The organism is Streptosporangium jomthongense (assembly GCF_042650425.1).
Lineage (GTDB): Bacteria > Actinomycetota > Actinomycetes > Streptosporangiales > Streptosporangiaceae > Streptosporangium.
Genome location: NZ_JBHSBC010000018.1, coordinates 88,821 through 145,683, shown reverse-complemented (window position 1 = coordinate 145,683; position 56,863 = coordinate 88,821). Strand labels below are relative to the sequence as shown.

The 56,863-nt window shown below is 70.8% G+C and carries 53 protein-coding genes, 1 pseudogene and 1 riboswitch (1 of these 55 running past the window's edge); of the genes and pseudogenes, 40 read left to right on the top strand and 14 right to left on the bottom strand.

The window, feature by feature from the left end:
- The 8 genes from ACFOYY_RS18330 to ACFOYY_RS18295 all read left to right on the top strand — a co-directional run.
- Positions 1-777, top strand: the 3' portion of a protein-coding gene (locus tag ACFOYY_RS18330; RefSeq protein ID WP_386190382.1) for an acyltransferase family protein. It extends 390 nt beyond the left edge of the window; 777 of the gene's 1,167 nt are visible here — the last part of the coding sequence; its start codon lies beyond the left edge, outside the window; its stop codon occupies positions 775-777.
- 85 nt (positions 778-862) lie between these two features.
- The gene (dop, locus tag ACFOYY_RS18325) at positions 863-2,380 is read left to right on the top strand and encodes a depupylase/deamidase Dop (RefSeq protein WP_352013092.1); all 1,518 of its coding nucleotides are present in this window, start codon (positions 863-865) and stop codon (positions 2,378-2,380) included.
- Between the two features lie 91 nt (positions 2,381-2,471).
- A riboswitch (cobalamin riboswitch) is annotated at positions 2,472-2,590 on the top strand.
- A gap of 32 nt (positions 2,591-2,622) precedes the next feature.
- On the top strand, positions 2,623-2,817 hold the full coding sequence (locus ACFOYY_RS18320; protein ID WP_352013091.1) for a CbtB domain-containing protein: 195 nt from the start codon (positions 2,623-2,625) through the stop codon (positions 2,815-2,817).
- A gap of 16 nt (positions 2,818-2,833) precedes the next feature.
- A complete protein-coding gene (locus ACFOYY_RS18315) occupies positions 2,834-3,574 on the top strand; it encodes a CbtA family protein (RefSeq protein ID WP_352013090.1) in 741 nt (246 codons plus the stop codon).
- Complete coding sequence (locus tag ACFOYY_RS18310; protein ID WP_352013089.1) at positions 3,571-4,134, top strand: histidine phosphatase family protein; 564 nt, start codon at positions 3,571-3,573, stop codon at positions 4,132-4,134. The genes ACFOYY_RS18315 and ACFOYY_RS18310 overlap by 4 nt, the downstream gene beginning before the upstream one ends.
- Complete coding sequence (locus tag ACFOYY_RS18305) at positions 4,131-6,191, top strand: putative cobaltochelatase (RefSeq protein WP_386190381.1); 2,061 nt, start codon at positions 4,131-4,133, stop codon at positions 6,189-6,191. Before ACFOYY_RS18310 ends, ACFOYY_RS18305 begins: the two co-directional genes overlap by 4 nt.
- Positions 6,192-6,234: 43 nt before the next feature.
- Positions 6,235-6,837, top strand: a complete 603-nt coding sequence (cobO, locus tag ACFOYY_RS18300; RefSeq protein ID WP_352013234.1) for a cob(I)yrinic acid a,c-diamide adenosyltransferase — start codon at positions 6,235-6,237, stop codon at positions 6,835-6,837.
- The gene (locus ACFOYY_RS18295; protein ID WP_386190380.1) at positions 6,831-8,150 is read left to right on the top strand and encodes a cobyrinate a,c-diamide synthase; all 1,320 of its coding nucleotides are present in this window, start codon (positions 6,831-6,833) and stop codon (positions 8,148-8,150) included. The genes cobO and ACFOYY_RS18295 overlap by 7 nt, the downstream gene beginning before the upstream one ends.
- Positions 8,151-8,225: 75 nt before the next feature.
- Here the strand turns inward: ACFOYY_RS18295 and ACFOYY_RS18290 are convergent, their stop codons facing one another.
- Together ACFOYY_RS18290 and ACFOYY_RS18285 are read right to left on the bottom strand one after the other, a co-directional pair.
- Entirely contained in the window at positions 8,226-9,020 is a 795-nt protein-coding gene (locus tag ACFOYY_RS18290; RefSeq protein ID WP_352013086.1) for a serine/threonine-protein kinase, read from the bottom strand.
- A gap of 67 nt (positions 9,021-9,087) precedes the next feature.
- Complete coding sequence (locus ACFOYY_RS18285; protein WP_352013085.1) at positions 9,088-9,492, bottom strand: hypothetical protein; 405 nt, start codon at positions 9,490-9,492, stop codon at positions 9,088-9,090.
- Between the two features lie 214 nt (positions 9,493-9,706).
- Between ACFOYY_RS18285 and ACFOYY_RS18280 the strand changes: the two genes are divergently transcribed.
- From ACFOYY_RS18280 to ACFOYY_RS18245, 8 genes are all read left to right on the top strand, one after another.
- The gene (locus ACFOYY_RS18280) at positions 9,707-9,916 is read left to right on the top strand and encodes a ubiquitin-like protein Pup (protein ID WP_352013084.1); all 210 of its coding nucleotides are present in this window, start codon (positions 9,707-9,709) and stop codon (positions 9,914-9,916) included.
- Between the two features lie 557 nt (positions 9,917-10,473).
- Positions 10,474-11,322, top strand: coding sequence for a proteasome subunit beta (gene prcB / locus ACFOYY_RS18275; protein ID WP_386190379.1), 849 nt, complete (start codon positions 10,474-10,476; stop codon positions 11,320-11,322).
- 19 nt (positions 11,323-11,341) lie between these two features.
- Positions 11,342-12,133, top strand: coding sequence for a proteasome subunit alpha (gene prcA, locus ACFOYY_RS18270; protein ID WP_352013083.1), 792 nt, complete (start codon positions 11,342-11,344; stop codon positions 12,131-12,133).
- Between the two features lie 118 nt (positions 12,134-12,251).
- Positions 12,252-12,758: a hypothetical protein gene (locus tag ACFOYY_RS18265; protein ID WP_362915835.1), complete on the top strand. Its 507-nt coding sequence runs from the start codon at positions 12,252-12,254 to the stop codon at positions 12,756-12,758.
- Between the two features lie 179 nt (positions 12,759-12,937).
- A complete protein-coding gene (gene pafA / locus ACFOYY_RS18260; RefSeq protein WP_352013081.1) occupies positions 12,938-14,296 on the top strand; it encodes a Pup--protein ligase in 1,359 nt (452 codons plus the stop codon).
- Between the two features lie 96 nt (positions 14,297-14,392).
- On the top strand, positions 14,393-15,340 hold the full coding sequence (locus ACFOYY_RS18255) for an FKBP-type peptidyl-prolyl cis-trans isomerase (protein WP_352013080.1): 948 nt from the start codon (positions 14,393-14,395) through the stop codon (positions 15,338-15,340).
- Between the two features lie 151 nt (positions 15,341-15,491).
- Complete coding sequence (locus tag ACFOYY_RS18250; protein ID WP_362777462.1) at positions 15,492-16,133, top strand: helix-turn-helix transcriptional regulator; 642 nt, start codon at positions 15,492-15,494, stop codon at positions 16,131-16,133.
- 33 nt (positions 16,134-16,166) lie between these two features.
- Complete coding sequence (locus tag ACFOYY_RS18245) at positions 16,167-16,643, top strand: DUF3291 domain-containing protein (RefSeq protein ID WP_386190440.1); 477 nt, start codon at positions 16,167-16,169, stop codon at positions 16,641-16,643.
- Here the strand turns inward: ACFOYY_RS18245 and ACFOYY_RS18240 are convergent.
- Positions 16,589-17,659, bottom strand: coding sequence for a DUF3866 family protein (locus tag ACFOYY_RS18240; protein ID WP_352013078.1), 1,071 nt, complete (start codon positions 17,657-17,659; stop codon positions 16,589-16,591). The genes ACFOYY_RS18245 and ACFOYY_RS18240 overlap by 55 nt on opposite strands.
- 56 nt (positions 17,660-17,715) lie before the next feature.
- Here ACFOYY_RS18240 and ACFOYY_RS18235 point away from each other — a divergent pair, with 56 nt between their 5' ends.
- The 9 genes from ACFOYY_RS18235 to ACFOYY_RS18195 all read left to right on the top strand — a co-directional run bounded on the left by ACFOYY_RS18235 (position 17,716) and on the right by ACFOYY_RS18195 (position 26,757).
- Positions 17,716-18,675, top strand: coding sequence for a helix-turn-helix transcriptional regulator (locus tag ACFOYY_RS18235; protein WP_352013077.1), 960 nt, complete (start codon positions 17,716-17,718; stop codon positions 18,673-18,675).
- 37 nt (positions 18,676-18,712) lie between these two features.
- Positions 18,713-19,669: a helix-turn-helix transcriptional regulator gene (locus ACFOYY_RS18230; protein WP_352013076.1), complete on the top strand. Its 957-nt coding sequence runs from the start codon at positions 18,713-18,715 to the stop codon at positions 19,667-19,669.
- 24 nt (positions 19,670-19,693) lie between these two features.
- Positions 19,694-19,882: a hypothetical protein gene (locus ACFOYY_RS18225; protein WP_352013075.1), complete on the top strand. Its 189-nt coding sequence runs from the start codon at positions 19,694-19,696 to the stop codon at positions 19,880-19,882.
- 65 nt (positions 19,883-19,947) lie between these two features.
- The gene (gene tatA, locus ACFOYY_RS18220; protein ID WP_352013074.1) at positions 19,948-20,277 is read left to right on the top strand and encodes a Sec-independent protein translocase subunit TatA; all 330 of its coding nucleotides are present in this window, start codon (positions 19,948-19,950) and stop codon (positions 20,275-20,277) included.
- A gap of 157 nt (positions 20,278-20,434) precedes the next feature.
- Positions 20,435-21,229 (top strand): twin-arginine translocase subunit TatC, encoded by a 795-nt coding sequence (tatC, locus tag ACFOYY_RS18215; protein WP_386190378.1) that lies wholly within the window; start codon positions 20,435-20,437, stop codon positions 21,227-21,229.
- An 18-nt stretch (positions 21,230-21,247) separates the two neighbouring features.
- On the top strand, positions 21,248-22,165 hold the full coding sequence (locus ACFOYY_RS18210) for a diacylglycerol/lipid kinase family protein (RefSeq protein WP_386190377.1): 918 nt from the start codon (positions 21,248-21,250) through the stop codon (positions 22,163-22,165).
- Between the two features lie 335 nt (positions 22,166-22,500).
- Positions 22,501-25,230 (top strand): DEAD/DEAH box helicase, encoded by a 2,730-nt coding sequence (locus ACFOYY_RS18205; RefSeq protein ID WP_386190376.1) that lies wholly within the window; start codon positions 22,501-22,503, stop codon positions 25,228-25,230.
- Positions 25,231-25,385: 155 nt separating this feature from the next.
- Positions 25,386-25,553, top strand: a complete 168-nt coding sequence (locus tag ACFOYY_RS18200) for a hypothetical protein (protein WP_352013070.1) — start codon at positions 25,386-25,388, stop codon at positions 25,551-25,553.
- A 331-nt stretch (positions 25,554-25,884) separates the two neighbouring features.
- On the top strand, positions 25,885-26,757 hold the full coding sequence (locus tag ACFOYY_RS18195) for a bacteriocin fulvocin C-related protein (RefSeq protein ID WP_386190375.1): 873 nt from the start codon (positions 25,885-25,887) through the stop codon (positions 26,755-26,757).
- Positions 26,758-27,494: 737 nt separating this feature from the next.
- Here ACFOYY_RS18195 and ACFOYY_RS18190 read toward each other — a convergent pair.
- Together ACFOYY_RS18190 and ACFOYY_RS18185 are read right to left on the bottom strand one after the other, a co-directional pair.
- Entirely contained in the window at positions 27,495-27,629 is a 135-nt protein-coding gene (locus tag ACFOYY_RS18190) for a hypothetical protein (protein ID WP_386190374.1), read from the bottom strand.
- Between the two features lie 635 nt (positions 27,630-28,264).
- Positions 28,265-28,767 (bottom strand): annotated as a pseudogene (locus ACFOYY_RS18185) (IS5 family transposase); the annotation flags it as partial.
- A gap of 298 nt (positions 28,768-29,065) precedes the next feature.
- Here ACFOYY_RS18185 and ACFOYY_RS18180 point away from each other — a divergent pair.
- A complete protein-coding gene (locus ACFOYY_RS18180; protein WP_386190373.1) occupies positions 29,066-29,902 on the top strand; it encodes an IS5 family transposase in 837 nt (278 codons plus the stop codon).
- Positions 29,903-30,046: 144 nt separating this feature from the next.
- Here ACFOYY_RS18180 and ACFOYY_RS18175 read toward each other — a convergent pair whose 3' ends face one another.
- The 3 genes from ACFOYY_RS18175 to ACFOYY_RS18165 are packed head-to-tail and all read right to left on the bottom strand — an operon-like array spanning position 30,047 to position 33,692.
- Positions 30,047-31,474, bottom strand: a complete 1,428-nt coding sequence (locus ACFOYY_RS18175; protein WP_386190372.1) for an RNB domain-containing ribonuclease — start codon at positions 31,472-31,474, stop codon at positions 30,047-30,049.
- Positions 31,475-31,525: 51 nt separating this feature from the next.
- Positions 31,526-32,449 carry a 5'-3' exonuclease gene (locus tag ACFOYY_RS18170; protein ID WP_386190371.1) on the bottom strand — a complete coding sequence of 308 codons (924 nt, stop codon included), beginning with the start codon at positions 32,447-32,449 and terminating at the stop codon, positions 31,526-31,528.
- Positions 32,450-32,471: 22 nt separating this feature from the next.
- Entirely contained in the window at positions 32,472-33,692 is a 1,221-nt protein-coding gene (locus tag ACFOYY_RS18165; protein ID WP_386190370.1) for a PP2C family protein-serine/threonine phosphatase, read from the bottom strand.
- Between the two features lie 237 nt (positions 33,693-33,929).
- Between ACFOYY_RS18165 and ACFOYY_RS18160 the strand changes: the two genes are divergently transcribed.
- Positions 33,930-35,054: a M24 family metallopeptidase gene (locus ACFOYY_RS18160; RefSeq protein ID WP_352013066.1), complete on the top strand. Its 1,125-nt coding sequence runs from the start codon at positions 33,930-33,932 to the stop codon at positions 35,052-35,054.
- A gap of 73 nt (positions 35,055-35,127) precedes the next feature.
- Positions 35,128-36,276, top strand: a complete 1,149-nt coding sequence (locus ACFOYY_RS18155; RefSeq protein ID WP_352013065.1) for an acyl-CoA dehydrogenase family protein — start codon at positions 35,128-35,130, stop codon at positions 36,274-36,276.
- An 18-nt stretch (positions 36,277-36,294) separates the two neighbouring features.
- Here the strand turns inward: ACFOYY_RS18155 and ACFOYY_RS18150 are convergent, their stop codons facing one another.
- The 3 genes from ACFOYY_RS18150 to ACFOYY_RS18140 form a co-directional block, all read right to left on the bottom strand.
- Entirely contained in the window at positions 36,295-36,969 is a 675-nt protein-coding gene (locus ACFOYY_RS18150) for a hypothetical protein (RefSeq protein ID WP_352013064.1), read from the bottom strand.
- A gap of 260 nt (positions 36,970-37,229) precedes the next feature.
- A complete protein-coding gene (locus ACFOYY_RS18145) occupies positions 37,230-38,642 on the bottom strand; it encodes a dihydrolipoyl dehydrogenase family protein (RefSeq protein ID WP_362777481.1) in 1,413 nt (470 codons plus the stop codon).
- Between the two features lie 64 nt (positions 38,643-38,706).
- Positions 38,707-39,669 (bottom strand): pirin family protein, encoded by a 963-nt coding sequence (locus ACFOYY_RS18140; protein WP_386190369.1) that lies wholly within the window; start codon positions 39,667-39,669, stop codon positions 38,707-38,709.
- Positions 39,670-39,779: 110 nt separating this feature from the next.
- On the opposite strand from ACFOYY_RS18140, the gene ACFOYY_RS18135 reads away from it, so the two are divergent.
- Positions 39,780-40,280 carry an Lrp/AsnC family transcriptional regulator gene (locus ACFOYY_RS18135; protein ID WP_352013061.1) on the top strand — a complete coding sequence of 167 codons (501 nt, stop codon included), beginning with the start codon at positions 39,780-39,782 and terminating at the stop codon, positions 40,278-40,280.
- Between the two features lie 38 nt (positions 40,281-40,318).
- Here the strand turns inward: ACFOYY_RS18135 and ACFOYY_RS18130 are convergent, their stop codons facing one another.
- The 3 genes from ACFOYY_RS18130 to ACFOYY_RS18120 all read right to left on the bottom strand — a co-directional run bounded on the left by ACFOYY_RS18130 (position 40,319) and on the right by ACFOYY_RS18120 (position 43,959).
- Positions 40,319-41,290: an N-acetylglucosamine kinase gene (locus ACFOYY_RS18130; RefSeq protein ID WP_352013060.1), complete on the bottom strand. Its 972-nt coding sequence runs from the start codon at positions 41,288-41,290 to the stop codon at positions 40,319-40,321.
- Complete coding sequence (locus ACFOYY_RS18125; protein ID WP_352013059.1) at positions 41,287-42,549, bottom strand: 6-phospho-beta-glucosidase; 1,263 nt, start codon at positions 42,547-42,549, stop codon at positions 41,287-41,289. The genes ACFOYY_RS18130 and ACFOYY_RS18125 overlap by 4 nt, the downstream gene beginning before the upstream one ends.
- A 216-nt stretch (positions 42,550-42,765) precedes the next feature.
- Positions 42,766-43,959: an ROK family transcriptional regulator gene (locus ACFOYY_RS18120; RefSeq protein ID WP_386190368.1), complete on the bottom strand. Its 1,194-nt coding sequence runs from the start codon at positions 43,957-43,959 to the stop codon at positions 42,766-42,768.
- 226 nt (positions 43,960-44,185) lie between these two features.
- Here ACFOYY_RS18120 and ACFOYY_RS18115 point away from each other — a divergent pair, with 226 nt between their 5' ends.
- The 11 genes from ACFOYY_RS18115 (at position 44,186) to ACFOYY_RS18065 (ending at position 56,803) form a co-directional block, all read left to right on the top strand.
- Complete coding sequence (locus ACFOYY_RS18115; protein ID WP_386190439.1) at positions 44,186-46,486, top strand: HelD family protein; 2,301 nt, start codon at positions 44,186-44,188, stop codon at positions 46,484-46,486.
- Between the two features lie 570 nt (positions 46,487-47,056).
- Positions 47,057-48,685 carry an apolipoprotein N-acyltransferase gene (gene lnt, locus ACFOYY_RS18110; RefSeq protein WP_386190367.1) on the top strand — a complete coding sequence of 543 codons (1,629 nt, stop codon included), beginning with the start codon at positions 47,057-47,059 and terminating at the stop codon, positions 48,683-48,685.
- A complete protein-coding gene (locus tag ACFOYY_RS18105) occupies positions 48,682-49,428 on the top strand; it encodes a polyprenol monophosphomannose synthase (RefSeq protein WP_449343618.1) in 747 nt (248 codons plus the stop codon). The genes lnt and ACFOYY_RS18105 overlap by 4 nt, the downstream gene beginning before the upstream one ends.
- A gap of 87 nt (positions 49,429-49,515) precedes the next feature.
- Positions 49,516-50,055 (top strand): FxsA family protein, encoded by a 540-nt coding sequence (locus ACFOYY_RS18100; RefSeq protein ID WP_352013055.1) that lies wholly within the window; start codon positions 49,516-49,518, stop codon positions 50,053-50,055.
- Positions 50,056-50,314: 259 nt separating this feature from the next.
- Positions 50,315-50,452: a putative ATP-grasp target RiPP gene (locus ACFOYY_RS18095; RefSeq protein WP_352013054.1), complete on the top strand. Its 138-nt coding sequence runs from the start codon at positions 50,315-50,317 to the stop codon at positions 50,450-50,452.
- 127 nt (positions 50,453-50,579) lie between these two features.
- Positions 50,580-51,623: an ATP-dependent carboxylate-amine ligase gene (locus tag ACFOYY_RS18090; RefSeq protein WP_352013053.1), complete on the top strand. Its 1,044-nt coding sequence runs from the start codon at positions 50,580-50,582 to the stop codon at positions 51,621-51,623.
- Complete coding sequence (locus tag ACFOYY_RS18085; RefSeq protein ID WP_362915809.1) at positions 51,620-52,621, top strand: TIGR04500 family putative peptide maturation system protein; 1,002 nt, start codon at positions 51,620-51,622, stop codon at positions 52,619-52,621. Before ACFOYY_RS18090 ends, ACFOYY_RS18085 begins: the two co-directional genes overlap by 4 nt.
- The gene (locus ACFOYY_RS18080; protein WP_352013051.1) at positions 52,606-52,803 is read left to right on the top strand and encodes a hypothetical protein; all 198 of its coding nucleotides are present in this window, start codon (positions 52,606-52,608) and stop codon (positions 52,801-52,803) included. The genes ACFOYY_RS18085 and ACFOYY_RS18080 overlap by 16 nt, the downstream gene beginning before the upstream one ends.
- Complete coding sequence (locus ACFOYY_RS18075; protein WP_352013050.1) at positions 52,800-54,947, top strand: peptidase domain-containing ABC transporter; 2,148 nt, start codon at positions 52,800-52,802, stop codon at positions 54,945-54,947. Before ACFOYY_RS18080 ends, ACFOYY_RS18075 begins: the two co-directional genes overlap by 4 nt.
- A gap of 114 nt (positions 54,948-55,061) precedes the next feature.
- Positions 55,062-56,201, top strand: a complete 1,140-nt coding sequence (locus ACFOYY_RS18070; RefSeq protein ID WP_386190366.1) for an NAD(P)/FAD-dependent oxidoreductase — start codon at positions 55,062-55,064, stop codon at positions 56,199-56,201.
- Between the two features lie 104 nt (positions 56,202-56,305).
- Entirely contained in the window at positions 56,306-56,803 is a 498-nt protein-coding gene (locus tag ACFOYY_RS18065) for a GNAT family N-acetyltransferase (RefSeq protein WP_352013048.1), read from the top strand.
- Positions 56,804-56,863: the final 60 nt, after the last annotated feature.

Below are 56,863 nucleotides of genomic sequence, written 5' to 3'. Positions count from 1 at the left end.
TTCCAGCGCGCCTTCGGCCTGACCGACGCCAACGGCGTCTACTGGTCGCTCTGGGCCGAGCTTCGCTTCTACCTGCTGATCTCGATCCTGGTGATCGTCGGGGTGACGTTCACCCGCTGCCTGGTCTTCATGGGCGTGTGGCTGCTGGCGGCCGGGATCTTCACCGGCAACGAGAACGAGTGGGTACAGCTGATCGTGATGCCGAAGTACGCGGCGTACTTCGTCGGCGGCATGGCCTTCTTCCTCATGACCAAGCACGGCCCCAGGCCGGTGCTGTGGTGCGTGGCCGGGCTCAGCGGCGGGCTGGCGGTCTACGCGGCCCTGGCCAGGGTCGAGGGCCGCATCGACGCGGTGGGCTACGCCGCGATGCCGGTGCCCGGCTGGACGGTCGTCGTGACCGTCGTGATCTTCTACGTGCTCATGGCGCTGGTGGCGCTGGGCGCCCTCGGCTGGCTGCGCTGGCGCGGGCTGGTCGTGCTCGGCGCGCTGACCTACCCCCTCTACCTGTTCCACTCGACGGTCGCCGCCGTGCTCGTGCCCGTCCTGCGCGACACGCTCGCGCCCTGGCTGACCGTCGCGGTCACCGTGCTGGTCACGCTGGTGCTGTCCTACCTGGTCCACCGGCTCGTCGAGCGGCCCATCCAGGAGTTCGTCAAGGCCAGGCGGCGGCGGGCGGCCGTACCACAGGGGAGGCACGGACGCGGTCCCGGCGGGGGAGCGGTTCCCGCTCCGGGGGCCTCGGGAGAAAACGCCTCAGAAAAGGCCTCTGTGCCATAACTGTCTGGTCACCGGGGATAGTGAAGGGTCTAGGGTCGGGGATATATACGGCGGAGTAGTCGTCCTGGATGAACAGAGGGTGCGCATGACGGTACGGCGGGTGATGGGCATCGAGACCGAATACGGCATCTCCGTGCCCGGACAGCCGGGGGCCAACGCGATGGTGACCTCCTCCCAGGTGGTGAACGCCTATCTGGCGGCCTCGGCGGCCAGGGCCAGGCGGGCACGCTGGGACTTCGAGGAGGAGAACCCTCTGCGCGACGCCCGGGGCTTCGACCTGTCCAGGGAGGTGGCCGACCAGAGCCAGCTCACGGACGAGGATCTGGGCCTGGCCAACGTGATCCTCACCAACGGGGCCCGGCTGTACGTGGATCACGCCCATCCCGAATACTCGACTCCCGAATGCACCAATCCACGAGCCGCGGTGATCTGGGACAAGGCAGGGGAGCGCGTCATGCACGACGCCGCGACGCGCGCCTCGGCCGTCCCCGCCAACGCTCCGATCCAGCTCTACAAGAACAACACCGACAACAAGGGCGCCTCCTACGGCTGCCACGAGAACTACCTGATGCGGCGCGCCACGCCGTTCGCCGACATCGTCAGGTATCTGACCCCGTTCTTCGTCTCCCGGCAGGTCGTCGTCGGTGCCGGCAGGGTCGGCATCGGCCAGGACTCCCGGGGCGAGGGCTTCCAGATCAGTCAGCGTGCCGACTTCTTCGAGGTCGAGGTCGGCCTGGAGACCACGCTCAAGCGGCCGATCATCAACACCAGGGACGAGCCGCACGCCGACCCGGAGAAGTACCGCAGGCTGCACGTCATCATCGGCGACGCCAACATGTCGGAGATCTCGACCTACCTGAAGCTGGGCTCGACCGCGCTGGTCCTCGCCATGATCGAGGACGGCTACTTCACCCGTGACCTCGCGGTCGACAACCCGGTCCAGGCGCTGCGCGCGGTCTCCCACGACCCCACGCTGAAGTACGAGATCGCGATGCGCGACGGCCGCAGGCTCACCGCGGTGCAGCTGCAGATGGAGTATCTGGAGCTGGCCCGCAAGTACGCCGAGGAGCGCAGCGGGAACGGCGTCGACGAGATCACCAAGGACGTCCTCGACCGCTGGGAGTCCGTCCTGACCCGTCTGGCCGAGGACCCGATGCAGCTGTCGCGGGAGCTCGACTGGGTGGCCAAGCTCGAACTGCTGGAGGGCTACCGTACCCGTGACGGCCTGGCCTGGTCCCACCCGCGGCTGCAGCTGGTGGACCTGCAGTACTCCGACATCCGCCCCGAGCGCGGCCTGTACAACCGGCTGGTCGCCCGGGGCAGGATGCAGCGCCTGGTGACCGAGGACGAGGTGCGGCGGGCCATCGAGGCGCCGCCGAGCGACACGCGGGCCTACTTCAGGGGTCGTTGCCTGAGCCAGTTCAGCGAGTCGGTCGCCGCCGCGTCCTGGGACTCGGTCATCTTCGACATCCCGGGCAGGGAGTCCCTGCAGCGCGTTCCGACCATGGAGCCGCTGCGCGGTACGAAGGCCCATGTCGGAGAGCTGTTCGACCGCTGTCGCACCGCCGCCGACCTGGTCACCGCTCTCACCGGCGATCAGTGACCTCCCGTGCGGGCGGGTGCTCCCGCCCGCACGGTTTATGGCTTTGTGTCCGCTATTGCATGGATTGACGGACGCTGTGAACCGGTATACATTCCGGGTGTTTTGTGGCGGTGCGAGGGAAATCCGGTGAGATTCCGGTGCGGTCGCGCCACTGTAACCGGCCCGAGAGGGCGGGGAGCCAGGTCACTCGGCCGCCACCGACCTACGAAAAGGGGCGCGTCAATCCCCTGAAGGAGGTGGCCGTGAGCCAGATCTCTGCTCCGCCGGTCAAGCCCATCCCGCTCGGTTCGCTCACCCGCTGGCTTCTCGCCGTACCGGTGCTGCTGCTCCTCGCCTACCTGGTCGCCTTCGACCAGGGCGCGATCTCGCAGGCCGGTAACTACCTGCACGAACTCATGCACGACGGGCGTCACCTGCTCGGTGTTCCCTGCCACTGAGCGCACCGAGCCACACGTGATCACCAAACTCATCGTCAGAGGCATGCTCGTCGGCCTTCTCGCAGGACTGCTCGCCGGGGTGTTCGCCTACACGGTGGGCGAACCCCGCGTCGAGCGGGCCATCGCGCTGGAGGAGGCCGCGGCGGCCTCCTCCGGTACCGGTGCCCACAGTCACGAGGCGGCCGAGCCCGCCCACTCCCACGGGGAGGAGGCGCCGGTCAGCAGGAACGGCCAGCGCTTCGGCCTCTTCCTCGCCCTGGCCCTGTACGGCCTGGCTCTCGGGGGCCTGTTCGCCCTCGTGTACGCGGGGGTGCGCGGCCGGGTCGGCCCGAGATCGGAACCGCTGCTGGCGGTCTCCCTCGCGGCGGCGGCGTTCGTCGCGATCGTCCTTATCCCTTTCGTGAAATATCCCGCCAACCCACCGGCCGTCGGTGACCCGGAGACGATCAACCAGCGCACGGTGCTCTACCTGGTCGCCGTCGCCATCGGCATCCTCTCCGTCGGCGCCGCGGCGGCCGCGCACCGCTACGTCTCCTCCGAGGAGGCGTGGCCGCGCTGGCTCGCGGGCGGCGCGGCGCTGCTGGTGCCGGTCGCGGCGGCCTGGATCCTGCTGCCCGGGATCGACGAGGTGCCCGAGGGGTTCCCCGCCGGTCTCCTGTGGGACTTCCGCCTGGCCTCCCTCGGGACACAGGCGGTGTTCTGGCTGGGCGTAGGAGCCCTGTTCGCCTTCGCCGCGCGCAGGCGCAGCCCGGCGTGACGGCCCCCTCGGGGGTCGCGCGCCTGCTGCTGGTCTGTCACGCCTCGACACGGGCGACGGCACGGGCGGCCTTTCCCGGAGACGAGCCGCTCGACGGGAACGGCCTGCGCCGCGCCCGGGCGCTGGCCCCGCGGATCGGTCCGGGCCGGGCCGTCCGCGGAGCCGAGCTGCGTTGCGCGCAGACGGCCGAGGCGCTCGGCCTGCGTGCCGGGCCGGAGCCGTCGCTCGCCGACTGCGACTACGGGCGCTGGCGCGGCATGACGCTGGCCGAGGTCGAGGCGGCCGATCCCGAAGGACTCGCGGCCTGGCTCACCGACCCGGCGGCGGCCCCCCACGGCGGGGAGCCGATCACCGGACTCGTCGGCCGGGTCGCGGCCTGGCTCGCGGTCCTCGGCCCGGGGCGGACGGTCGCCGTCACCCACGCCCCGGTGGTCAGGGCCGCGGTCGTGCACGCCCTCGGCGCCCCGGCCCATGCCTTCTGGCGCGTCGACGTCGCGCCCCTCGCCCTGGTGACGCTCACCGGGCGGGGCGGACGCTGGCGGCTGAGTTACCCCGTATGACGAGAGCCGAGGAGGCAGTCAAGGTGCGCGACCCGCGCTATCCCTTCACCGCGATCGTGGGGTCGGAGGACCTCAAGCTCGCCCTGATCCTGAACGCCGTCTCCCCCGGTGTCGGCGGAGTCCTGGTCAGAGGGGAGAAGGGCACGGCCAAGTCCACGATCGTGCGGGCGCTCGCGGCGCTGCTCCCGCCCGTCGAGGTGGTGCGTGGCTGCCGCTTCTCCTGTGACCCCGCCGCCCCGGACCCCGGCTGCCCGGACGGCCCGCACGAGGCCGCCCCCGGCACCGTACGGCCCGCCAGGCTCGTCGAGCTGCCGGTCGGCGCCTCAGAGGATCGCCTCGCGGGCTCACTCGACCTGGAACGGGCGCTCACCGAGGGGGTGAAGGCCTTCGAGCCCGGCCTGCTCGCCGACGCGCACCGGGGCGTCCTCTACGTCGACGAGGTCAACCTCCTGCACGACCACCTGGTGGACCTGCTGCTCGACGCCGCCGCGCTCGGCACCTGTTACGTCGAACGCGAGGGCGTCTCGGTACGGCACGCCGCCAGGTTCCTGCTGGTGGGGACCATGAACCCGGAGGAGGGGGAGCTACGTCCCCAGCTCCTCGACAGGTTCGGGCTGACCGTGGAGGTCAGGGCGTCGCGGGAGGTGTCCCAGCGGGCCGAGGTGGTCCGGCGGCGCCTGGCCTTCGAGGCCGACCCGGTCGCCTTCGCCGCCTCGTGGCAGGCGCGGGAACGGGAACTGGCCACGCGTGTCGCCGAAGCCAGGGCCAGGGTCGCCGAGGTCACCCTGCCGGACTCCGCGCTGCGGAGCATCGCCACGGTCTGCGCCGCCTTCGAGGTCGACGGCCTGCGGGCCGACCTGGTCACCGCGCGGGCGGCCATCGCGCACGCCGCGTGGCGGGGCGGGACGACCGTGACGGCCGAGGACGTCCGCGAGGCCGCCAGGCTCGCCCTCCCGCACCGCCGCCGCCGCGACCCCTTCGACGCGCCGGGCCTGGACGAGGCCAGGCTGGACGAACTCCTCGACCAGACGCCCGAGGACCCGGAGGAGCCGGACGACCCCGGTGACGGTCCGGAGGGCGGTCCCGGCGACGGTCCCGAGGGCGGTCCCGGAGGAGGCCCGGACAGCCCGGGGAGCGGCCCCGGTGGTTCCGGCGAGGACGTCCCGGGGACGGAGCCGGCCGAACCGGCGAACCGGGAGGGCGTCCCCGCGCCCGCCGGGGGAGACGCCGCGACCGGGCGGACGGGAGACGACCGGGTCGCCGAGGCCGACCCCGCGAGGCGCGCCAGGCTGTTCACCGTGCCCGGTCTCGGCGCCGGGGCCCCGGGCCGCAGGTCCAGGGCCGCGACCCCGCTGGGCAGGGTGACCGGGGCCAGGGTCCCGGGGGGACGGCCCGCCTCCCTGCACCTGCGGGCGACCGTCGAGGCCGCCGCGCCGTACCAGGTGGGACGGGGCAGGAACGGGCCCGGCCTGCTGCTGCGGCGCGAGGACCTCAGGGAGGCCGCGCGCGAGGGCAGGGAGGGCAACCTGGTGCTGTTCGTCGTGGACGCCAGCGGATCCATGGCGGCCAGGCGGCGCATGCGCGCGGTCAAGGGCGCCGTGCTCGGCCTGCTTCTCGACGCCTACCAGCGCCGTGACAAGGTAGGCCTGGTCACCTTCCGGGGCACCCGCGCCGACCTGGTGCTGCCGCCGACCTCCTCGGTCGAGGCGGGGGCCGCCCGGCTGCGCGAGCTGCCGACCGGTGGGCGAACCCCGCTGGCGGCGGGGCTGCTGCGCGCGGCCGAGGTCCTGCGGGTCGAGCGCCTGCGTGACCCGTCCCGGCGCCCGCTGCTGGTCCTGGTGACCGACGGGCGGGCGACCTCCGGCACCGTCGAGGAGGCCCACAGGGCGGCGGCGCTGCTGGCCGGGGTCGCCACGGTCGTGGTCGACTGCGAGACGGGGCACATCCGCCTCGGGCTGGCCGCGTCCCTGGCCCGGCGGATGGGCGCGCGGGCCGTGCGCCTCGACGACCTCACCGACCTCGCCGGAGTGGTCCGTGACAGGCGGGCCGCCGCGTGAGAACCGCTCCCGCGAGCCGTACGAGAACGAAAGGCTGATGACGATGCCCCAGGGGAAACCGGTCAGCGTGCCCGACGACGGGCTGACCACCAGGCAGCGCCGCACCCGGCCGTTGCTGATCGTCCACACCGGGCCGGGCAAGGGCAAGTCGACTGCGGCCTTCGGCCTGGCGTTGCGGGCCTGGAACCAGGGCTGGCCGATCGGCGTGTTCCAGTTCGTCAAGTCCGCCAAGTGGCGCATCGGCGAGGAGCGGGCGCTACGGGTGCTGGGTGAGTCCGGTGAGGGCGGCACGGTGTCCTGGCACAAGATGGGGGAGGGGTGGTCCTGGATCCAGCGGCCGGGCGCCGAGGAGGACCACGCCGCGGACGCCAGGGAGGGCTGGGAGCAGATCAAGCGTGACCTGGCCGCGCGGACCTTCCGGCTGTACGTCCTCGACGAGTTCACCTATCCGATGAAGTGGGGCTGGATCGACGTCGACGAGGTCGTCGCCACGCTCACCTCCCGCCCCGACGGCCAGCACGTCGTCGTCACCGGGCGGGACGCCGACCCCCGCCTGGTCGCCGCCGCCGATCTGGTGACGGAGATGGGCAAGGTCAAGCACCCCATGGACGCCGGGCAGAAGGGGCAGAAGGGCATCGAATGGTAGCCCGGCTGGTGATCGCGGCCCCCGCGTCCGGTGCGGGGAAGACCACGGTCGCGACCGGGCTGATGGCCGCGCTCACCCGGAGAGGCACCCGGGTCTCCCCGCACAAGGTGGGGCCCGACTACATCGACCCGGGCTACCACGCCCTGGCCACCGGCCGTCCCGGACGCAACCTCGACCCGTGGCTCGTCGGTGAGGAGCTGATCGCCCCGCTGTTCCTGCACGGCGCCGCCGGGGCCGACCTGGCGGTGGTCGAGGGGGTGATGGGCCTGTACGACGGGGCGGGCACGAGCGAGTTCGCCTCGACCGCGCACGTCGCCAGGCTGCTGCAGGCCCCGGTCGTCCTGGTGGTCGACGCGGCCAGGCAGAGCCGGTCGGTCGCGGCGCTCGTGCACGGTTTCGCCTCCTACGACACCCGGATTCGCCTCGGCGGGGTGATCCTCAACCGGGTCGGCTCCGCCAGGCACGAGGAGCTGTGCCGCGCGGTCCTGGCCGAGAGCGGCGTCCCGGTGTTCGGCGCGATCCACCGCAGCGACCTCGTGACCACCCCCTCCCGCCATCTCGGCCTGGTCCCCGCGGCCGAACGCGCCACGCAGGCGGCCGGTGCCATGGACGCCGTCGCCGACCTGGTCGCCGCCTCGTGCGACCTGGAGGAACTGTTGCGGCTCGCCCGCACCGCCCCCGCCCTGTCCGCGCGGCCGTGGAGCCCGGGGCCCGCCGTACCGGCGACCAAGAGAGTCGCGGTCGCCGCAGGGCAGGCGTTCACCTTCGGGTACACCGAGCAGGCGGAGCTGCTGGCGGCGGCGGGGGCCGAGGTCGTCCCCTTCGACCCGCTGGCGGACGAGGCCCTGCCCCAGGGGACGGGCGGCGTCGTCATCGGAGGGGGCTTCCCCGAGGTCTACGCCGCCGAGCTGTCGGCGAACGAGCCGCTGCGCAGGGAGGTCGCCGCGTTCGGCGGGCCGATCTCCGCCGAGTGCGCCGGTCTGCTGTATCTCGCCAGGCGGCTGGACGGCAGGCCCATGTGCGGGGTCTTCGACCTGGAGGCCAGGATGACGGGGACCCTCACCCTGGGCTACCGCGACGCGGTCGCGGTCGAGGACTCGGTGCTGACCCGGGCGGGGGAGCGCTACCGGGGGCACGAGTTCCACCGCACCGCCGTCGACCCCGCGCCGGGAAGGCCGCTGTTCCGCTGGAGGGGAGGGGCGGACGGGTTCGCCTCCGGCCCGGTCGTGGCCTCCTACCTCCACCTGCACTGGGCGGGCACCCCCCGGCTGGCCACCCGGTTCGTCGAGGCCTGTATCCGATCTACATCGTAAAGGCGTCGGCTCTGGAAAGCACGACGCCATGGGACCCGCGCAGGGCGGGTCTCATGGCGGACGACGGAAAACGGTTCAGGCGGCGCTGAAGCAGCGGACCTTGGCCAGCATGGCCGAGGTCTGCTCGGCGCTCAGGCGCGCCCTGGGGTCCTTGCGCAGCAGCCCGCGCAGGACGGGTTCGAGCGCGCCCGCCCGCTGCGGGGCTCGCGCGGGCTCGCGCAGCGCCTCGACCAGCGCGGGCATCGAGTTGACCGTCCTGAACGGGGTCCTGCCCTCGACGGCCATGTAGAGGGTCGCCCCGAAGGACCACATGTCCGCCTCGCGGGTGCCGCCCCGGCCGTGCAGGGTCTCCGGGGCGATGAAGGCCGGGGTGCCGCGCATCGAGTTGCCCGCGGTGCCCTCGGGGGCGGCGAAGCCGAAGTCCGCGAGCACCACCCGGTCGCCCGTCAGCATGATGTTGGCGGGCTTGATGTCACGGTGGATCACGCCGCCGTCGTGCGCGTGCCGCAGCGCGTCGAGCAGCCTGCGGCCCATCCCCGCCACCAGGTCGACCGGGAGCGGCCCCGCCTGGACGAGCGTGTCGTGCAGGGTGAGGGCTTCGAGGAACTCCATGACGATCCAGAGTCGTTCGGCCTCCTCGGCCAGGTTGTGGACCGTCACGATGCCCCGATGGCTGAGCCTGGCGGCCATCCGGGCCTCGCGCACCACCCGCCGCCGCTGCTCGGCCGCGGCCGGACCCGGTGGCAGGGCGATCTCCTTGAGCGCCACCTTCCGTTCGAGTAACAGGTCGTAGGCGCGCCATACCACGCCCGTCGCACCCCGGCCTACGGGGGAGTGAAGCTTGTAACGGCTGGCGACGATGGTGCTCACGGTCCAATGATCGCAGTTTTACACCGGGTTGGCCTACTCGGAACGGTCCTGACTCGCCGGAGCGGCCTCAGATCAGGCCGATGCCGAGCAGCAACGTGCCCGCGGCGAGGAACACGCCGCCGAGGACCGTGAGCCAGATCAGCTTGTTCGGCTTGGTGTCCGACGGGCGTACGACCGACAGGAAGAAGCCGAGCGGCATCAGGATCGGTGACGAGACGATCAGGAGCCTGGTCAGCCTCTGGAGGCCCTCTCCCCAGTGGGTCTGGTCGATGTAGAACAGCGCGACGAGCGAGAACAGGACCAGGACGCCGGCGTGGGCGTGCCCGGCTCGCCACAGGTTCTGCCGTACGGGGTTGTCGAGGTAGCCGGGGACGTTGCGCATGATGTGCGTCAGCAGCATGAGCCCGCCGAAGGCGATGGTGGGCACGGTGATCAGGAGCACTCCGGCGGTGCTCAGCGTCTCGGGGGGCATTGGGCTCCTTCTGGAAGGCCGATGTCGGCCCATCATTGGATAGAGTAGCTATCTAGTCAAGTGGGATTTGCCGCCGGAGGCTTCGGGAGGGTTGTCTTGGGGCGAGTCCGGGGAGTTCGCGGTCCTCGTAAAGATCGAGGACGATCCACGCGAAATGTCCGCCGGTTCGGGGAAGATATGGGACAACGACGTCCCCCATGTGGAGGTGCCACAGATGGCTAGCAAGGACACCGGAGGCCAGAAGCAGACCGGGCGGACCGACAAGGAGGTCGAGGAGACCGCGCAGGCCGACTCCACCGACGTCCAGGACCGCCACGAGAAGCTCTCCGACGACGTCGACGCCATTCTCGACGAGATCGACGAGGTGCTTGAGGAGAACGCGGAGGAGTTCGTCAGGTCCTACGTCCAGAAGGGCGGCCAGTAGCCGGTCGTCCGCGTCCGCGGTCCGGAGGCGGAAGTCCGGAGGCGGCGGCTTCGCGGGTGAGAGCCCGGGATCGGCGCCTCCGGGGTGAGCGTCCGGAGACGAGAGGGGAAGTCAGACGGGCCCGGGGCAGAGCGGGGTGAGGCCGCGCGCGGCGGCACCGGCCCCCCGGGTGGTTCGACGGCGTTGGTGAACGTGGGAAGACGAGAGGCGGACCGGCTCAGGGTACGGCCGGGCCGTGCGACGACAGGCCGATCGGCCGTCGCCGGTCCCGCCGCGCCCTGACGGCGCGGACCGGCGCGGGCGGACGGGTGAGACGAAACAGCCACCCGTCCCCTTTTTTCTGGGTTCTCCGGCCGCCCGAAGGGCCCTCCCGTCCGTGCGGAGAGCCGGGCAGGAGACCCCCGCGCGTGGGCGCGGAACGCGGCGCCCGCGCGGATGTAAAGATTCGAAGACGCTCCCGGAGAGGGTTCGCGCTGAGCTGATCCAGGGAAGTGCATGCAGCACGACAAGATGAGTAAGGTCGGGCCTTATAGGACCGCACCTTTGGAGGGAGTCGCGTGGGATCGCACAGGGACCTGCCCGCCGGCATGGTGAATCACATCTTCACGAACAGCGGCATTTCCTCGTTCACCGAGTTCGTCGGCTCCTACGCGCCGGACTTGTTGCCCGGCAGAAACGAGACCCTGGCGGCCCCGGTAGGAGACCACGTCCCGCATGCGACCACGATCGTCGCCGCGACCTGCGCGGGCGGTGTGGTGATGGCCGGTGACCGCAGGGCGACCTCGGGGAACATCATCTCCCAGCGGGACATGGAGAAGGTGTTCCGCACCGACGACTTCTCGTGCATGGGCATCGCCGGGGCGGCCAGCACCGGTCTTGAGATGGCCCGCCTCTACCGGGTCGAGCTGGAGCACTACGAGAAGATGGAGGGCAGGACGCTCTCCGTCGCCGGGAAGGCCAACCGCCTGGCCACGATGATCCGCGGCAACCTCGGCATGGCGATGCAGGGCCTGGCCGTCGTGCCGTTGTTCGCCGCCTACGACCCGGAGATCGACGGCGGGCGGATCTTCGGATACGACGTCGGCGGCGGGCCGTACGAGCAGCACCAGCACCACGCGATCGGCTCGGGATCGATCTTCGCGCGTGGTTCGCTGAAGAAGCTCTACCGGGAGAACTCCTCGCCGGAGGAGGTCGTGCGGGCGCTCGTCAACGCGCTGTACGACGCGGCCGACGACGACTCGGCGACCGGCGGCCCCGACGTCACCCGCAAGATCTGGCCCGTCGTAGCGCAGATCACCGCCGACGGCTTCCGCCGTCTGTCCGACGAGGAGGTCGGCGCCCACGTCCAGACAGTCCTCGAAGGGCGCATGAGCTCCCCCGACGGCCCCGTCGCCCCGCTGCGCTAACACGAGAGGATCACCCCAGGTGTCCATACCCTTTGGATATGTCTCGCCCGAGCAGCAGATGCGGGACAAGGCGGACTACGCGCGTAAGGGGATCGCGCGAGGCCGCAGCGTCGTCGTCCTGCAGTACGAGCACGGCATCCTGTTCGTCGCCCCCAACCCCTCCCGGGCCCTGCACAAGATCAGCGAGATCTACGACAAGATCGGGTTCGCCGCGGTCGGCCGCTACAACGAGTTCGAGGCTCTGCGCCTCGGCGGCATCCGTTACGCCGACATCAACGGCTACAACTACGCCAGGGACGACGTCACCGCGCGCGGACTGGCCAACCTCTACGCGCAGAACCTCGGTCAGATCTTCACCGAGTCGCCCAAGCCCTTCGAGGTCGAGATCGTGGTCGCCGAGGTCGGTGACAGCGCGGAGGAGGACCACATCTACCGCCTCACCTTCGACGGCTCGGTCTTCGACGAGACCGGCCTGGTGGCGATGGGCGGTCAGGCGGAGGCGGTCGCGGGCAGGCTCAAGGAGCGCTACCGCGAGGGCATGCCGCTGGCCGAGGCCCTTGAGGCGGCGCTGTTCGCGCTCACCGAGCCGGGCGGCGAGCGTCCTCCGGCCGGTCAGCTCGAGGTCGCGGTGCTCGACCGCAACCGGCCGCACCGCAAGTTCCTGCGCCTGAACGGTCCGCGTCTGGAGCAGGCGCTCGCCGAGGGACGGCCCCAGGACGCCGCGTCCGAGGCGGAGTCCGGTACGGCGCAGGCCTCCGATCTGCCGCCGACCGCGCCCGAGGGCGACATCGACACCGGCTCCAACGGCTGACGGGCCGTCCCGGCTGTGGTGAGAGCGCCGTGTCCCGTGTGGGGCACGGCGCTCCGCTGTGATGTGGATCACTGTCCTCCCGGCGAACCCGGCCCACACGGTGGTCGTCGTAACGGGCATGAAACGCTCCATGCTGGCCGTGGCCGCCGCCCTCTCCGTCGCCCTGGGCGGCGCGATCCCCGCCGAGGCCGCGGCGATTCCGAACTTCCCCAAGCCGAAGATCTTCGGGACCACCTTCCAGAGCGATCCGGGCCACGACTTCACCAAGCACATCAGCTCCCGTAAGGACGGCATCCTGCGCGGCTGGATCACCCACGTCGGACGTACCCAGGTGGAGTACAAGCCGATCAAGTGGAAGAGGGACAAGTACACCGAGGGGTACTTCGTCGGTCCGCCCGAGGGGGATGTGACCGCCTACGCCTCACCCGTCGCCAAGAACGTCGTCTTCCTGAGCGCCTTCGGCTGCTCGGCGAAGATGACCGGGACCACCGTCGACAAGGGGGGCCTGGGCGCCAAGCGGTGCTCCAGGAAGGCCCTGCTGACCAGGGCGAAGAGCACCCGCCCCTCGCTGATCACCGTGTACCGGGGACAGATCGTCAAGGTCCAGGAGATCTACACCCCCTGAGCCGGGCGCGGGGCGGCCCTCCGCACCGGCGCCCCCATCATCTCCGTACGGCTCGCGCTCGCCTCACCGGGCGTGAGCCCCGCTCACGCTTAGCCGATCCCCGCCGGGGGCATAAGCCATACGACCGAAAACCCCACTGATCCCTCCCGCAGGAGGGGTTCGGCGAATAGTGTGAGGCAATGGACCGTCGCATCTTCGGGCTTGAGAACGAGTACGGCGTCACCTGCACGTTCAGGGGACAGCGGCGGCTGTCGCCCGACGAGGTCGCGCGTTACCTATTCCGCAGAGTCGTCTCCTGGGGCCGGTCGAGCAACGTCTTCCTGCGCAACGGCGCGCGCCTCTACCTCGATGTCGGCAGCCACCCGGAGTACGCAACCCCCGAGTGCGACAACGTCGTGGAGCTCGTCACCCATGACAAGGCGGGTGAGCGCATCCTGGAGGGCCTGCTCGTCGACGCGGAGAAGCGGCTGCGCGAGGAGGGCATCGCCGGGGACATCTACCTGTTCAAGAACAACACCGACTCGGCCGGCAACTCCTACGGCTGCCACGAGAACTACCTGGTCGGCAGGCACGGGGAGTTCGGACGCCTGGCGGACGTGCTCATTCCCTTCCTGGTCACCCGGCAGATCATCTGCGGCGCGGGCAAGGTGCTGCAGACCCCGCGTGGCGCGGTCTACTGCGTCTCCCAGCGGGCCGAGCACATCTGGGAGGGCGTCTCCAGCGCGACGACCCGTTCCCGGCCGATCATCAACACCCGTGACGAGCCGCACGCGGACGCCGAGCGCTTCCGCCGCCTGCACGTCATCGTCGGTGACTCCAACATGAGCGAGACGACGATGCTGCTCAAGGTCGGCGCGACCGACCTGGTGCTGCGCATGATCGAGGCGGGCACCGTGATGCGCGACCTTTCGCTGGAGAACCCGATCCGGGCCATCAGGGAGGTCTCCCACGACATGACCGGGCGGCGGCGGGTGCGCCTGGCCAACGGCAGGGAGGCGTCCTCGCTGGAGATCCAGCAGGAGTACCTCGCCAAGGCGCGTGACTTCGTCGACCGCAGGGGCGGTGACAAGATCAGCGAGCGGGTGCTGGAGCTGTGGGAGCGGACGCTCACCGCGGTCGAGACGGGAAACCTGGACCTGGTCTCCAGGGAGATCGACTGGGTCACCAAGTACCAGCTGATCGAGCGCTACCGCAGGAAGTACGACCTGCCGCTGTCCAGCCCCAGGGTCGCCCAGCTCGACCTCGCCTACCACGACGTGCACCGGCGCCGGGGCCTGTTCTACCTGCTGCAGAAGCGCGGCGCGGTCGAGCGGGTCGCCTCCGACCTGAAGATCTTCGAGGCCAAGTCGGTGCCGCCGCAGACCACCAGGGCGAAGCTGCGCGGGGAGTTCATCCGCAGGGCGCAGGAGAAGCGGCGCGACTTCACCGTCGACTGGGTCCACCTGAAGCTCAACGACCAGGCACAGCGCACGGTGCTGTGCAAGGACCCCTTCCGTAGCGTGGACGAAAGGGTGGACAAGTTGATCGCGGGCATGTGACGGTCATGCTTCGGTAAGGTCATCGGCGGTCTTAGCACGCCCGTATGTGTTGACGGGTAGTGTGACGCAAACCTGACGTCTTTCAGAAGGATATTCATGCGCCGCCGCAGCCTGGCCGTACTGGCCGCAGTGCCACTGTTGTTCGCCGCCGCCTGTGGCTCCGAAGGGGGGTCGGGGGCACAGGCCACCACCTCCGCCGGGACGGCGCCCGAGCTGAAGGTCACCGGGGCGGTGAACACCAAACCGACCGTCGAGTTCCCGGCGAAGGTCACGGAGGCCTCCTCCTACCGGGTGCTCACGCCCGGAACCGTCGGCACCCCCGCGAAGGACGGTGCCAGCGTGGTGGCCAACCTCACCGTCTTCACCTGGGACGGCAAGCAGAACAAGCTGGTCGGCTCGACCTACGACGAGGGTGGTCCGCAGCTGATCACTCTCAACGAGCAGATCCCCGAGATCCTGCGCAAGGGCTTCGCCGAGACCAAGGGCGGAGGCAGGTTCCTGTCGGTCGTCGGCAAGGACGCGCTGCCCAAGGAACAGCAGGCCCAGGCGCCCGCGGGCCAGTCGCAGGTCTTCGTGGTCGACGTGATCGACGTCCCCGCGGGCAAGGCCGCCCAGGGCGAGGCGACCGACCCCACCCTCAAGGGGATCAAGGTCGAGAACCCCGGTGGGGAGGCCGCGCCCAAGCTGACCACCAAGACCGACGAGAAGGCCCCCAAGGAACTGGTCGCCAAGACCGTGATCAAGGGCACCGGTCCCGAGGTCAAGTCGGGCCAGTCGATCCTGGTCCAGTACGTCGGCAAGATCTGGGGTTCCGATCTGGAGTTCGACAGCAGCTGGTCGCGCGGTGGCGCGCCGATCATGTTCCAGATCGGCACCGGCCGGGTCATCAAGGGCTGGGACCAGGGCCTGGTCGGCGTCCCGGTCGGCAGCCGGGTGCTGCTGAGCATCCCGCCGGACCTGGGTTACGGCAAGGAGGGCTCCGGCGACAAGATCAAGGGGACCGACACGCTGGTCTTCCTGGTGGACGTCCTCAAGGCCTACTGACCCGCTTGAGCGCTCAAGGGACCCGGTCACGCACCCGCGTGGCCGGGTCCTTCGTGTCACCGGTACCGGTGCCGTACGTGAGGAGTGCCGGCACCCAAGCCCCGCGACGCCGTCAGGCGGCGCAAAAGGAACACCGCCTAGAATCCCGGCTGTGAGCAGCGATGACCTCGGCACGGTCGCGGCCCTGCACGATCCCGTGAGGCGGGCCGTCTACGAGTATGTGGCCTCCCTGGGGCGTGAGGCGGGGCGCAACGAGACCGCGGAGGCGGTCGGGGTGCAACGGACCCTGGCGGCCTTCCACCTCGACAAGCTGGTCGAGGCCGGCCTGCTGGAGGCGGGTTTCAAGCGCCTGACCGACAGGACGGGGCCGGGAAGCGGCCGTCCGGCGAAGGTCTACCGCAGGGCGCGAGGGGAGTGGCAGGTCAGCGTCCCGGCCAGGGACTACCGCTCCATGGCGTCGATGCTGGCCGAGGCGGTCGACCGCCTCGGCGGGGACGAGGTGGCCGACGAGGTCGCGCGGCGGGCGGGCGCGAAGCTGGCGGAACGGGGCGAGGACCTGACCGGGGCGCTGCGCGGACGAGGATACGAACCCTACGAGGAGGACGGCGCGCTGCGGTTGCGCAACTGTCCCTTCCACGTGTTGTCGCAGGAGCAGCCGCTGCTGGTGTGCTCGATGAACCTGGCGCTGTGCCGGGGGCTGCTCGACGCCCTGGGAGAGGAGGACCGTACGGCCAGGCTGGACCCCCGTCCTGGGGAGTGCTGCGTCGCCTTTTCTAAAAACAATGAAGATTGACATAGAAGGGCGGTGGATGGTTTGCTGACGAGCATGCATCTCGCCCAGCTCAACGTCGGTCATCTGCGCGCGCCCCTCGAATCCCCCGAGATCGCCGACTTCGTCGCGGCCCTCGACCCCGTCAACCGTCTCGCAGAGGAGGCCCCCGGCTATGTGTGGCGGCTCAAGGGAGGAGACGGGCCTCAGGACGTCGTCCATCACGACTACGGTGACTACCTGCTGATCAACTTCTCCGTGTGGGAGGACAGGGACAGCCTGTGGGACTTCGTCTACCGCAGCGCCCACCTGGGCTTCCTGCAGCGACGCAGAGAGTGGTTCCAGCGCGTCGCGGAGCCGTACTCGGTGATGTGGTGGATTCCGCGCGGGCACGTGCCCACGCTGGAGGAGGGCATGGAACGCCTCGGCCTGCTCAAGGCGCAGGGCCCCACGCCGGAGGCCTTCACCTTCAAGCAGTTCTACGAGAGCAGCGAGGCCGCGTGGCGTCCCGCCGCCGCCGAGGTCAGGAAGTAGGCCAGGTCCTCGTCAAGCCCGCGGCCCATCGTCGACAGCCTGACCGGGCAGTCCGCGAGGGCCTCGTAAAGCCCCTCGACCGAGACCCCGACCAGCTCGTGCCGTACGGCCAGCGGCGCGCACTGCTCGGCGACCCGGCTGCCGAAGTCGCCGGGCAACTCGGGCACCACCACCTGGGCGGGGGCGAGGGCGACCCTGCCGTAGGCGGTCAGTGAGTGGTGGGATACCCCGATGTGGCGCTTACGCAGGTCGCCCTCGCTGACCCGCAGCGCCGCGACCGGCCTGCCGTCCAGCACGGAGGCCGCGTTGACCGCCTCGCCCGCCGAGACGCCGGAGAAGCCCCAGCGGGTGCCGGTGCCCAGGTTGCCGGGGCCCTGGGTGACGACCGCCACGTCGGCGCCCATGACGTGGCGGGCCGCGAGCAGGCCCGTGTGCAGCGTCACGGCCTCCACGTCGCCGCCGAACGCCTGGCCGACCGTGACCACCCCGTCGAGCCAGCCGATCTCTCTGAGCCTGGCGCAGGACATGGAGAACCAGGCGGGCAGCGCGCCGCCGTCGAGCATCACGTAGGCGACCCGGGCCCCGCCGGGGCGGGAACCGTAGAGGCCGCAGAGGATCGCGGGCAGCGCCGAGTGCAGGTCGGCGACCACGACCGGCATGCCGTCCAGCGAGTCGGCCTCGCGGAGCGCCTCGTGGAAGGGCGAGTCCTGCTCGTCCGCGCCGAGCACGGTGGCCTGCAAGGGGGTGTAGCGTGCCTTCACCAGGTGGCCGGGACCCTGTGGATCTTTCGGCAATCTGTTCGGGAGAGCCACCACCATGGCGTAACCTCCCGTACCGAGACCCATCGCGAGCGCGGTCGTGTTGAGGAGGACCGTGTCGCCCGGCTCAGGACGCCCGACCAGGGCGGGATAGGCCAGCGCGCGGACGACCCCCTCCTCGGTGGAGACCTCGATCTCCATCGCCCCCGACCACTCTCGCCGGACACGCGCGACCTCGCCCCTGCGCCATCTGATCACCGGGGAAGAGTAGCGCCACCTGGACGTAGAGTCATGTGAACAGGGAAGGAGGCCGGATGTCGCGCCGGAAGACCGAGCGGTTGCTGAACCTTGTGATCTGCCTGCTGGCCACGAGGCGGCCGCTCAGCGCCGAGCACATCCGCCAGGCGGTGCCGGGCTACGACGCCGCCAACGACGAGGCCTTCCAGCGGATGTTCGAGCGGGACAAGAACGAGCTGCGGGAGATCGGCATCCCGATCGAGGTCCAGAAGGACCCCTGGGAGGAGGACCCCGGCTACCGGATCGTCAGGGAGTCCTACGAACTGCCCGAGATCACCCTCGAACCCGACGAGGCCGCCGTGGTCGGTCTGGCCGCCCAGGTGTGGCAGCGCGCGAGCCTGGCCGAGGCCGCCAGCGGCGCGCTGCTGAAGCTGCGCGCGGGAGGAGTGGAGACCGACGAGGCGGACGGGATGCTCGGCGGGGCGCTCGAACTGCGCGTCGACACACGGGACCCGGCCTTCCCCGCGCTGTGGGAGGCCGTGCGCGACCGGCGCGCGGTCCGCTTCCCCTATCGGGCCGCGGCCAGCGAGAGCGTGCTGACCAGGACGGTCGAGCCGTGGGGAGTGGTCAGCCGCCGTGGCCGCTGGTACGTCGTCGGCCACGACCGCGACCGTGACGCGGCACGGGTGTTCCGGCTCAGCCGGATCAACGGCCCCGTCGTACCGGTCGGCCGCCCCGGCGCCGTCGTGGTCCCCGAGGGCGTCGACATCACCTCGATGGTCGGCTACCGCGACGAGATGACGGTCAGGGAGCGCACCGCCCTCATCCGGGTCCGCGAGGGCACCTGCCAGGGGCTGCGCCAGGTGGCCAAGGCCGTACGGCAGGGCACCGGCGGGTGGGACGAGCTGGACGTCGAGTTCACCGACACCGAGCGGCTCGCCGGGTGGGTGGCGGGCTTCGCCGCGGACGCCGAGGTGACCGGTCCGCCGGACGCCAGGGAGGCCGTGATCCGCCGCCTGAAGGGAGCCCTGGCGTGACGGGCGAGGACACACGAACGAGCAGGGGGAGCGCAGTATGAGCACGGCCGACCGGTTGCCCAGGCTGCTGGCGCTGGTGCCGTACCTGATGTCCCACCCCGGGGCGCAGGTGCCGGAGGTCGCCAAGGTCTTCGGACTGAGCGAGAAACAGCTCATCGACGACCTGCAACTGGTGTGGATGTGCGGGTTGCCCGGCCACACCCCGGGAGACCTGATCGACGTCTCCTGGGACGGCGGTGAGATCCTCATCGACAACGCCGAGACCATCGCCCGCCCGCTGCGGCTGGGCATCGACGAGGCGAGCGCGCTGCTGGTGGCCCTGCGGATGCTCGCCGAGCTGCCGGAGTTCGGCGACCGTGACGCGCTGGCGCGGGTCATCGCCAAGTTCGAGCAGGCCGCGGGAGAGGGCGCGGCGGCGGTCAGCAGCCAGGTCGCCGTCGAGGTCGGCGCGACCCCGGACGCCCTGCCGACCGTCAACGAGGCGTTGCGCCGCGGCCGGCGGCTGTCGCTGCGCTACCACGTGCCCGGCCGTGACGAGATCACCCCGCGCGAGGTCGACCCGATGCGCCTGGTCGTGGTGGACGGCCGTTCCTACCTGTCGGGCTGGTGCTACCGGGCCGAGGCGGTCCGGCTGTTCCGTCTCGACCGGATGCTCACCGTCGAGATCCTCGAAACGGCCGCCGACCCGCCCGCGGACGCGGTGCCCGACGAGGTGACACCCGGGGTGTTCCGTCCTTCGCCGACCGACGAGCTGGTCGAGCTCGAACTGACCCCCGCGGGCCGCTGGGTCGCCGAGTACTACGCGTGCGAGGAGGTCACCGAGCTGGGCGAGGGGCGCCTGAAGGTGGCGCTGCGGGCTCGCGACCAGGGCTGGCTGGTACGGCTCGCACTGCGTCTCGGCGACACGGGCCGGGTGCTCTCACCCGCCTCACTGGCCGAGAGCGTCAGGCGGGCGGCGACCTCGGCGCTGAATCGTTACGAGTCGGTCTCCTGACGTGCGCCGTTATGATCGGCTGTCATGAGCTGGATCTTCGCCGCGGTCGGTCTCGCCTTCGCAGGCCTGCTGGTGCTGGGTTTTCTCGGGGTTCGCGTGCTGCTGGCCACCAGGGAGCTGGGCAGGGAGGTCGACAGGATTCGCCGGACGATCACCCCCGCACACAGCGCCTTGAACGAGCAGGTCCGGACAATCCCATCCCGGAAGGGATGAGTCTGTGCCCGGGGGAGCGTACGATCGGGCAGGAGAGTGCGTGTCGTTCGGCCTAAGGATGTGTCATGCCTAACCTGGGACCCACCGAGCTGATCATCATCGGCGTGATCCTGATCCTGCTGTTCGGTGCGAAGAAACTGCCGGACGCGGCTCGCGGCCTGGGCCGGTCGCTGCGGATCTTCAAGTCGGAGACGGCCAAGCTTCGCGACGACGACGAGACGGACACCCACACGGCCACCCATACGGCCACCGTCGTCCAGGCGCAGCAGCCCGCCCCGGCTCCCCAGCCGCTCCCCACGGCTCCCACGGCCCAGACGGCCGAGGAGCAGGCGCGTGCCCTTGAGGAGCAGGCCGCGAAGCTGCGCGCCCAGGCCGGTGCGGCCAAGCCGCAGTAGGGGCCGTACCGCAGAGGCCGCAGCCAGGTCTGTGGCCGGCTCCCCACCACCTCACTCGTCAGACCGGGATTCGTGAATGGCGCTGCTGAAATGGCCCAAGCCGGGCTCGAACAGACCGGGATCGCCCACGGAATCCTCCGAGGGGCGCATGCCGCTCATGGAACACCTCCGTGAGCTGCGCAACCGCATCCTGATCTCCCTGCTCGGGCTGCTCCTCGGCATTATCGTCGGATTCATCTACTTTGATCCGATCTGGAAGTTCCTGGAGGAGCCGTACTGCAGCCTTCAGCAGGCTCAGCAGTTGCGACCTGGGCAGTGCACGCTCCTGGTGCTCGGGGTTTTCGACTCCTTCTTCGTCAACCTCAAGGTCGCGGCGCTGTTCGGTCTGGTCGTGTCCTCCCCGATCTGGCTGTACCAGTTGTGGGCCTTCGTCACCCCGGGGCTGTACCGCAACGAGAAGCGCTACTCCATGATGTTCATGGGGCTGGCCGTTCCGCTCTTCGCGGCCGGAGCCGCCCTGGCCTACTTCATCATGGACACCGGCCTGGCGATCCTGCTCAGCTTCGCCCCCGAGGGCACGCTGACAGGCCTGACGATCGACGAGTATCTCGGTTACGCGCTGGTGATGCTGGTCATCTTCGGTGTCTCCTTCGAGCTGCCGTTGCTCATGGTCTTCCTCAACGTGATCGGCGTTCTGCCGCGCGCCACGGTGGCCAAGCACCGGCGCACGGTGATCTTCGTCATGTTCGTCTTCGCCGCCCTCGCGACCCCGAGCACCGACCCGTTCTCGATGGTCGCCCTGGCGATCCCGATGGTCGTGCTGTTCGCCCTCGCCGAGGGCTTCATGTACCTCAGGGAGAAGAGAGCCCCCAAGGGCGAGGACTTCTCCAACCTGTCCGACGACGAGGCCTCCCCGCTCGACCTGGAGACGGATACCGATCCGCCGAAATAGGCGGTAGATTCCGGCCCCATGCCCGGAGAGATCGCCGTCCTCGTCAACCCCGCCGCCCGGGGCGGACGCTCACGCGGGATGCTCGGCCCGGTGCTGCACCGGCTGCGCCGAGGCGACAGGAAGGTCTCCGTGCTCGTCGGTGACTCCGCCGCCGACGCCCTGGCCAGAGCCCGTACGGCCGTGGCCGCCGGCGCGAGCGCGCTGGTGGCCTTCGGCGGTGACGGGCTGGTGCACCTGGCCGTGCAGGCGGTCGCGGAGACCGGAGTCCCGCTGGGGATCATCCCCGCGGGCACAGGAAACGACATCGCCACCGCCCTCGGCGTCCCGCCGGGCAGGCCTCTGGAGGCGGCCGACGCCGTACTCCGGGATGGCAGCCGTACGGTGGACGCCGTGCGGACCGGAAGCGGCGAGTGGTTCGCAGGGGTACTCGCCTGCGGCTTCGACTCCCGCGTCAACGAGCGGGCCAACCGGATCAGCGGGCCACCGGGCATGGCCAGATACCTGCTCGCACTGGCCGCGGAACTGGGCTCCTACCGGCCGATCCCGTTCCGGATGACCCTGGACGGCCCCTCGGGGACCGAGACGATCGAACGGCGGGCCATGCTGGTCGCCGTCGGCAACACCTCCTCCTACGGCGCCGGGATGCGCGTGTGTCCCGGCGCAGTCCCCGACGACGGCCTGCTGGACGTGACGATCATCGACGCGGTGCCCGTCGGGCGTTTCCTGCGCGCCTTTCCCCGGGTCTACCGGGGCTCCCACATCACCCACCCCTTCGTCACGACCAGGCGCGTGCGCGGGATCACGCTGGAGGCACCGGACGTGGTCGCCTACGCCGACGGCGAGCGCCTGGGCCCGCTCCCTCTCAGCTGTGAGGTCGTCCCAGGGGCTCTCTGTCTCTTTGCTCCGCCTTCGGCGTCGCGGGCTTGTGCGCCCTGAGTCGGTGCTTTCCCTCGTCACTGCGTCGCTGCGCTCCTGCGTTCCTCAGTCCAAGCACCGACGCGCCCAAGCCGAAAACCCCTCGCACACGGCACCGGTAAAGCACAAGACCAAACTCTTCACTTCTGGCGCCAGGGCGTCGGAGTGGAAACCTTTCGGGCACGGCGCCGAAGCACCCGAACCGAAAATCCCTCACACACGGGGCCAGGGAAGTGCAAACCGAACTCTTCGCGCATGGCGTCGGGATCCTCCTCAATCCGGGTGGAGGGGGAGGCGGGCGATCTTCTGGGGTTCGTGGGGCGGACCGGAATCCTGATATCGGTAGGCTTGGAGACATGACGACCCCAGCGGAACGTTACGCTGCCTTCCGTCAGAGCCAGGCCGACAGCGGACCGGCGCTGACCTCGTTCCGCGGTCTTTACAGCTTCCAGCTGGACGACTTCCAGCTGGACGCCTGCCGGGCTCTTGAGGCGGGTGACGGGGTGCTCGTGGCGGCCCCCACAGGCTCGGGCAAGACCGTGGTGGGGGAGTTCGCGGTGCACCTGGCCCTGCAGGAGGGCCGTAAGTGCTTCTACACGACCCCCATCAAGGCGCTCTCCAACCAGAAGTACAACGACCTGGTCAAACGCTACGGCGCCGCCAAGGTCGGCCTGCTCACCGGTGACAACAGCGTCAACGGCGAGGCCCCGATCGTCGTCATGACGACCGAGGTGCTGCGCAACATGCTCTACGCCGGGTCGGGGACCCTCGCGGGGCTCGGCTTCGTCGTCATGGACGAGGTCCACTACCTGGCCGACCGGTTCCGCGGCGCGGTCTGGGAAGAGGTGATCATCCACCTTCCCGAGTCGGTACGGCTGGTCGCCCTGTCGGCCACGGTCAGTAACGCCGAGGAGTTCGGTGAGTGGCTGGGGGAGGTCCGCGGCGACACCAGCGTCATCGTCGACGAGCACCGGCCCGTCCCGCTCTGGCAGCACATGCTCGTCGGTCACCGCCTGTACGACCTCTTCGTCGGTGAGGAGGACGGCCGCAGGCCGCTGGTCAACCCCAACCTGCTGCGCCTGGCCAGAGACGAGGAGCGACAGGCGTACGGCAGAGGCCGCAGGGGCTACTCCCGCCCGCGCAGGGGCGGCCCGCCGGACCGTTCCCAGGCCATCGAGCGTCTCGACGCCGCGGGCCTGCTGCCCGCGATCACCTTCATCTTCTCCAGGGCCGGTTGCGACGCGGCCGTCATGCAGTGCCTGTACGCCGGGATCCGGCTCACCACGGACGCCGAGCGTCACGAGATCCGGCAGATCGTCGACGAGCGCACCGCCCACCTTCCGGACGAGGACCTCGCGGTGCTCGGCTACCTGGAGTGGCGCGACGCCCTGGAACGCGGCCTGGCGGCCCACCACGCGGGCATGCTTCCGGCCTTCAAGGAGGTCGTCGAGGAACTGTTCACCCGCAACCTGGTCAAGGCCGTGTTCGCCACGGAGACCCTCGCCCTGGGCATCAACATGCCCGCCCGCTCCGTGGTGATCGAGAAGCTCGACAAGTGGAACGGCGAGACCCACGCCGACCTCACCCCGGGTGAGTACACCCAGCTCACCGGAAGGGCGGGGCGGCGCGGCATCGACGTCGAGGGCCACGCGGTCGTCCACTGGCAGCCGGGCATGGACCCGTTGCAGGTCGCGGGCCTGGCCAGCACCCGCACCTACCCCCTGCGTTCCAGCTTCCGCCCCTCCTACAACATGGCGGTCAACCTGGTCGGCCAGGTGGGCAGGGAACGTGCCAGGTCGCTCCTTGAGTCCTCCTTCGCGCAGTTCCAGGCCGACCGGGCGGTCGTCGGCATCGCCAAGCAGCTGCGCCGTCATGAGGAGGCGCTGCGGGGCTACCGCGACTCGATGACCTGTCATCTGGGCGACTTCGAGGAGTACGCCGGGATGCGCAGGGCGCTGTCCGACCGGGAGGCCGAGCTGGCGCGTCAGCGTGGCGCGGCCCGCAGGGGACAGGCGCTGCGCTCCCTTGAGGCGCTCAGGCCGGGAGACATCATCCGTGTGCCCGGCGGGCGCAGGGCCGGGGTCGCGGTCGTCCTGGACCCCGGGCTCAACTCCCGCGGTGAGGGGCCGGCCCCGCTGGTGCTGACCGCGGGCAAGCAGGTCAAGAAGCTCTCACCCGCCGACTTCCCCGTCCCCGTCGAGCCGGTCGAGCATCTGCGCATCCCGAAGAACTTCAACGCCCGGTCGCCGAGGGAGCGGGCCGACCTGGTCTCCTCCATGCACGCCAAGCTCGGTGACCGTGACCTCGGCAAGCCTCCCAGGGCGCGTGACCACGCCGCGGAGGACGAGGAGATCCTGCGCCTGCGCAGGGACCTCAGGCAGCATCCCTGCCACGGCTGTGACGAGCGGGAGGACCACGCCCGCTGGGCGGAGCGCTACTACAAGCTGCTCAGGGAGACCGAGGGCCTGCGCCGCAGGGTCGAGGGCCGCTCCCACGTCATCGCCCGCACCTTCGACAAGGTGTGCGGGGTGCTCGACCAGCTGGGATACCTCGACGGTGAGAACGTCACCGCAGAGGGTCGCAGGCTGGCCCAGCTCTACACCGAGTTGGACCTGCTCACCGCCGAGTGCCTGCGCTCCGGGCTCTGGGAGGGCCTGGACCCGGCGGAGCTGGCGGCCACCGTCTCCTCGCTGGTCTTCGAGTCCCGGCAGGCGGACGAGGCGCGTCAACCGAGGATTCCCGCGGGCGGGGTGCAGAAGGCGCTGGGCGACATGATGCGCCTGTGGGGCGACCTGGAGGCCGTCGAGAGCGACCACGGCCTGTCGTTCATCAGGGAGCCCGACTTCGGATTCGCCTGGGCGGCCTTCCGCTGGGCCAGGGGGCACAACCTGGACGCGGTGCTCGGCGACGGGGTCAACGGCGCCGAGCTGGCCGCGGGAGACTTCGTGCGCTGGATCAAGCAGCTGCTCGACCTGCTCGGCCAGATCGCCGACGCGGCCCCGTCCGGCAGCAAGGTGAGGCAGAACGCGGGCAAGGCGATGGACGCGCTCAGACGCGGCGTCGTGGCCTACTCGTCCCTGAGCTGAGCGGATCCGGGGGCGGGCACGGGCCGACTGACCGTCCGGTCAATACCGCGTGACGGCGGGTGGGCGGAACGTCACCTTCAGGGCTGTTTTCCGGGATATCGCCTAGGAAATTCCCAAAGCGGAACCATGTTGGACCCCCGCCCAGGGAGGTAGGAATGCTCGCCCTCGTCGCCGCGCTGCTGTTCGTTCTCGCGCTGATCTTCCAGATCGCCGGTGTGGCCGTCGGTTCCGTCGTGACCGTCACCACGCTCGTCCTCGCCGGACTGGCCCTCGTCGCCCTGCACCTGCTGGGCGTCGGCGCCGGCTGGACGCTCAAGAGGTAGTTCTTTTCTTCCCTGTTGTGGAAATCTGTGCACATGGGGTGTCCACAACAGGGAGAAAAGGAAATACATAAACCTCTTTGTGAAAAAGGGAAGGTGATAAATAGGGTTATTGTTGGGATGGAATGAGAGGATATTTTTTTGTGACACTTTGTGGTTGACTCGCTAGGGTGCAGAGTGATCTTCTTGGGGAAGAAGAATCTTCCGAAGGGATCGAACTGAAATGAAGATGCGAATGGAAGAAAGATGGGTCCTCGCATTCGACGCCTCGTGCGGCCAGTGTAGGCGGGTCTCTGGTGTGGTCATGCAAGTGTGTGACGAGAAATTAGAAGTCATGTCGCTGGCGAATCCGGAAGTGCATCAGTGGCGGGAGCAGAATTTTGGAGCCGAGCCGCCCTGGGTGCCGACGCTGATCAGGGTCCGCGAAGGGAGGGTAAGGGCGTGGACGGGGTTGGCGATGGGAACCCGACTCGCACGTCTGCTGGGACCGAGGTCGACGGCACGTCTATTGCGAGCCTTTGGTGAGATGCGCCGTGGTGAATGGGAAGACATGGTTCGTCGGGAGGCTACAGACCGGCCAGTCGGTGGCGCTATCGGTCGGAGTCGATTCCTGAAGCTGGCGGCCGGAGCCGGGGTAGCGGCGGGGCTGATTCTTGCTGGAAAAACCCCTGCTTTCGCGCAGTCGGAATACAGTGCTGCTGCTGCATGGGTGAATGCGAACAGGCATAGACTTCCTGAGCGATACGCTGATTTTGTTGCTTATTCTATAGTTTACCGTCAGTCGATTTTCGCCGCACTATCGCCTAAATCGCGGAGCAAGCTCTGGAGTGAGCATTTGAAGCATTATCGGCTGACTCATCCGAACCTCTCGGCTGAGCAGCTCAGAGTCATAGAGCTTGCCTCCGTGGTCCTGGCTGCTGAGGCGACATTCATCGAGGAACGTGATGCCGATGTAGACCGGAAACTGCTAGAGATCCAGGACGCAGCGGTAGCGGTCTTCGGCAAGGAAGAAGCTCGTCGGCTTATCGCTGTCCTTGGCCCCGAAGATAGTTCGGTGGGACTCGTGCCCGACTGCGAATGCAGTACGCTCAGTGACTACTATTGCGCTGGTCGCTGCATCGTCTCCAGTGAAGGACGTTTGTGCTACTGGAAACCAACCGGTTGTGGAACCGGCTGGATTTACCAGTGCAACGGGACCTGTGGATAGCTCTTACATTGATGGCGGCCATGTGAATGAGCTAGCCGCACTTGGCTATGAGGCTGATGGTGCGCCGTAGCTGGAGCTTAGTTCATAAGAAGCTTTCCGGATGTGGTGAAGATGCCATCATCGCCACATCCGGAGGTTTCATGGCTCAACCTAACGCTTAATTGAATGCCTGAGAACGCACCCTGCCAGTGCGGTGTGTGCGCCCACTGCTCTGGTTGCACTTCGAGACGCAGTTGGGATGGATCACCAGTCGGTACACTTGTCAGCCGTACCTCGGTGCGGGTGGCGAAAATGCCGGTGGGTGAACTTGGCTTTGAGGGCAGAGCCGAACGATCCGGCCGGGGCATTGTCGAGTGTGTGGCCAGTCCGGCCCATCGAATGCACCACATCTCAGTGATGGCAGGCGATCTGGAAGCGGGTGGCGATGTATCCCGTGGGTTCAAGCTATCGTCGTAATGCTGCTACTCGGCAGTAAATTTAGGTAATCATTGAAGGCCGCTGCTGGCATTCTTCGGCTGGAGATATTCTGGATCCTGGTGTTGGGTGTGAATTTGATGGCCACCAACTCTTCGACAATTTATCATGGCAGTTGTTTTTCTTAGGAAATTAATGGTGCAGCAGGCCGTTGGTGTTTTCGTTGGTGCCAACCCGCCAAGGGCTGTATGGTCGGCGAAGTAGGCTGGCACGCCGGTGCCGATGCGCGATCGTGTGTGCTGGGCCAGCTCCGTGCCACGATCTCAAGACAGCAAGCGGCGTAGCTGCCCGGGCAGCCCGGTGATCACTTTGGCGATCGTGTCCGACACGGCTTCGGTACCACGGCCAGCCAATGCCGGGCCGTTCTTCATCTGTTCCCGAACGCTGTAACCCTTCATCCAAGGCAGGTACAACGGCAGGGTGAACGAGGCTGTGTGCTCCGCTAGGGTGTCGACCGACTGGTGTCAATGGTGAGATCACTCTCTCAGGGGCCCGGCGCCGCACGGTCCTCGGGCTCGGGGGTCACATGGCCGTCAGCCTTCTGCCGGGCGCGGGAGCACCCACCCGTCGCGCCCGCTCGCTGCGCAGGCAGGAAACCAGCCCTCGCTCGAGCGCTCCCGTCCCTGAATGAATAGGGCCTGAAAATTGTCTCGTGCGGGATCCGCATAGTGTCGCTCTCGGGAAAGTCAAACTTCAGCCGATGGGCGACCTTTTCTGGGCTCCACGATATGGTCCTGACGCCGGGGCTTGTTCCGCCTTTTTCACGGCGCCGTTCGTGGACCCGACACCAGTGTGCCGTCCGGGTGGAGGACCTGTCCAGCCAACCGCTGCTGCGCGTACTTACGCAGCCGTCAGCTGACCACCAGTTTGTCGACCTCCGACCCCTGGACCCGACTCGGCTTGCCATTACGCGACCGCTGCACGGTATTTGACCCTCCCCCTTAGGCCAGATCTCCACGATACGAGGGGAGGGTCAGTTGTAGCCTTTGTCGCCGTGGAGTTTGGCGGGCCGACGGCGTCGTAGCCCGTGTCAGGAGCGGATTGGCGGGATGCTGCGGATCAGCGGCTGCAGGGCCGGGCTGGCACGGGTGTTGGCGGCACTGATCGCGATGGCCAGGGGCAGGCCGGTGCGTTCGGTGACGAGGTGGATCTTCGAGCCTTTCTTGTCGCGATCGACGAGGCTGGGGCCGGTCAGGTCCCCTCTTGACCGCGCACACGCTGACCGAGTCGATCGCGCGCCGCGACCAGTCCAGCTCCCCGCGGGCGCCGAGTTCGTCCAGCATGATCCGGTACAGTCGGGCCCCATCCGCGCCTGGCTCCACTCGGCGAAGCGGCAGTTGACCGTCTGCCAGGAGGCATCAAAGACCGGCGGCAGCTGCCGCCAGGCGCAGCCGGTCGTGGCCACGTAGATGATGGCCGCGAGGATCACACGATCGTCGACCCGCCGCCTTGCGGCCGTGTCGGCGCAGACGGGACCACCCGCTGGAACAGCTCCCACAGTTCGTCGGGCACCACTTGCTGAAGGAGCGCATCCACGAACGGTCTAACGACTGACCCCAAATGATTCACGGTCTTAGTGGGTGTTTGGTCCATAAATGCGGTGAAAGGTGGCGGTTCTTCGCGCTCTCGGCGCTGATGGAGTTGGAGACTCTGGGACAGATGTGCGCCACTTGAGGTGAGTGAGACACACGCGGACACCTTCTGCGCCCAGGTTTCTGTTTGATTCAAACATGCCCGCCATATGCCGTTATGGCAGATGGCCGCGGCGCCTCACCTGCCTGACCTGACCGATACGCCTCTGGCCGGCAGACCTGTACGGCGCTACGCCACGGTCATGACCGAACACCGCCGCTACCCCAGCGATCTATCCGATGCCCGCTGGCAGCTCATCGGACCGATCCTGACCGCCTGGCGCACCGGACGCCTCGCCTGCGCCCTGGGCATCGATCGCCCACCCGAGCACGACCTGCGCACCATCATGAACGCGATCCTGTACGTCGACCGTACCGGCATCCCCTGGCGCTACCTGCCGCACGACTATCCGCCCTGGGCCACTGTGTACCGGTACTTCGCCGCCTGGCGCGATGAAGGGGTGTTCACCGAGCTGAGCGGCCTGCTGCACCGCCTGGCCCGCATCGCCGAGGGCCGCGCGCCCGAGCCGTCGGCCTGCGTCATCGACGCACAGAGCGTCAAGACCTCCACCGACGTCCCCGCAGCCGACCAGGGCATCGACGTCGCCAAGAAGATCGTCGGCTGCAAGCGCAGCATTGTGGTCGACACGCTCAGCCTGCTGCCGGCCGTACTGGTCACCGCCGCCTCCGTACCCGACTCGGTCGCCGGCACCGCCCTCATCGACCAGATCGCCGCCACCCACCCCACCATCCGCAAGTCCTGGGTGGACGGCGGCTACCGGCAGCACCTCGTCGAACACGCCGCCGCCCTCGGCATCGACATGCAGATCGTCCGCCACACCCCCGGCCGAGGCTTCACCGTCCTGTCCCGCCGCTGGATCGTCGAGCGCACCCTGGGCTGGCTCATGCTCCACCGCCGACTGGCCCGTGACTACGAAGCCCTACCGGCCAGTTCCGAAGCCATGATCCACATCACGATGATCGACCTCATGAGCCGCCGCCTCACCGGAGAATCCACCCCGACCTGGCGAGACACCTGAGCCCAAATCAGACGGAATCCATGGGATCAAACACCCACTTAGACAGGGCTTGGATCGCGGGATAAGGCCAGCTCTGCTGGAATCCTAAAAGAGGAAGGTCCATTCGGCTTTTGGGAAACTGGAGTAGAACTCTGGATTCCGCCGTCAGGTCAGGCTGAAACGGACCTCCCGGGTCGCCGGGTCGGCGCGCGTCAGCCGTACCCGGACGGCCTCGCCGAGCGGGAGCCGTTCCCCGTCACAGCGGGCCACCACGGCGGGGTCGGTGACCTGCACCAGCCCCCCGGAACGGCCCTCGTCCACGTCGATCACCACCGCGTCGAACGTCTGGCCGACCCGCTCACGTAGCACGAACGCCTCGACCAGGTCGACGCACGCCCTCTCGGCCGCGCCCGCGCGCCGTCCCGTCACCCGCATGACGCCGGGCAGCTCGCCCATGACCCGCTGGACCTCCTCGGGCACCGGCTCGCCCGCCGCGACCGACAGGCAGACCTCGGTGGCGTAGCGGTCGATGAGCCTGCGCAGCGGAGCGGTCACGTGCGCGTACGGCGCGGCGACCGCCGCATGGCCCGCCTGGGCCGGCGGCGCGCCGTTGAAGGCCACGTATCCGGCCCCGCGCAGCAGGACCGTCGACTCCTCAAGAAAGGCGGCCTGCCCGGGGATCTTCGGGTCGAGGCCGTGGACGACCTCCCCGTAGCCAGCCCCGTCCGGCCACGGCACGCCCAGCGCGGCGGCGACCCGGCGAACCTGGGCGATCTTCTCGGCGGGGGCGGGCGGCAACACCCTCAGCAGGCCGATCTCGGCGTCAAGCATCATCGAGGCCGCGGCCATGCCGGTCAGCAACGAGATCTGCGCGTTCCAGGCCTCGGCCTCCATCGGGGCGCGCAGCTCGACCCGGTAGCCGTCCCCGTCCGGGACGACCTCCTGCTCCGGGGTCGGCAGCGTGACGCCGCCCCTGTCCCGTTCGAGTGCCAGCCTGAGCCTGCCGATCTCGGCCAGCAGCCGCAGCGTGCCGTCCGCGGTCCCGGTGTCGACCGCGGTCTGCACGTAGTCGTAGTCGAGGCGTTCCCGGCTGCGCACCAGCGCCCTGGTCACGTCGGCGCCGACGACCCTGCCCTCGGCGTCCAGGTCGACGCACCACAGCGCGGCGGGCCTGGTCGCGCCGGGCAGCAGGCTGGCGGCGCCCTCGGAGAGTACGGCGGGATGCAACGGCACCCGGGCGTCCGGCATGTAGACGGTCTCGCCCCGGGTACGGGCCTCGGCGTCGATCGCCCCGCCGGGCCGTACGAAGGCGGCGACGTCGGCGACGGCGTACCAGACGCGGTAGCCGCCGCGACGCTCCTCCAGGTGCATGGCCTGGTCCAGATCCATGGCCCCCGGCGGATCGACCGTGACCAGGGGAAGGTCGGTGCGGTCGAGCGTGGGCAGCGTGGGTGTCCTGGTGACCTGCTCCGCCTCGGCGCGCACGGCCGGAGGGAACTCCCCGGGCAGCCTCAACTCACGCCTGATCCGCTCGAATCCGTCGCTCAGCCGCGGATGGGGGTCTTCGGGCACCCGGATGCTTTTGTGGGGCACGGGGGCCAACCTACCGCTCTCCGCGGCGCCCGAGCTCGGCCAGGGCGGGGCTCAGGGCCGCCAGGTCCAGGACAACGCATCGGCGAGGCGGCCGAGAGGACCGCCGAGCCCATGACGCCCGGCCAGGTCGGTGAGCGCCCGCGGGTCGCGCGGCTGCGCGGGCAGGGTCAGGCCGACATCGGGCACGGGCACGTCGTGGGCGACCCGGACCACCTCGGGTGCCACCCGCAGGTAGTCACGGGCGGCCTCCAGCCTGTTCCGCTGCGCCCCGGCGAGGTCGCCGTCCCCGTCGAGGGCCTTGAGCAGCGCGTCGAGCGAGCCGAACCGGGTGATCAGGGCGGCGGCGGTCTTCTCGCCGACCCCGGGCACCCCGGGCAGGCCGTCACTGGGGTCGCCGCGCAGGACGGCGAAGTCGGCGTAGGAACGGCCCGGCACGCCGTATTTGGCGGTGACCGCGGCCTCGTCGACGAGCTGGAGGTTCTTGACGCCCCTGGCGGTGTAGAGGACCCGGATCGGCACGCCGTCGTCGACGAGCTGGAACAGGTCCCGGTCACCGGTGACGATGTCGACTCCGCCGCCGGTCTCGCCCCGGGGGCGCAGCGCGAGCGTGCCCATCACGTCGTCGGCCTCGTAGCCCGGCACGCCGAGGCGGGCGATGCCCGCGGCGTCGAGGACCTGCTCGATCACCGGGACCTGCGGGACGAGTGTGTCGGGGGTCTCCTCGCCGCCTCCGGGGGCGAGGCGGTGCGTCTTGTAGGACGGGATCGCCGCGACCCGGAAGGCGGGACGCCAGTCGGCGTCCATGCACGCGACGAGCTCGCCGGGGGAGTGCTGCCTGACCAGCATGGCGATCATGTCGATGAGGCCGCGCACGGCGTTGACGGGCGTCCCGTCGGGGGCGGTCACCGACTCCGGGATCCCGTAGAAGGCGCGGTAGTACAGCGAAGGGGTGTCGAGAAGCATCAGCCCGGGCATGGCGACCATTTAACCAAGTCGTTCACCCGGGCAGGACGATCATCAGAACACAGGTGTCGTCCTCGGGGTTGGGGCCGCCGACCGCCTGGATCAGCCGGTCCAGGGCGGCCTCCCCGTCCTGCCGCCGCAGGGCGGAGGCGGCCCTGAGGGTCAGGGCGAACCCCTCGTCGATGTCGCGGTCGCGCCGCTCGACGAGCCCGTCGGTGAACAGCAGCAGCGCGTCACCGTCGCGCAGCCGTACGGCCGAGCGTTCGTACCGTTCGGACAGGGTCGCGCCGAGCAGCACCCCCGAGGGCGGCTCAAGCTGGACGGCGGTCCCGTCGCGGACCAGGATCGGCGCCGGGTGCCCCGCCTGGCTCCAGGTGAACACGCGGCTCAGCGGGTCGAGGTGGCCGACGACCGCGGTCGCGGTGGTCTCCTCGAAGCGGTGCATCACCAGGTGGTTGAGCCAGGTCAGCAGCCGGTCGGGAGGCTCGCCCGTCATCGCGAGGCCGCCCAGCGCGTGCCTGAGCCTGCTCATCTGGGTGACCGCGGGCAGGCCGTGGCCGGACACGTCGCCGATGGTCAGCAGCACCCGTCCGTCGGGCATGGTCGTGGCGTCGTACCAGTCGCCGCCGAGGCCGTCCTTCTGCCCGGCGGGGACGTAGCGGACCTCCAGCCGGGCACCGGGGAGGTCGACGGACGCTCCGAGGCGCGGCATGATCGCCTCGCGCAGGGCCGTGCTCACGCCCTGCTGCTGGGCGGCCCGCTCACGGACCTCCAGCAGTTGCCTGCGCGACTCGGAGGCGATCTGCTCGGCTCTGCGGCGGCCGGTGACGTCCTGGATCACTCCGTGCACGGAGGCGTGTCCTCCGCTCACGACGGGGTCCAGGGCCGCGCGGAGGTTGCGGACCTCCCCGCGGCGGCGGATGCGGAACTCGGCCTGCCCGGGCTTGGCCAGATCGACCACCGACCTGAGCAGCCCGTCGACGAGGGCCCGGTCCTGCGGCTCGACGTGGCCGACCAGGTCACGCAGGCCGATGGGGCCCTCGACGGGATCGCGGCCGAAGATGGCGTAGGCGTGGTCGGACCAGGTGGACTCGCCGCTGTGCAGGTGCCACTCGGCCCAGCCCAGATCGCCCAGCCGTTCGGCATGGGCCAGCCGCGTGCTGAGAAGTTGTCTTTCGACGGCCATGTGCTCGTCCAGCTCTCCGCGCAACGGCTGCACCATCTCTGCCGCGGTCAGCGGGGCGGAACCGGTCACGTGGTCGTTTCGTGGGTGGAGGGGTGGCTGGTGGCCGCCCACTACGCCGACCATTTAGCTCGCTCTCGAATGTGGGGACCTAGGGACATCCTATCCACAAAATGTGATCGTCCTTCAACGGATTGTAGTGGCACTGTCACCCGAACGACGTCCTTTCCCCGGACTTTCCCCGGTCGCGACGATCAAGGGTGTGGCCACAGGTGTGGTGCCGATCTGTTCACGATTACATTGGTCGGTGTGACAAAGGAGTCCTCTGACCTGTATCCCGTGACCCGTCTCGCCGCAGCGCAGGAGGCCACGGCCGCCGCCGGCCTCGGCGCGCTGCTGCTCACCCCGGGCCCCGACCTGCGCTACGTGACCGGCTACGAGGCGTTGCCGCTCGAACGGCTCACCTGCCTGGCGTTGCCCGCCGAGGGCCCCGCCTTCCTGGTGGTGCCCCGTCTGGAGCTGCCCGCCGCGGAGCAGTCCCCGGCGGCGCGGCTGGGTGTCGAGTTCGTGCCCTGGGACGAGACCGACGACCCCTACGCGCTCGTCGCCGCGCGGCTGGGCGGCGCGGGGAAGGTCGGCAGGGTCGGGCTGGCCGACCGGATGTGGGCCATGCAGTCGCTGCGTTTCCGCGACGCGTTGCCCGGCACGGAGCAGGTGCTCGCCGGATCGGTGCTGCGCGGCCTGCGCATGCGCAAGAGCGAGGCCGAGGCGGCCGCGCTCCGCGAGGCGGGGGCCGCGATCGACGCCGTGCACGCGCAGGTGCCGGACTTCCTGCGGGCGGGCCGTACCGAGCGGGAGGTCGGACGGGACATCGCGGATGCGATCATCGCGGCGGGGCACTCGACCGTCGACTTCGTCATCGTCGCCTCCGGCCACAACGGGGCCAGCCCGCACCACGACCTCTCCGACCGGATCATCCAGGAGGGCGAGCCCGTGGTCGTCGACATCGGCGGCCAGATGCCCAGCGGCTACTGCTCCGACTCGACCAGGGTCTACTGCGTCGGGGAGCCGCCCAAGGAGTTCACGCGATACTACGAGGTGCTCCAGCGGGCCCAGGAGGCCGCCTGCGCGGCCGTCAGGCCCGGGGCCTCGTGCGAGTCGGTCGACGCGGCGGCGCGCGAGGTGATCGCCGAGGAGGGCTACGGAGACTACTTCATCCACCGCACCGGGCACGGCATCGGCCTGGAGACCCACGAGGAGCCCTACATCGTCGCCGGCAACACCGAGCCGCTCGAACCGGGGCACGCCTTCTCCGTCGAGCCGGGCATCTACCTGCCGGGTGAGCACGGCGCCCGCATCGAGGACATCCTCATCTGCACCGAGGAGGGCGGCGAGCGGCTCAACCACCGCCCTCGGGAGCTCGTCATAGTGTGACAGGTGTAACAATCGGGTGGCCGGCGATCCCGGCCGCCCTTTTTGCTTAGCCCCTGACCTGGAGTAAGCGGATATGACCGTTGAGCGTACGCTGCCAACCGCCGAGGCCCACGACCTGCTGGATCTCGTCCGCGACCTGATCGCCAAGGAGGTCGCGCCCAGGGCGTCGGCCGACGAGTCCGCCAAGCGCTTCCCCCGCGAGGTCTTCACCGTCCTGGGCAGGTCCGGCCTGCTCGGCCTCCCCTATCCCGAGGAGCACGGCGGCGGCGCGCAGCCGTACGAGGTGTACCTCCAGGTCATCGAGGAGCTGGCCGCGGGCTGGCTGGCGGTCGGGCTGGGGCTGTCCGTGCACACCCTGGCCAGCTTCCCGGTCGCCGCGTACGGCTCCGCCGCCCAGCGCGCCGAACTGCTGCCGGAGCTGCTCGGAGGTGAGCTGCTCGGCGCCTACTGCCTGTCGGAGCCCCAGTCCGGCTCCGACGCCGCGGCCCTGAGCACCCGCGCGGTGCGTGACGCCGACGGCTATCTCGTCGACGGGGTCAAGGCCTGGATCACCCACGGCGGGCAGGCCGACTTCTACACCCTGATGGCCAGGACCTCCGACGACGGCAGCCGTGGCATCTCCTGCTTCCACGTCCCCGCGGGTACCGAGGGGGTGTCGTTCGGAGCGCCCGAGCGCAAGATGGGCCTGCGCTCCTCGCCGACGGCCCAGGTCCGCTTCGACGGCGTACGGCTCGCCGGGGACGCCCTGGTCGGCCAGGAGGGGGAGGGTTTCCGGGTGGCCCTCGCCGCCCTGGACGGGGGCAGGCTCGGCATCGCGGCCTGCGCGGTCGGCCTGGCCCAGGCGGCGCTCGACGCGGCGATCGCGTACGCGGGGGAGCGCAGGCAGTTCGGCTCGCGCGTCATCGACTTCCAGGGGATCGGGTTCATGCTCGCCGACATGGCCACCCAGGTCGCCGCGGCGCGGGCGCTCTACCTGGACGCCGCCAGGCTGCGCGACGCGGGCCGCCCGTACGGCACCCAGGCGGCGATGGCCAAGCTGTTCGCCACCGACGTGTGCATGAAGGTCACCACCGACGCCGTCCAGGTCTTCGGCGGCTACGGCTACGTCGAGGACTTCCCGGTGGAGCGTTACATGCGGGAGGCGAAGGTGCTGCAGATCGTCGAGGGCACCAACCAGATCCAGCGGCTGGTCATCGGCAGGGCCCTGGCCAAGAAGGCCTGAGCGGCGCCGGGGGCCTCGTCACAGCATGGACAGTCCGACCAGGACGGCTGCGCAGCCGACGGTGATCATCAGGGTGCGCAGCCGTGACGGGGCGGTCGGGCGGAGCAGGAGGGGAAGGCACACTCCGAGGAGCACCAGGGCCACCAGCGGCCACGGACCGGCCGGCGCCGGGCCGCCGTGCGGAACCAGGGCGGCCTGCTGCATCTCCCGCCCCTCGGTGCACACCAGGGCGGTGAACGCCCCGACCGCCACGTCGCCGCTCAGGCCGTTCCTGCGGCTGAGATAGCCCGCGACGCCGAAGCCGACCATCGTGACGCTCAGGGCGATCTGCCAGCTCTCGTTGGCCTGGGCGAGCAGGGTCTCGTCGTGGTTGAGGGCGTGGGCGACCACGTGGCCCGCGGTCAGGCCGGCGGTGGCCAGCAGCCCGTTGAGCGCGGCCCACCAGGCGTTGGTCGAACCGCGGGTCATGACGAGCACCAGTAGCCCGTAGACGTACGGGTCGTAGGCCATGGTGACCGACGGGGGAAGCACCTCGGCGAGTGACTCGCCGGCCACGGCCAGCACCATGCCCAGTGCGAGTCCGGCGAGCATTCGTTTGATGATCAGGCGTTCACGTCTGTCCAGCGCCTGGAAGTCGACCTGCCAGGGAGTTTCGTGCTGGTTGCTGTGCATGCCCTTCTCCATGGCTGCCATTTCGCCCCCCTTGCACGCCCTGGTCCGCTCCATGTACCTGCCGAAACCGTATCCTTTCCATTGGTTCCCGCCTGTTTCTAAAATATGACAAACCAGTCAAAAAACCATTTTTTTCGCTGGCCAAAACATGAACCTCGGCAGGTAGAGAGGTTATGGGACAAAAGCCGCGATCCCCGGTGGGCACGCGGAAGGAGCACCGGGGAGGGGACCGGGAAGATCTTCCATGACCGTCCCCCGCCCCCTCGCCCGGGCGTGTCCCCTCAGAGGCCGTACTCCTCAAGCAGCCGCAACCACACCTCGCTGACCGTGGGGAAGGCCGGTACGGCGTGCCAGAGCCGTTCGAGCGGCACCTCGGCGGTGACGGCGACCGTCGCCGCGTGCAGCAGCTCGGCCACCCCGGGACCGGCGAAGGTCACCCCGAGCAGGACCCGCCGCCGCTCGTCGACGACCGCCTTTGCCCTGCCCCGGTAGCCGTCCCCCAGCAGATAGGCACCGGAGACCGAGCCGAGGTCGTACTCGACCGCGCGCACGTCGAAGCCCTCGGCCCTGGCCGCGGCCTCGGTACGGCCGACCGCGCAGACCTGGGGGTCGGTGAAGACCACCTGCGGCGCGCCGTACCCGTCGGCGACGGCGCGCAGCGCGGGCAGGTCGTCGCGCTCCCCCCTGGCCCTGGCCACGATCACGTCGCCGCACACCCGCGCCTGGTACTTGCCCATGTGGGTGAGCAGGGCGCGGCCGTTGACGTCGCCGACGGCGTACAGCCAGCCGTCCCCGACGCCGACGGCGCGCATGCTGTCGTCGACCTCGACCGGGCCCCGCTCGGGCAGCCCGACGGAGGCCAGGCCCACGTCCCCCGTCGCGGGCGAGCGTCCGGTGGCGACCAGCAGCTCGTCGGCCTCCACGGGCGGCCCGGAGGCCAGGTGGACGGTCACCGGGCCGCCGGGCGCCGGCCGTTCGACCCGGGTCACCTCGGCCCGGGTGCGCACCTCGATCCCCCTGGCCGCCATCGACTCCGCGACCAGCTCCCCGGCGAACGGCTCGACCCTGCCGAGCAGCGAACCGCCGCGCACCAGGAGCGTCACCTCCCGCGCGCCGAGCCCGTGCAGGGCCTGCGCCATCTCACAGGCGACCACGCCTCCGCCGAGCACGGCCAGCCGCCCGGGGACCTCCCGCACCGAGGTGGCCTCGCGGCTCGTCCACGGAGAGGCCCCGGCCAGCCCGGCGACCGGCGGGAAGGCCGGGCGGCTCCCGGTGGCCAGCGCGACCGCGTGCCGGGCGCGCAACGTCCGGACGGAACCGTCGGGCCCGGTCACCTCGACCACTTTGGGGCCGGCCAGCCGTCCCCGGCCCCGCACGAACTCGGCGGGCAGGCCCTCGACCCAGCCGACCTGGCCGCCGTCGTCCAGGTGCGAGACCGCCTCGTCACGCCGGGCGAGCACGGCGGCCGTGTCGATCGGCGTCGTCCCGAGACCCGGGACCCGCCCGACCTCGGCGGCCAGCTCGACCGGGCGCAGCAGGGCCTTGCTGGGGATGCACGCCCAGTAGGAGCACTCACCGCCGGCCAGCTCCTCCTCGACCACCGCGACGCTCAGCCCGCCCCGGGCCACACGTCCCGCGACGTTCTCCCCGGCGGGCCCGGCGCCCACAACGACCACGTCGAACTCATCGGCCACGACTGCCTCCCAGGACTTCGGAAACTCCACGTCCAGCTTGTCAGAGGCGCCGCCCGTGCCGGCGTCAGCGGTGCCGGCCCCGTGGTCTCAACGGGGTCCCGGGCAGGTCAGGCGCGGGCAGCCGGGTCCCCGGCGCGCCGGGGACGACGCCGAACGCCTCGCCCGTCATCCACTCCTGCCGGAACCGGACGATCTCGTCGTGGTCGCGGCCGACGAAGTTCCACCACATCACGATCCGCTCCTCGAACGGCTCGCCGCCGAGCAGCATGAGGCGCGCGGGCGCCCCGGCGCTCAGGGTGAGCTCCGAGCGGCCCGTGCCCAGGTAGAGCAGCGGCCCCGGCGCCAGGTCCGTTCCGCAGGCGCGCACCGCGCCGGACAGGCTCAGCACGGCGTGCTCGAAGTCCGGTCTGAGCGGGACCGTGACCCGTGCGCCCTCCTCCAGGGTGATCTCGGCGCCGGTCAGCGGGCTGTGGACGCGGGCCGGGGAGACGACGCCGCCCAGCTCGCCCATCAGGACCTTCGCCGTGAAGCCGGGCCCGGTGAGCTCCGGCAGCACCGGATGGTGCTCGAAGGAGGGTTCCGTCCCCCGGTGCGCGGCGGGGAGCGCGACCCACAGCTGCACGCCGTGCAGGTCACGCCCGGCGGGGGACTCCTCGGAGTGCGAGATGCCGCGGCCCGCCGTCATGAGGTTGAGACTGCCGGGCCGGATCACCTGCTCGCTGCCCAGGCAGTCGCGGTGCAGCACCTCGCCCTCGACGAGCCAGCTGACCGTCTGCAGGCCGGTGTGCGGGTGCGCGGGCACCCGCATGGCCGTCCGTTCGGGGCCGTAGTGGTCGAGGAAGCACCACGCCCCGACCATGCGCACGTCGCGGCCGGGCAGGGTCCGGGTCACCCTCATGCCCCGTGGGCCGCCCAGCACCACCTCACGGCCGGTGAGAAGCTCACCGGCCGGGCCCGCCGCGGCGCCGGCGCGGCCGGTCGGGCCGCCGCACTCCGTCTCCCGGGGCTCGCGTTCCAGGTTGCTCATGCCGAGAATGTACGGCCGCCGCCGACCGGCCGGCACACGTGGGGCGGTTGGGACCATGCCGTGACCATGCGGCTGCGCGCGCCGTCCCACGGCCCGTTACCGTTGTCCGGATGGAGGAGATCGACCGTCGGATCGTGACGTTACTGGCCAGAGACGGCCGGATGAGTTTCACCGACCTCGCGAGGGAGACCGGGCTTTCGGTCTCCGCGGTGCACCAGCGGGTGCGCAGGCTGGAGAAACGCGGGGTCGTCAGGGGATACGCGGCGCTCGTGGACTACGACGCGATCGGGCTGCCGCTCACCGCGTTCGTCTCCATCAAGCCCATCGACCCGGCCGCCGCCGACGACGCCCCGGAACGGCTGGCCCACCTGGGCGCCATCGAGGCCTGTCACAGCGTGGCCGGGGACGAGAGCTACATCCTCAAGGTCAGGGTCGCCTCGCCGCTGGCGCTGGAGGAGCTGCTCAACCAGATCCGCACCTCGGCCAACGTCTCGACCAGGACGACGGTCGTGCTCAGCACGCCGTACGAACACCGGGCGCCCGAGCTGATCGGCGGGCAGGCGGGTAAGACCGACGACAAACCCGACGAGAAGGCCGTGGAACAGGCCTGAGTGCCCCGTACGGCCGTCGCGGGCCGTACGGGGCTTCCTTACACCGCCGCGTGGAAGTGGGCGCGCAGCGCGGCCTTGGCCTCCTCGGTCGCGCCGAAGGCGTCCAGGCCGAGCAGGGCGGCGCCCATGATCGGCGGAGCGTCCGCCACGATCAGCTTGGCCTGGGGGGCCCGCTCGGCGAAGCGCTCCTCGATCAGGCCGTTCAGCAGCGGGTCGCGGGCGGTCAGCACGCCACCGCCGAGGACGACCTCCATCGGGGTCTCCAGCAGGCCGAGACGGCGCAGCGCGACCACCGCGAGCACGGTGACCTCCTCGGCCATCCGCGTCACCAGGGACCGGGCGATCTCGTCCCCCGAGGACGCCACGGTCATCAGCACCGGCACCAGTTCGTGCAGCCTGTCGATCGGGGTGCGGCCGAAGTGGATGTCGAGGCAGGCCTCCTCGACCGTGCGGGTGCCGAAGTGCTCGCGCACGGCCTCCCGCAGCGCGGTCTCCGGGCCCCTGCCGTCCTCGGCGCGGATGGCGGACCACAGTGCCTCCTCGCCCAGGCCGAAGCCGCCGCCCCAGTCGCCGGTGAGCTTGCCCAGGGCCGGATACCTCGCCACCTCGCCGGTCGGGGAGACCGCCGCGGCGTTGACGCCCGCCCCGCAGACCACGGCGACCCCGGCGGGCCCCGAGGCTCCGGCGCGCAGCAGCGCGAAGGTGTCGTTGCCGACGACCACGTCCTCGCCGTATCCCCTGGCGAGGATCTCCGCACGCAGGATCTCCTCCTCCGCGGGCAGGTCGGCGCCCGCCACGTAGGCGGCCACATGGCCGGCGAACGGGGGAGCGGCGTCCGGGCCGAGCATCGCCCTCACGGCCTCGGCGATCGCGTCGACGGCGGTGCCGACCCCCGAGATCTGCGGCTGGAAGGGGCCGCCACGGCCGGTGCCGAGGACGGAGCCGTCCTCGGCGACCAGCGCGACGTCGGTCTTGCTGTTGCCGCCGTCGACCGCCAGTACGGTCCTCACTCCGTCGCCCAGGGCAGGTGGGCGCGGTTGGCCTCGATGAGGCGCCGGGCGAGGTCGTCGGACAGTGAGGCCTGGCCGATCAGCGGGTGGGCGAGCAGCGCGTCGGAGACCCGCCGGAGGCCGCCGTGCAGCGCGGCGTCGAGGGCCAGGGTCTCGTAGGCCGTGACGTGCGCGATGAGCCCCGCGTAGAGCGGTTCGACCGGGGCCACGGGCAGCGCGCGCGCCCCGGCCGCGGTGATCGTGGCCGGGACCTCGATGACCGCCTCGTCGGGCAGGAAGGGCAGGGTGCCGTCGTTGCGCAGGTTGACCACCTGGGCGTCGCCCCGGTCGCCGAGCAGTGAGGCGATCAGCGCGACCGCCGCCTCCGAGTAGAACGCGCCACCCCGCTTCTCCAGCAGTTCGGGCTTGGTGTTCACCGACGGGTCGGCGTACATCTCCAGGAGGCTGGCCTCCATCGCCGCGACCTCCGCGGCCCGTGAGGGCTTGCTGCGCTGCTCGGCCACCACGGCGTCGTGCTCGTAGTAGTAACGCAGGTAGTAGGAGGGAACCACGCCGAGGTGGCGCATCAGGGACAGCGGAAGGCCGATCGCCTCGGCGACCTCCTCGCCGAGGGGCTCCCGCAGCGTCCGCGGCAGCACGTCGACGCCGTCGAGGCTGACCGAGCGCACCCAGGTCAGGTGGTTCAGGCCGAAGTGGCCGAGGGAGATCCGTTCGGGGGCGACCCCGAGCCCCGCCGCGAAGCGGCGCTGCAGGCCGATGGCCACGTTGCACAGGCCGATGGCCCGGTGCCCGGCCTCGAGCAGCGCCCTGGTGACGATGCCGACCGGGTTGGTGAAGTCGACGATCCAGGCGTCGGGCGCGTGCGTGCGGATCTTCTCGGCGATGTCCAGCACCACGGGGACGGTGCGCAGGGCCTTGGCCAGGCCGCCCGCGCCGGTGGTCTCCTGGCCGACGCATCCGCATTCGAGGGGCAGCGTCTCGTCCACGTTGCGCGCGGCCTGGCCGCCGATCCGCAGCTGGAGCAGTACGGCGTCGGCTCCGGAGACGCCCTCCTCGACCGAGGCGGTCGCCACGACCCTGGCCGGGTGGCCGGCGTGCTCCAGCATGCGGCGGGCCATCCCCGAGACCAGCCCGAGCCGGGTGGGGTCGGGATCGACCAGCGCGATCTCGGTTATCGGCAGCTCGTCCCGCAGCCGGGCGAATCCGTCGATCAGCTCCGGTGTGTACGTCGAGCCGCCCCCGACTACGGCGAGCTTCATCTGTCTACTCCTGTCAACGTCACGCCCTGGACGGGAACTCTCCGGGCGTAGGGGAAAACGGTGATCACCGGTGCCGTGCCCGAGGACGGGCCGTCACCGTGCGGTTGGGCCGCGGCGGCCGGAAGGGGACTCACCCCGGCGGTGCCGGGACGCGGGCGGGGGGACGTCGGCGCACGACGGCTGCTCCTTGCTGGTGGGGGAGGGGGTGAAGGCGGCTCAGGTCGGCACGGTCGAGCTGAAGACCTCCTCGCGGGTGGCGGCGAGGGCGAGGTCGAGCGCGCCCGTGAGGACGGGGTTGCCCTCGACGGCCGACAGCAGCAGCGGGGGACGGGGGATGGTCAGCGTGTGCAGCTCGCGTTCGACGAGTCCCCGCAGGGTCTCGCCGCCGGCCATGAAGGTCCCGCCGGTCAGCACGATCAGCTCGGGGTCGACGACGGAGGTGATCGAGGCCAGGCCGACCGCCAGCCGGGAGGCGACCTCGCGCAGCCCGGCGCGGGCGTCGCCCGCCCGTGCCCCGCCGCCCTCGGCGGCCAGTACGGCGTTGCTCACGGCCAGTCTGAAGGTCGCGCCCGGCACGCCGTACGATCTGAGGATCCTGAGCACGGCGGGGCCGCCGGTGAGGGCCTGGTAGCCGTGGTTGGCGTAGCGGCCGCTCTCGCGGGCGGTGGGCGCCCCGGGCGCGGGCATGTAGCCGACCTCGCCCGCGCCGCCGGTCGCGCCCCGGTGCAGTCTGCCGCCGAGCACCAGCGCGGAGCCGATGCCCTCGTCGGCCCACAGCAGCACGAAGTCCCGGTGCCCGCGCGCGGCGCCGTGCGCCTGCTCCGCCTGGGCGACGAGGTTGACGTTGTTCTCGACCGATACCGGGACGCCGAGTCCTGCGCCGAGGGTCTCGACGAGGCGGGGGATGTGCCAGCCGGGCAGGTCCCTGCTGGTGGCGTAGCCGATCCTGCCGGTGCCCGGGTCGAGCGCGCCCTGCACGCCGATGACGACGCGCCTCAGGTCCACGGGGGCGCCCGCGCCGTCGAGCGCGGCCCGGACCCGTCCGACCAGGTCGTCGGAGGGGTCGGGGGTCACCAGGCGGTGCATGCCGATCACGGTCCCGGTGATGTCGGCGACCCTGGCGTCGATGTGGGTGTGGGTGACGTCGAGCGCGGCGACGTGCGCGGCCTCGGGGTTGAGGCGGTAGACCTCCGCGGTGCGGCCGGGCAGTCCCTCACGGATGCCGTTGAGCACGACCAGCCCCGCCTCTTGCAACCGGGCGAGCAACTGGGATGCTGTGGGCTTGGACAGGCCTGTGAGGGCGCCGATCTCCGGGCGGGTCAGCGGCCCGCGCTCCAGAAGCGCCTGCAGGGCCGCCCGATCGTTGATCGCCCGCAGCAGGCTGGGAGTGCCCGGGGTGGGCTGGGTCACAGGTCCTCCGTGTCCGGGCATGTTCGTACGGTCACCCGCAGGGCGGAGTTAGGAAAGTTTCCTAACCTTAAATAAACTTAAGGAACCCTGCTCAGCCGCGTCAAGCGTCGTGAGGACGCCGCAATGAACCTGTGATGGCCGGAGAATGGCCGGGTGTCTCAACGGACCTGCTAAAGTGGTGGTTTGTCACAACAACTAGCACAATGGCCCGGAGTATCCCATTAGTATCAACCATAATGGAGCGAAGGCAACCCGTCAAATCGAGCTCGATCGGGAGCAGGAGTACGTCTCCGGGCTCTACGAGCGGCTCGACCTGCTGCGCGAACGCACCCAGCGTCAGCTTGACGACGTGCTGGCCCAGGGCGGGGGCGGCGGTACGCACCAGAACCGCTCCGAGCGCGACAGTTTCGCCGGGATGTACGCCCAGCGGCTGGGCCGGCTGTGGGCGGTGGAGAACGGCCTGTGCTTCGGGCGGCTCGACGGCGCCGACCAGACCACCCTCTACGTCGGCCGCATCGGCCTGGCCGACGACGACCAGCGGCGGCTGCTGATCGACTGGCGGGCCCCGGTCGCCAGGCCGTTCTACGCCGCGACCCCGGCGTCCTCGATGGGCGTGGTCCGCCGAAGGCACCTGCAGACCAAGGCCCGCACGGTGATCGGGATCGACGACGACCTGCTCGACCTGGACAACCTCGCAGAGGAGGACGTCAGCACCCTCAACGGTGAGGCCGCGCTGCTGGCCTCCATCGACGCCAGGCGGACCGGGCGGATGCGCGACATCGTGGCCACGATCCAGACCGAGCAGGACCGGATCATCCGCTCCGGCCTCGACGGCGTGCTGGTCGTGCAGGGCGGGCCGGGCACCGGCAAGACCGTGGTCGCCCTGCACCGGGCCGCCTACCTGCTCTACACCCATCGGGAAAGACTCGCCCGCAGGGGAGTGCTCATCCTCGGGCCCAACCTGACCTTCCTGCGCTACATCGAGCAGGTGCTGCCCTCCCTCGGCGAGACCGACGTGCTGCTTTCCACCGTCGCCGAGCTCTACCCCGGGATCACCGCCACGGTCAGGGAACGCCCCGAGGTCGCCGCGATCAAGGGCGACGAGCGGATGGCCCAGGTCGTGGCCAGGGCCGTACGGGAGCGGCAGCGGGTGCCGCGCAAACCGGTCGAGATCCGCCTCGACCGCTACACCCTCACCCTCGACGCCCGCCTGCTCGACGCCGCGCGCAACCGGGCGGCCCGGTCGAGGAGGGCGCACAACGAGGCCCGCGCCGTGTTCGTCCGCCACCTGCTCAACGCCCTCGCCAGGCAGGCCGCCCGGCTGATCGGCAAGGGCGCGATCGACGACGACGAGCTGGCCGACCTGCGGGAGGAACTGCGCACCGAACAGCCCGTCAAGGCCGCGCTGAACAGGCTGTGGCCCTACACCACCCCGCAGCAGCTCCTCATCGGGCTGTTCACCTCCAGGGAGCGGCTCGACTACGCCGCCGCCGAACTGGGCGAGGCCGAGCGCGGGCTGCTGCTGCGCGAACCGCCCCGCAAGGGGGAGAGCTGGTGGGCCCCCTCCGACGTGCCGCTGCTCGACGAGGCCGCCGAACTGCTCGGCGACATCGACCCTGCGGTGCTGCGGGCCGGGGCGTGGATGGCGGAGGAGGAACAGGCCGCCGCGCGTGTCGCGGCCGAGGAGGAACAGCGCCACCGGCTCGACTACGCCAGGGAGGTGCTCGAACTGACCGGCCTCTCCGAGATCATGGACGCGGAGCGGTTCGCCGCCAGGCACATGGACGACGAGATATACCTCACAACCGCCGAGCGCGCCGCGGGCGACCGCACCTGGGCCTTCGGGCACGTCATCGTGGACGAGGCGCAGGAGCTCTCGCCGATGGACTGGCGGATGGTGATGCGGCGCTGCCCGAGCCGTTCGATGACGATCGTCGGCGACCTCGCGCAGACCGGCTCCTCGGCGGGCGTGCGCTCCTGGGGCAGGATGCTGGACCCGTACGTGGCCGGGCGCTGGCGGCAGGAGGAGCTCACCGTCAACTACCGCACCCCGAGCGAGCTGATGGCCGTGGCGGCCGACGTGCTCAGCCTGGTCGGTCCCGGCCTGAGCGCGCCGACCTCGGTCAGGGAGACCGGGACGAGCCCGTGGGTCGCCTCCCCGGCGGACCGCCTGTCCGAGCTGGTCAGGAGGGAGGCCGTCGAGGGCGGGCGGACGGTCGTGATCGTGCCGGAGTCGTCGGCGGAGGAGACCGGCGCGGCGCTCGCCGGGTCCGTCGAGGGCGCCGTCCGGGGACGCGGCAGCGCCGTGCTGGACGCCCCGGTCTCCGTGATGACCGTCGCCGAGGCCAAGGGTCTGGAGTTCGATGTGGTCATCGTGGTCGAACCGGAGCTGATCCTGAGCGAGTCGCCGCGCGGCCCGAGTGACCTTTACGTCGCGATGACCAGGGCGACCCAGCGTCTTGGCGTCGTGCACACCGGGCCGCTGCCCGAAGCGCTCGCTCGACTTGAGCGACATCGGATCACATGAGAGCATTGACGGCTCTCGTCGATCATGCCCCAGCTGCGGAAACTTGGTGTTTCCGCTGTTGGTGACACGGTTGACATCTGCGCTGGGGTCGGTAGTTTGCTGCCCAGTCCAGCACGGGACTGGCCGGTTGGCCGTCTTTCGGCATCGCCGGTTCCTGCGCCCGTGACGGGGGGTCACCCCGTCCGTACAGCCAGGCGCAGGGCGGGCGCTTCGTCGAGGCGGGGCACTCCATCCGGGCGGGGGGTTGGACCCAGGAGGGGCCTGGACACCCAGTAGACAACGGCAATCCGCGCTCGCCGCCGACGGGACGGAACCGGTCCGAAGGGTCGTCCGGGCCCTCTTCCCGCTCCCGTGCGAGCGCGCAAGCGTCGGGGCGGTTCCCAGCCGGGAGCCGCCCCGTTGCCGTTCGCGGGCCGTCGAACCCACGCCCGGCAGGCCTCTGAACTCGTGCTTTGGAACAGGGGCCGCAGACGCTTTGGGAGAGCGGCGGTGGGGCGGTACCGTTCGGGCTAGAAAGACGGGTCAGGATCGGATGTCAACCCGTCCAGACGTCATCGAGGAGCCCCGCCCGTGGTGCAGGAGAAGACGGCCGGCCCCGCGCCGGGGGCGGCCCCGCCGGGTGCTCCGCCGGGCACGGGACCGGGCACGCCCGCCACGCGCGGACGTCTGGCCATGCGGGCCGTGGGCGCCGTGGCGGGCGGGGCGCTGCTCTACCTCGCCTTCCCTCCGATCGGCCTGTGGTTCCTCGCGCTGCCCGGTGTCGCGCTGCTCACCCTCGCGGTGCGCGGCGTCCGCGCCCGTCGCGCGCTGTGGCTCGGCCTTCTCGGCGGCCTGGCCTTCCTGCTGCCCGCCCTGCACTGGGTCAGCCCCATCGGGGACGACGCCTGGCTGGGCCTGGTCGCGCTTGAGAGCCTCTTCTACGGCGTCTGGGCGGTGGGTGCCGCCCTGACCTCCCGGCTGCCGCTGTGGCCCTTGTGGGGCGCCGCGCTGTGGGTGGCGATGGAGTGGGCCAGGGGGACGTTCCCGGTCGGCGGCTTCCCCTGGGCGCGGGTCGCCTTCAGTCAGGGTGAGACGCCCTTCACGCCCTACGCGGCCCTCGGCGGCGCGCCGCTGGTGAGCTTCGCGGTCGTGCTGTGCGGCGGACTGCTCGCGCTCGCGGCCCTCAGGATCTCCAGGAGGGCCACGCGAGGCGCCGTGCCGGTCGTGCTGCCGCTGGTGGGGGCGCTGGCCGTACCGGCCGTCGCGTTCGCCGTGCCCAGGCCCGGCGACGAGGGCAGGACCGTCACCGTCGGGGTCATCCAGGGCAACGTCCCGGGAAGGGGCATGCACCCCCTGGGCGACGAACCCGCGGTGGTCCTGGGCAACCACGTCCGCATGCTCCACGAGATGGCACAGGCCGTACGGCAGGGCACGGTCAAGAAGCCCGACCTCGTCGTGCTGCCGGAGAACTCGACCGACATCGACCCCTACCGCAGCGACTTCGCCAGAGCGCAGATCGACGCGGCGGTCAAGGACGTCGGGGTCCCGGTCCTGGTCGGCGCCGTGGTCGGGGTCGGCGAGAACAACCGCGCCACCCGCAGCCTGGTGTGGGACCCGGTCACCGGGCCCGGCGCCTACTACGACAAGCAGAAGCTGGTCCCCTTCGGGGAGTACACCCCGTTCAAGGACGTCGTGCTGGCCCTGTTCGAGCGGGCCTCCCTGGTCGGCAAGCAGTCGGTGCCCGGCACCCGCGACGGAGACCTGAGGCTCGGCCCGGTGACCGTCGGCGCGATCAACTGCTACGAGGTGGCCTTCGACGAGGTCGTCGGCGACACCACGCGGACCGGCGCCAGCCCCCTGGTGGTGCAGACCAACAACGCCACCTACGCGCTGACGAACCTGCCGGCCCAGCAACTGGCCATGTCCCAGCTGCGCGCGGTCGAACACAACCGGGCGGTGATCACCTCCGCGATCACGGGTATATCCGCCTACGTGACCCCCCAAGGAAAAATCGCCTGGCGTACCGGTGAACTGGTTCCCGCCTCGGGCGTCCTCACCGTCCCGGTGCGGACCGCCCAGACCGTCGCCACCCGTGTCGGCTCACTGCCGCAGTGGCTCCTGATTCTTGTCGGTGCGGGCGCGCTCGCCGCCTCCCGGCTGCAGAGAAAGCGCATCCCGGCCCCGACCGAGGGCCCGGCGGAGCAGGTGGGAGAAGCATGATGGAGCAGATGCTCGGCCGGGTGCTCATCATCGTCCCGACGTACAACGAGCGGGAGAATCTGCCAATGATCGTCGGCAGGCTGCGCGCCGCGGTGCCCGAGGCGCACCTGCTGGTCGCCGACGACAACAGCCCCGACGGCACCGGAGAGGTCGCCGACGGCCTGGCGACCGAGGACGACCACGTCCACGTACTGCACCGCCCCGGCAAGCAGGGACTCGGCGCGGCCTACATCGCGAGCTTCCGCTGGGGGCTCAAGGAGGGCTACGACGTCCTCGTCGAGATAGACGCCGACGGCTCCCACCAGCCGGAGGAACTGCCCAAGCTGCTCAAGCGGCTGACCCGCGGGGCCGACCTGACGATCGGCTCCCGGTGGGTGCCCGGCGGCAGGGTCGTCAACTGGCCCATCCCCAGGGAACTGCTGTCCCGGGGCGCGAACCTCTACACCCGGGTGATGCTCGGCATGCCGGTCCGCGACGCCACGGCGGGCTTCCGCGCCTACCGCGCCTCGACCCTGGAGAAGATCGGGCTGGACAACGTCCAGTCGCAGGGCTACTGCTTCCAGGTCGACATGACCCTGCGGACCATCCGCAACGGCCTGCGTGTCGCCGAGGTGCCCATCACCTTCGTCGAACGCACCGCCGGGGCCAGCAAGATGAGCCGCAGCGTCTTCGTCGAGGCGCTGTGGCGGATCACCGTGTGGGGCCTGACCGGGCTTCCCCGGCGGCTGCGCCGTACACGCTGAGCGAACAGGGCGGTGGGGCGGGCGCGGAACGCGCCGCGGCCTCCGGACGTTGTCCCTGTCGTACGGCTTGTCGCGTGAGTCGAGGAAATGATGCGCTCTGTGCTGCTCCTGTTCTTCCTGGCGGTCCCGGTCCTGGAGGTCTGGGTGCTCATCCAGGTCGGCCAGGTCATCGGCGGCTGGCCCACGGTCCTTCTCCTGCTCGCGGGCAGCCTGCTGGGCGCCTGGATCGTCCGCAGGGAGGGCCGCAGGGCCTGGCGGAACCTGCAGGGCGCGCTGCAGAGCGGCCGGATGCCCGAGCGTGAGCTGGCCGACGGCGCCATGATCGTCGCGGGTGGCGGGCTCTTGCTCTTCCCCGGCCTCGTCACCGACGTGGCGGCCCTGCTGTTCCTCCTGCCCTTCACCAGGCCGCTGGTGCGCAGGTTCGGCGCCCGGTTCCTGGCCCGCAGGGTCGACGCGCTCGCCAGGACGGTCCCCGGCGCGGGCTCGCCGTTCGGCGACGTCCCGGGCTTCCCCTTCGGAGAGGCCCGGGCACCGGGCTCCGGCCCCGTCATCCACGGCGAGGTCATCCGTGAGGAGCCCGGCGCGCCGGGTCCACGTGAGGGCCGGCGCGGCCTCACCGAGCACTGAGGCCGCTCCTCCACAGACGGCAGGCCCGCCCCGCGAACCAGACTCGCGGGGCGGGCCTTTTCGTGTCCCGGGGCCCTTCCCCGGGACACGCAAAAGGCCCGCGTGAGGGTTTCCACGGCCGGTTCTCCCGCGCCGACCGGCGGCTCCAGTCGTTCACAAGTCATCCGCCAGGTGATCACAAGCGGAGGTCCATAGCGTTCTCTCCGTAAGCACGACATGCCGGGACGACAAGCCCGGCACGGCAAGAAAGGGGGGGCTGATGAAGGGCAAGATCAGCCTTGAGGACCTCGCGCTCGAAGGCGCGGAGCTGTCGGAGGCCGAGCTGGGTGAGGTGTCCGGTGGACGCTGGCACGTGACCTGGTACACCAAGGGCAAGCCCGCCGAGTGGGAGGTCTGATAGGCGGCGGGGCGGGCACACCCGTTCCGCCGCGCTGACCTGAACCGCCGGCCGGGCTCTCGCCCGGCCGGCGGTTTCGCGTTACGAGTCCCGATCTTTCTGTGACGAGTCCCATGACGAGGGCGACGTGATCCTGATTCTGAGCGACCGCGAGGACGAGGCGGTCGAGATGGTGCTCGCCGGGCTGAGGCGGCGTGGGGCGCCGGTCACCTGGTGGGACCCGGGCGACTTCCCGGCGCGCGGCCGCCTCACCGTGGCGTTCGACGGGGCGTTCGACGGGGCGTTCGACGGGACATCCGGCGGGCGGGGACACCGCGTCGTGCTCGACCCCGGGACGGGTGAGGCTCCCCTTGACCTGGCCGAGGTGCGCGCGGTGTGGCGGCGGCGCCCCAACCCGCCCACGCCGGCGGCGACCGTCACCGATCCCTCCCACCGCCGTCACGCGGTCGGCCAGGCGCGGTTCCTGCTCGACGGCGCGTGGGAGCTCACGCCCGCCCGGTGGATGCCCGCGCGCGGGGAGACCGAGCGCAGGGCGCACAACAAGATCGTGCACATGGCGCGCGCGACGGCCCTCGGCTTCCGGGTGCCGGAGACCGTCTACACCAACGACCCGTTCGAGCTGGTCCCCGCCTACGAGCGGGCCGGCGGTCGTCTCGTCGCCAAGCAGATCGACTCGGGGGAGTTCAGCCTCGACGGGGCCGACCACCGCGCCTACACCACCGTCCTGACCCGGCGCCATCTCACCTCACGCCACCGCCTCGGGCACGAGCCGGTCATCCTCCAGCCGTACGTCCCCAAGGCGGTCGAGCTGCGGGTGATCGTGGTCGGCGAGCGGGTCTTCGCCGCCGAGATCGACTCACAGGCCTCGCGCACGGCGAGGGACGACTGGCGGCACTACGACGACGACCGGGTGCGCTACGCCGCGCACCGGCTTCCCGGCGAGACGGAGCGCAGGTGCGTGGACCTGGTCGCCTCGCTCGGCCTGTCCTACGGCGCGATCGACCTCATCCTCACCCCGGAGGGGGAGTACGTGTTCCTTGAGATCAATCCCAACGGCGCCTGGGGGTTCGTCGAGCAGCGCACCGGGCTGCCCGTCGCCGACGCGATCGCCGACTGGCTCGCCGCCGCCGAGGCGGCGGGGACAGTGGTGGAGACGGGGGCCGGGCGATGAGCACCGACTTCGCGGCCGCGCTCGAATCCGGAGTGCGGCTGCTGCGCGGCCTGCCCCGCCGTCGCGCCCACGTCGAGGAGGCCAGGCGGACGGTGGCCGGATGGGCGCTGGAACACCCGGACCTTCGGGCCCAGCTCGTCGTCGACGAACGGCCCGGCACCCCCGTGGTCGACTTCGACCTCCTGGTCGAGGACCCGCAGGGCGGTACGGTGGCCCTCACCGTCCAGGCCGAGGACGGCGTGCCCTGGCTGGTCGACCACTCGACGCACTGGGCGGCGGGCCAGCTCGTCAGCGTCGACGACGTCCACCTGTCGGTCGCCCAGGCGCTGACCATGATCAAGTCGCTGTCCCGTCGTGACGCGACGCCGCACGACGAGATCGTCGACCAGTGCCTGATCCTCAACGAGGTCGGCAAGGAGACGGAGCCGGTCGCCACGGAGGACCTGCAGGCCGCGGCCGACGAGTTCCGCAGGGGCCGGGGACTGTACGACCGGGCCACGACGCTGGCCTGGCTGACCGAGATGGGCATGACGCCCGAGCAGTTCGAGACCTACATCGGCGGCATCGCCAGGCGCAGGGCCTTCCGGCGCCGCAAGGAGGCCGAGCTGGGCGCCGCCCGTCTCGCGGCCGATCCCCGGGCGTTCGACCTGGTGCGCGTGGTCTGGGTCACCGGGCAGGAGAACGCCGTCGCGGCCCGCGCGGGGGACCTCGCGCGCGTCCACGACGGGGGGCTCGCCGCCCTCGCGGCGGCCGGGGACGTCGAGACGACGATCGCGGAACGCCCGGCCGTCGAGCTCCCCGAGCCGCTGCGTGACGTGGCGCCGGGGGCGACGGCCGGGCCCGTGCCGTACGGCGGGGCCTGGCTGGCCGGGACGGTGCTGGCCCGGCAGGAGGCCCGTGCGGACGAGCGGACACTGGCCGTCGCGGGACGGGTCGCGTTCTCGGAATGGCTGGCCGGGCGCCGCGCCCAGGCCACGGTCGAATGGCACTGGTCGTGAGCGACGGCATCTACCGGGAGGAGTCCCTGCGCCGCTACCGGAGCAGGGCCAGGCGTGAGGACGTCCCGCTGACGGTGGGAACGGGCAGGCTGGTCGCGCTCTGGGCGGTCGTCGTGCTGCTGCTGGTCACGGCGGGCGTGTTCGCCCTGATGCTGTCGGAGCGGATGGGGGGCGGGACGTGAGACGCGTGCCCGTCGTACTGCAGAACACCGCGACCGAGTGCGGGGCCGCCTGCCTGGCGATGGTCCTGTCCTACCACGGCAGGCGCGTCTCCCTGCAGGAGATCAGCGACCGGCTCCAGATCGGCAGGGACGGCCTCAGCGCCAAGGCGCTGCGGGAGGGGGCCGTGGAGTGCGGCCTGAAGTCGCGGGCCTTCTCGCTGGCCCCGGCCGACCTGGCACGGGTACCGATGCCCGCGATCGTGCACTGGGAGTTCAAGCACTTCGTGGTCGTCGAGCGCTGGGCGCCGGACCGGGTCGACGTCGTCGATCCCGGGCTGGGCCGCCGCAGGCTCACCGCCGAGGAGTTCGACGAGGGCTTCACCGGCGTGCTGCTGGCCTTCGAACCGGGACCCGGTTTCGAGAAAGGCCGGTCGAGCGCGGGTGCCGCCTGGCGCCGCCGGTTCGTCCGGGCGCTGCTGGCCCGCAGGAAGGGCCTGCTCGCCCAGGTGGTCCTGGCCTCTCTGCTGCTGCAGCTCCTCGGCCTCGCGCTGCCGTTCTTCTCCGAGGCGCTGGTCGACCGGGTGCTGCCCTCCGGGGCGCGTGACCTGCTCCCGCTGATCGGTGTCGGGCTGGTGCTGGCCGCCGCGACCCAGCTCGCGGTCGGCTATCTCCGCTCGGTCCTGCTGGTGGCGATCAGGGCGAGCGCGGACGCCGAACTGACCGGCGGGGTGGTCTCCCATCTGGTCGCCCTGCCGTACCGCTATTTCGCGTTGCGCGGCAAGGGCGACCTGATGACGCGCGCGGGCAGCGTGGCGGTACTGCGTGACATGCTCACCGGGCAGGTCCTGTCGGCGCTGCTCGACGGGCCGCTCGCTCTGGGTTACATGGTCCTCGTCTTCGGCTGGGACGCGGTCATGGGGCTGTGCCTGCTCGGCTTCGCCGCGGCGCAGGTGCTGTTGCTGCTGGTCACGGCGCGTAAGGTCAGCCGCCTCACCCAGGAGGAGCTCAACGCCTTCTCCGCGACGCAGAGCCAGCTCATCCAGGCCATCGGCGGCATCGAGACGCTGAAGGCGTCGGGGGCCGAGCACCGGGCGGTCGAGCAGTGGTCGAGGCACTTCACCACCCAGCTCAACGCCGACATGCGGGGCGGCCTGGCCCAGGGGCTCCTGGAGGCCGCGCTCGGCACCCTGCGCCTGCTGGCCCCGCTCGCGCTGCTGTGGATCGGGGCGTGGCGGGTGCTCGACGGAGAGCTGACCCTGGGCGCGCTGCTCGCGCTCAACGCCCTGGCGGGCGCCGCCCTGACCCCTCTCGGCTCGCTGATGGCGAGCCTGCAGGGCCTCCAGCAGGCGGGGGCGCACTTCGACCGGCTGTCCGACATCCTCGCCTCGGAGCCCGAGCAGGCCGCGGGCATCGAGGTGCTCAGGCTGCGCGGGTCGATCGAGCTGCACGGGGTGGGCTTCCGGCACGATCCCCGGGGGCCGTGGACGCTGCGCGGCATCTCGGTCTCGATCAGCCCGGGGCAGAAGGTCGCCCTGGTCGGTCCCTCGGGGGCGGGCAAGAGCACCCTGGCCAGGTTGCTGCTCGCCCTGCACACCCCCTCGGAGGGGCGGGTCAGCTACGACGGGGTGCCGCTGTCGGAGCTCAACCTCCGTTCGCTGCGGCGCCAGTTCGGCGTGGTCACCCAGGAGCCGTCGCTGTTCACCGGGTCGATCAGGGAGAACATCGCGCTCAACGCCCCGGACGCGCCGATGGAGCGGATCGTGCAGGCCGCCGAGCTGGCCTGCCTGCACGAGGAGATCTGCGCGATGCCCATGGGGTACGAGACGGTCCTCATGGAGGGAGGCGGCCTGTCGGGCGGTCAGCGGCAGCGGCTCGCGCTCGCCCGCGCGCTGCTCTCCCGGCCGAGGATCCTGCTGCTCGACGAGGCGACCAGCAATCTCGACAGCACGACGGAGGCGCGGATCGAGGCCAACCTCGGCTGGCTCACCCAGACGCGCATCGTGATCGCCCACCGGCTGAGCACCGTGAAGGACGCCGATCTCATCCTGGTGGTCGACCAGGGCGGGATCGTGGAGCGGGGCACCCATGAGGGCCTGGTGGCCAGGGGCGGACGCTACGCCGCCCTGATCGCCGCGCAGACCGAGAAGGCGGACGTCACGGGCTGATCCCGTACGGCCTCCGTTTACCGTGTCCCGGTTGGGAGATGCCCGAAAACCCGGTTTTCCTATCGATTATATGGGTATTTTTGGGGACAAAACCTGGTTTGAGGATGTGGTGGTGTGTCGTACGACGTCGGGATCATCGGAGCCGGAGTCCACGGGGTCAGCGCGGCCTTCCACCTCGCGCGCAGGGGCCTCTCGACCGCCGTGTTCGACCGGAGCACCCCGGCCTCGGGGCCGACGGGGCGTTCGGGGGGCATCTGCCGGGCCTACTACACCGACGCCTTCCTCGCCGAGGTCGCCCGTGAGGGCATCGCGTTCCTTGCGGACTTCGGCGAGCGGACGGGCGGGGGACAGTCGGGCTTCCGCCGTACCGGGGCGTTCTACCTGCACGGGCCCGGCGACGTCCCGGCGGCGCGCCAGGCGGCGGCGCGGCTGGGGCCCGGTGCGGAGGTCGTCGGCCCCGAGGCCCTGCCCCACCTGGACACCGAGGGAGTCGCCGTCGCCGTGTGGGAGCCGGAGGCCGGTTACGCCGACCCCTTCGCCACCACGCTCGGCCTGGCCGAGGCGGCGCGCGGACACGGGGCGGAGCTCCACCTCAACCGGCCCGTGGTCGCCGTCGAGGAGGGCGCGCGAGGGGTGACCGTCACGACGGCCGACGGCGGCACGCACCACCTGGGCGCGCTGCTGGTGGCCGCGGGGCCGTGGACGGCGCCGCTGCTGCGGCCCCTCGGCGTCGATCTTCCGCTGACCGTGGAACGGCACGTCGTCGCGATCATGGAGCACGACCCCGCCGACACGGCGGAGCTCGTGCCGTACGTGCTGATCGACGTCGCCGGAGGCCACTACTCGACCCCGCAGCCCCGCACGCAGTACCTCGTCGGCGGCGTGGTGGCCGCCTTTCCGGCCGACCCCGACGACTTCGATCGCACGGCGGCCCCCGAGGAGAGGGCCGGGCTCGCCGCCGCCGCGGCCAGGCGCTCCCCCGCCCGCCGCAGGGCCTTGCCCGCCGGGGGGTGGGCCTCGCTGTACGACGTCAGCCCCGACTGGCAGCCGGTGACGGGGCGGGTCACGGAACACGTCTACGTCGACGCCGGGACCAGCGGTCACGGGTTCAAGCTCGCCCCCGCCTGGGGGGAGCACGTGGCCAGGCTCGTCCTCGGCGAGGCCGACCCCCGGCTCGCGGCCTTCGCGCCGTCCAGGTTCGCGAGCGGGACCGGGCTGGCGGCGGGCTTCGGGGCCGTCAGGATCCTGGGCTGAGGGAGCGGGGCCGCCAGGGGTCCGGGACGGGGGGCGGAATACCCTCGACCGGTGAGAGTCCCGTGAGCGACAGGCCCCGTGAACGAGAGGCAGGCAAGGCCACCATGACCGCATACGCGGACGGAACCGATGTCGTCGAGGTCAGGGCGGTCGGCTGGGACGACGCCGCGGCCGTCGCGTTGCGCGGGGCGATGACGGAGGAGATGGGGGCGAGATACGCCGACCGGGTGGCCGGCAACCCCGACTACCTGCCCCGCGGCATGAACGTCGAGGCGGAAACCGTGGTCTACACCGGGGTCGCCTACGCCGGGGCCGACCTCCCCGTCGGTCACGTCGCACTGCGCAGGCTCGGCGACGACCTGGAGCTCAAGCGGATGTTCGTCGCGCCCTCCCACCGGGGGACGGGCGTGGCCCGCGCGCTGATCGCCGCCGCCGAGGAGGCCGCCCGCGCGCTCGGCGCGCCGAGGATCGTCCTGCAGACCGGTGACCGCCAGCCGGACGCCGTGCGGCTGTACGAGCGGGAGGGGTACACCGCCATCCCGCTCTACGCGCCCTACGAGCGGCTCGCCGGTTCCCACTGCTTCGAGAAGCTCCTGCGCTGAGCCTCAGACGGGCCTCAGACGGGCCTCAGACGGGCCTCGGATGAGGCCCGGTCACGGCGG

Coding starts and splice junctions, on each gene's coding strand:
- dop (WP_352013092.1), top strand. CDS start 863: ATGACGGTACGGCGGGTGATGGGCATCGAGACCGAATACGGCATCTCC.
- ACFOYY_RS18305 (WP_386190381.1), top strand. CDS start 4,131: ATGACGAGAGCCGAGGAGGCAGTCAAGGTGCGCGACCCGCGCTATCCC.
- cobO (WP_352013234.1), top strand. CDS start 6,235: ATGCCCCAGGGGAAACCGGTCAGCGTGCCCGACGACGGGCTGACCACC.
- ACFOYY_RS18295 (WP_386190380.1), top strand. CDS start 6,831: ATGGTAGCCCGGCTGGTGATCGCGGCCCCCGCGTCCGGTGCGGGGAAG.
- ACFOYY_RS18285 (WP_352013085.1), bottom strand. CDS start 9,492: ATGCCCCCCGAGACGCTGAGCACCGCCGGAGTGCTCCTGATCACCGTG.
- ACFOYY_RS18280 (WP_352013084.1), top strand. CDS start 9,707: ATGGCTAGCAAGGACACCGGAGGCCAGAAGCAGACCGGGCGGACCGAC.
- ACFOYY_RS18265 (WP_362915835.1), top strand. CDS start 12,252: ATGAAACGCTCCATGCTGGCCGTGGCCGCCGCCCTCTCCGTCGCCCTG.
- pafA (WP_352013081.1), top strand. CDS start 12,938: ATGGACCGTCGCATCTTCGGGCTTGAGAACGAGTACGGCGTCACCTGC.
- ACFOYY_RS18255 (WP_352013080.1), top strand. CDS start 14,393: ATGCGCCGCCGCAGCCTGGCCGTACTGGCCGCAGTGCCACTGTTGTTC.
- ACFOYY_RS18245 (WP_386190440.1), top strand. CDS start 16,167: ATGCATCTCGCCCAGCTCAACGTCGGTCATCTGCGCGCGCCCCTCGAA.
- ACFOYY_RS18235 (WP_352013077.1), top strand. CDS start 17,716: ATGTCGCGCCGGAAGACCGAGCGGTTGCTGAACCTTGTGATCTGCCTG.
- ACFOYY_RS18230 (WP_352013076.1), top strand. CDS start 18,713: ATGAGCACGGCCGACCGGTTGCCCAGGCTGCTGGCGCTGGTGCCGTAC.
- ACFOYY_RS18225 (WP_352013075.1), top strand. CDS start 19,694: ATGAGCTGGATCTTCGCCGCGGTCGGTCTCGCCTTCGCAGGCCTGCTG.
- tatA (WP_352013074.1), top strand. CDS start 19,948: ATGCCTAACCTGGGACCCACCGAGCTGATCATCATCGGCGTGATCCTG.
- tatC (WP_386190378.1), top strand. CDS start 20,435: ATGGAACACCTCCGTGAGCTGCGCAACCGCATCCTGATCTCCCTGCTC.
- ACFOYY_RS18210 (WP_386190377.1), top strand. CDS start 21,248: ATGCCCGGAGAGATCGCCGTCCTCGTCAACCCCGCCGCCCGGGGCGGA.
- ACFOYY_RS18205 (WP_386190376.1), top strand. CDS start 22,501: ATGACGACCCCAGCGGAACGTTACGCTGCCTTCCGTCAGAGCCAGGCC.
- ACFOYY_RS18200 (WP_352013070.1), top strand. CDS start 25,386: ATGCTCGCCCTCGTCGCCGCGCTGCTGTTCGTTCTCGCGCTGATCTTC.
- ACFOYY_RS18195 (WP_386190375.1), top strand. CDS start 25,885: ATGTCGCTGGCGAATCCGGAAGTGCATCAGTGGCGGGAGCAGAATTTT.
- ACFOYY_RS18190 (WP_386190374.1), bottom strand. CDS start 27,629: ATGAAGGGTTACAGCGTTCGGGAACAGATGAAGAACGGCCCGGCATTG.
- ACFOYY_RS18180 (WP_386190373.1), top strand. CDS start 29,066: ATGACCGAACACCGCCGCTACCCCAGCGATCTATCCGATGCCCGCTGG.
- ACFOYY_RS18170 (WP_386190371.1), bottom strand. CDS start 32,449: ATGCCCGGGCTGATGCTTCTCGACACCCCTTCGCTGTACTACCGCGCC.
- ACFOYY_RS18155 (WP_352013065.1), top strand. CDS start 35,128: ATGACCGTTGAGCGTACGCTGCCAACCGCCGAGGCCCACGACCTGCTG.
- ACFOYY_RS18150 (WP_352013064.1), bottom strand. CDS start 36,969: ATGGCAGCCATGGAGAAGGGCATGCACAGCAACCAGCACGAAACTCCC.
- ACFOYY_RS18140 (WP_386190369.1), bottom strand. CDS start 39,669: ATGAGCAACCTGGAACGCGAGCCCCGGGAGACGGAGTGCGGCGGCCCG.
- ACFOYY_RS18135 (WP_352013061.1), top strand. CDS start 39,780: ATGGAGGAGATCGACCGTCGGATCGTGACGTTACTGGCCAGAGACGGC.
- ACFOYY_RS18125 (WP_352013059.1), bottom strand. CDS start 42,549: ATGAAGCTCGCCGTAGTCGGGGGCGGCTCGACGTACACACCGGAGCTG.
- ACFOYY_RS18105 (WP_449343618.1), top strand. CDS start 48,682: ATGATGGAGCAGATGCTCGGCCGGGTGCTCATCATCGTCCCGACGTAC.
- ACFOYY_RS18100 (WP_352013055.1), top strand. CDS start 49,516: ATGATGCGCTCTGTGCTGCTCCTGTTCTTCCTGGCGGTCCCGGTCCTG.
- ACFOYY_RS18095 (WP_352013054.1), top strand. CDS start 50,315: ATGAAGGGCAAGATCAGCCTTGAGGACCTCGCGCTCGAAGGCGCGGAG.
- ACFOYY_RS18085 (WP_362915809.1), top strand. CDS start 51,620: ATGAGCACCGACTTCGCGGCCGCGCTCGAATCCGGAGTGCGGCTGCTG.
- ACFOYY_RS18080 (WP_352013051.1), top strand. CDS start 52,606: ATGGCACTGGTCGTGAGCGACGGCATCTACCGGGAGGAGTCCCTGCGC.
- ACFOYY_RS18065 (WP_352013048.1), top strand. CDS start 56,306: ATGACCGCATACGCGGACGGAACCGATGTCGTCGAGGTCAGGGCGGTC.